Here is a 56,998-nt window from a genome sequence, read left to right on the forward strand (position 1 = left end):
TCACGAACTCGGTCGTACCGATACCGAAAGCGCCGACGGCCAGAGCGAGCAGGGCCAGGGGCATGAAGGGCCTGTGCCTTTCAGGGGAGAGCGGAGTTCCGTCCAGTTTATGTTCAGCTACGGAACAAAATCTCCCGGGCCCACTGTTCCGACGGGTTACGAGGACGTGTCCAGCTTCACACGGGCAGCCACCGGAAGATGGTCGCTGTTGGTGCGCGGCAGGGTCCAGGAGCTCTCCGGCTCGACGCCCTTGACCATGATCTGGTCGATCCGCGCCATCGGGAACGAGGCCGGCCAGCTGAAGCCGAAACCGCTGCCCACCGCGCCCTGCGTGGAGCGCAGCTGCGAGGTGACGGCGTTGAGCGAGCGGTCGTTCATCGTACCGTTCAGGTCGCCGAGCAGTACGACCCGCTGCAGCGGCTCGTCGGCGATCGCCTCGCCGAGCGCGTCGGCGCTCTTGTCGCGCTGCCGGGCGGTGAACCCGGCCTCCATCTTCACCCGCACCGAGGGCATATGGGCGACATAGACCGCGATCGGGCCCTTGGGGGTCGTCACGGTCGCGCGCATCGCCCGCTTCCAGCCGAGCTTGATGTCGACGGCCTCGACGCCGGTCATCGGGTACTTGCTCCACAGGCCGACCGTGCCGACGACCGCGTGGTACTTGTACGTCGACGCGAGCGCGTTCTCGTAGACCGGGGCGGAGGAGGCGGGCAGTTCCTCCAGGGCGAGCAGGTCCGCTCCCGAGGAGGCGACGTCCCGGGCGGTCGCGCCCGGGTCGGGGTTGTCGGCGTTCACGTTGTGGGTGGCCACCATCAGGTCGCCGCCGCTGCCCGTCTTGTCGGTGAGCAGTCCGCCGAAGAGGTTCAGCCACACGATCGCCGGGAGCAGGACCGTGATCAGGGCGGTGGCCGACTTCCGGAGCACACCGAGGACCAGCAGCACCGGGACGGCCACGCCCAGCCAGGGCAGGAAGGTCTCCGTGAGACTGCCGAGGTTGCCCACCCGGTTGGGGATGTGCGAGTGGAGCAGCATCACCAGCGCGAGCAGCAGCGCGAGCACGCCGAGGACCGTGCCCCGGCGCCAGATGCGCGGATCGCCGCGCCAGCCGTCGAACAGGCGGTGCATCAGGCGCCGAAGCCGGGATCCTGGTCGCTCGGGCCCCGAGCCGCCGTTGTCCGTCTCCGTCATGTACGCCTGCTGCGCCATACCGTCTGCCTCACTGCCTGCCGTGCACACCGTCGTTCCCCTGTGTTCATCCGACCCTAGGGGATGATCGGCTCCGTTCCCGCCGTCCCATGACGGCCGTACGGAAGACGAGGACGAAGAAGGCGGGGCAGGGAGTTCCGGTTACCCCCGGGACGGACGGGGTCTGTGACGAAACGCGCACATACGTGCTACGAGGCTGTTGAGCTGACGGGTCGTAGGCCCGCCAGAACCGTGTCGACGATCTGCTCGGAGAGGCCCTCGGGCAGGTCGGCGTCGGGGCGCAGCACGGCGCGGACGAGGATCGGGCCGACGAACATGTCGTTCGCCAGTTCCACATCGACGTCCGGCCTGAGTTCGCCGTTGCGCTGCCCGCGCCGCAGCACCTCGAGAGCGAGCTTGCGCCGGGGCACTATGACTCTCTCGTGGTACGCGACCCAGATCCTGGGGCTGCTCTTCATCTGCGCGTGGGCGTTGTGCAGGAGCGCCGACGAGCGGCTGGCAAGTCCTCGCTGACGCAGGGACTCCAGCATGACGACGAGGTCGTCGCGCATGGAGGTGCCGGGGAGTTCGGGGTCCGGCGGCTCGGCCGCGCGTACGACGTCGAGGAACAGCTCCTCCTTGCCGCTCCAGCGGCGGTAGATCGTGGCCTTGCCGACGCCGGCCGTGCGCGCGACACGCTCGATGGAGAGCTCGGCGAGGGGCACGCCCTCCTCCAGGAGCTTCATCACGCCTTCGATGATGGCGTTCTCCACGGCCTCGCTGCGGGGCCGGCCCCGCGCGGGGCCGGCCGGTCGCGTCCGGCTGTCGGCAAGACTCACGTCGTCCGTCCTTTCGGTGTGCTGCGGAGATTGTCCCGCAGCGGCCTCCGTCCCCCGTGGAGCCGCGGTCGTATGTCAGTCCGACGCCGCGACCAACTCCGGTTCCTTCTCCCCCCGCTGACCGGCCGGCGGCTTGCCCGGCAGGAAGAGTGCCACCACCACGGCACCGACGAGCGCGACGCCCGTACCGCACAGGGCGGTGATGTGCATGGCGTGCAGGAAGGCGTCGTTGGCGGGGGTGACCAGGGCCCGGCCCTGCGGACCGAGCTTCTCGGCGACGCCGAGGGTGGCCTCGATGGACTCTCCCGCGGTGTCCCGCAGGCCCGAAGGCAGCAGGCCGAGCTTGCCCTCGATGCCGTTGCGGTAGGCGGCGGAGAGCACCGAGCCGAGGACGGCGATGCCGAGGGCGCCGCCGACCTGACGGAAGGTGTTGCTGAGCGCGGAGGCGGAGCCGGCCTTCTCGCGGGGCAGGGCCTGCATGATGACGACGGAGGTCGGCGTCATGATGTGCGCCATGCCGGTGCCCATGAGGAAGAAGACGACTTCCAGCAGCCAGATCGGGGTGTCGGCCTCGAAGGTGGCGAACGCGGCCAGCGTCACCGCGATCAGCAGCATGCCCGCGGTGGTCGTGGCCTTGTTGCCGAACCGGTCGACCAGCAGCCGGGCGCGCGGCGCGAAGATCATCTGCGCGGCGGCCAGCGGCAGCATCAGCAGGCCGGACTGCAGCGGCGAGTAGCCGCGTACGCTCTGGGTGTAGAAGACGCCGAAGAACGTGACGCCCATCAGCGCGAAGAAGACCAGCGCGATGGCGCTCATGGCGGCCGAGAAGACCTTGTTCTTGAAGTACGTGACGTCCAGCGACGGGTGGTCGCTGCGCTTCTCGAAGACGACGAAGCCGGCCAGGACGGCGAGACCGGCGACGATGGTCGCCACCACCTTGGCGTCGGTGAAGTCGGCCAGCTCGCCACCCTTGATGATGCCGTAGACCAGCAGGATCAGGCCGACGACGGACAGGACCACGCCGACGGGGTCGAGACGGCCGGGCTTCGGGTCGCGCGAGTCGGGCACGAGCCACACCATCAGGGCGAGCGCGATGAGCACGATCGGAACGTTGATCAGAAAGACCGAGCCCCACCAGAAGTGGTCGAGGAGCGCGCCGCCGGTGATCGGGCCGATGGCGATGGCGAGGCCGACGCCGCCGGCCCAGATGCCGATGGCCTTGGGCTGCTCCTCGCGCTCGAAGACGTTCATCAGTACGGCGAGGGTGGCGGGCATCACGAAGGCGGCACCGAGGGCCATCAGGGCGCGGTAGGCGATCAGCTGGCCCGGGGAGCCGGACTCGGCGGCCAGGGCCGAGCCGACACCGAACACGACGAGGCCGCCGAGCAGGACCTTCTTGCGGCCGAGACGGTCGCCGACGAGACCTGCGGTGAACAGCAGCCCGGCGAAGACGAGGGTGTAGGCGTTGATCGCCCACTCGATCTCGCTCTGGGTCGCGCCGAGGCCGGTGGGCGCCGGGGTGGAGATGGTCTTGATGGCAACGTTCAGGATCGAGTTGTCGAGCACGACGATGAGCAGGCTCAGCATCAGCACGCCGAGTATCGCCCAGCGGCGCCGGTGCACGGCTTCCGGTATCCGGGAGGCAGGGACGGAACTTGTCATGTGTTCGACCCTAGGTCCATTTCAATACGGCACCGTCTCGTATCTGAATTCCTTTACCGAGGCCTTACACAGCGGGCCCGCGGCCACCGCTCCGCACGGCACGGGCGCACGCCGAAGGGATCACAGGGGGTCCCCCTGGCCCTCGCCGGCACGAGGTGCCACCATGGAGGCGATCCGGGGACGCCGTCAGGGCGCCTCGAGATGACTGAAGGAGCCGTTGCCATGACGCAGCTTTCGGCTGCCCAGAACAAGCCTTCCGACGGCAGCAAGGCGCTGTACGGGGGGAAGGGCACTCGCCGCATCACCGTCCGCGACATCGCCCTCGCCAAGGAGCGGGGCGAGAAGTGGCCCATGCTCACCGCCTACGACGCGATGACCGCGTCCGTCTTCGACGAGGCCGGGATCCCGGTGATCCTGGTCGGCGACTCGGCGGGCAACTGTCACCTCGGGTACGAGACCACCGTGCCCGTCACCCTCGACGAGATGACCATGCTCTCGGCGGCCGTCGTACGCGGCACGCAGCGCTCCCTGATCGTCGGCGACCTCCCCTTCGGTTCCTACCAGGAGGGACCGGTGCAGGCGCTGCGCTCGGCGACCCGGCTGGTGAAGGAGGCCGGGGTCGGCGCGGTCAAGCTGGAGGGCGGCGAGCGGTCGCACGAGCAGATCCGGCTGCTGGTGGAGTCCGGCATCCCGGTGATGGCGCACATCGGCCTGACCCCGCAGTCCGTCAACGCGATGGGCTACCGCGTGCAGGGACGCGGCGAGGAGGCGGCGCAGCAGCTGCTGCGCGACGCCAAGGCCGTGCAGGACGCGGGCGCGTTCGCCGTCGTGCTGGAGCTGGTTCCGGCGGAACTGGCGGCCGAGGTGACGCGGGTGCTGCACATTCCCACCGTCGGCATCGGTGCCGGGCCCGAGACGGATGCGCAGGTGCTGGTGTGGACCGACATGCTGGGGCTGACGCCTGGGCGGGTGCCCAAGTTCGTCAAGAAGTACGCCGACCTGCGTGAGGTCATGGGGAACGCGGTGAAGGAGTTCGCCGAGGATGTCGTCGGCGGAACGTTCCCGCTCGAGGAGCACTCCGTCCACTGATCGCTGCCGCTTGAGCCATCGCCGCACCACGGACGGCCCGCCGATCATCCCCCGTCGGCGGGCCGTCCCCCTTTTTCTGTGCCGAACCGGCGCCCTGTGCCGAACCGGCGCCGCTCTCGTCTCTTCCGCCTGCACCGGCGCCGCTCTCGCGTCCGTCGGTGGTGTCGGCAGTCCGTCGGGCGGTGTCGGTCGGCTGTCGGTGGTTTGTCGGTGGGGGCTGGCATCGTCGTGGGCATGACGCGAATCGATGACATCTCCGCCGGCGGGCGGCCCGCCGTGAGCGTGCGGGGACTGGTCAAGCACTACGGCGAGACCAAGGCACTGGACGGGGTCGACCTGGACGTGCGGGAGGGCACCGTGATGGGGGTGCTCGGGCCGAACGGGGCCGGGAAGACCACCCTCGTGCGGATCCTGTCCACCCTGCTCGCGCCGGACGCCGGGCAGGCCACCGTGGCCGGGTACGACGTCGTACGGCAGCCACGGCAGCTGCGCCGGGTGATAGGCCTGACCGGACAGTACGCCTCGGTGGACGAGAAGCTGCCCGGCTGGGAGAACCTGTACATGATCGGGCGGCTGCTCGACCTCCCCCGCAAGGACGCCCGCGCCCGCGCCGACCAACTGCTGGAGCGGTTCTCGCTGACGGAGGCCGCGAGGCGCCCGGCGAGCACGTACTCCGGGGGCATGCGGCGGCGGCTGGACCTGGCCGCCTCGATGATCGGACGGCCGGCCGTCCTGTACCTCGACGAGCCGACCACCGGGCTCGACCCGCGCACCCGCAACGAGGTGTGGGACGAGGTGAAGACCATGGTCGGTGAGGGGGTCACCGTCCTGCTCACCACCCAGTACATGGAGGAGGCCGAGCAGCTCGCCTCCGAGCTGACCGTCGTGGACCGCGGCAAGGTCATCGCGAGCGGCGGCATCGAGGAGCTGAAGGCCAAGGTCGGCGGACGCACCCTGCGGGTGCGGCCGGTGGACCCGCTGCAGCTGCGCCCGCTCGCCGACATGCTGGACGATCTGGGCATCACCGGTCTCGCGACCACCACCGTGGACACCGAGACCGGGACCCTGCTGGTGCCGGTCCTCAGCGACGAGCAGCTGACCGCCGTGGTCGGCGCCGTCACCGCGCGCGGCATCACCATCTCCGCCATCAGCACCGAACTGCCCAGCCTGGACGAGGTGTTCCTGTCCCTGACCGGCCACCGTGCTGGTGCCCCGCAGGACACCGAGACCGCCGATTCCCGCGAAGAGGTCGCCGCATGAGCGCCCACCCGTCACCCACCGCCACCCTGAACGAGACGCTTCACGCGACCCCTTCGCACCCTGTCACGTCGGCCGACGCCCGTATCCCGCTGCGCGGCCATCTGCGGCACACCGGCGCGCTCATCCGGCGCAATCTGCTGTGGATCCGTCAGGACCCCGAGTCGATGTTCGACGCGCTGCTGATGCCGATCGTGTTCACCCTGCTGTTCGTGTATGTCTTCGGCGGCTCGATCGGGCAGGCCCTGGGCGGCGGCCAGAACGGCTACGTGCAGTACGTGATCCCGGGCATGATCGCGATGATGAGCATGACCCTGTCCCAGGGTGTCGGTACCGGGTTCAGCCAGGACTTCAACTCCGGTGTCATGGACCGCTTCCGGACCCTGCCGATCGGGCGTGGCTCGGTGCTGTTCGCGAAGATCACGGTGGAACTGACGCGGATGCTGTTCGCGACGGCCGTGCTGATGGTCGTCGCCGTCCTGGTCGGTTTCGACATCACCAACTGGCCCGGCCTGTTCGCGACCGTCGGCCTGTCCGCGCTGTTCGCCTCGTCGATCATGTGGGTGTTCCTCACCCTCGGCGTCATCCTGAAGAACGCGCAGTCGGTGCAGGCGATGGGCTTCCTGGTGCTGTTCCCGCTCCAGTTCGGCTCGTCCATCTTCGCCCCGACCAAGTCCATGCCGGGCTGGCTGCAGCACTTCACCGACTACAACCCGCTGTCCACGCTCGCCGACGCGGCGCGCGGACTGATGATCGGCGGCCCGGTCGCCCACGACCTGTGGGTGACGATCGGCTGGTCGGTGGCGATCACCGCGGTGATGGCGCCGGTCGCGATCCACAAGTTCCGTACGAAGACCTGACGTTCACCGGGGTCAGACCAGGGCGGTGGCCTCCACGAGGGAGAGGCCGCCGCCCTCGGCGTACGCGGCCGTGTACGCGGAGCCGTCGAGCGTCTCCCGGATCCGGGACTCGGTGAGCTCGTACACCCGGCGCTCCATGCCGGAGGAGAGATGCCCCTCCGGCAGCAGGGCCTCGGCGGCGGCCAGGCAGCGGGCGGCGTCCCTGGCACGGGTGCCGCCGTCGGCGCCGGCCATCGCCATCGCCGCGATGGTGAGGCAGACGGACGGGAGATGCGGGGTGACGACCCGGGACAACGGGTCCTCGGCGAGCCTCAGTGCCCTGCGGGCGCGGGCCAGGCCTTCCTCCGACCGGCGGTCCAGGCTGTCCAGCCAGGCCTCCTGGGCGAGGATCATGACGTCGAAGACGACGAAGTAGTTGATCTTGAATTCCTCCCGCAGCAGCCGCAGCTGCTCGCGCGCCTCGGCGGTGCGGGCGGTCACACCCAGCCAGCAGGCGAGGAAGAGCCGGGCGGCCGGCATCGACTCGTTGGCGATGCCTTCCTGGCGGGCGATGACGTCACGCAGCATCCGCTCGCCGCGCTCGAGTTCGCCCGCCTCCATGAGCACGCTGCCGAGCCGGGCGCGGAGCAGGGCCATCTGGGCGCGGGCACCGAGGCGCTCGGCGTGCTCTATCGCCGCCTCGTAGTCGGCGGCCGCCTCCTGGTAGGCGCCCCTGCGTTCGTGGGCCTCGCCGCGCGCGGACAGCGCCTCCGCGGCGCCCCACTCGTCGCCGAGGCGGCGGTAGATGTCCAGGCTCTCGTCGGCGTCGCGGGAGGCGTCGTTCGCCCAGGCGGAGCGGTTGGCGAGCAGGTTGGCGCGCATCTGCAGGGCGCCGGCCAGTTCCCAGTCGTAGCCGGGGGTGTCCCGGCAGGTCCGCACGGTGGCGTCGATGACCTCGCGCACCCGGTCACCGCCGCTGGTCAGCATCTCGGCGAAGAACCACATCATGCCCGGGACGCGGCAGGTCTGCGGCAGGCCGGGCTCGTAGACCCGGGCGATGACGCGCAGCCTGGCCTGTGCCTCGGGGGTCGCCCAGACCTCCGTGTCGGTGTCCAGGGTGGCGAGATGGACACCGCGCCGGGCCTCGGCGAGGAGTTCGCCGGTGAGCGGGGGCGGGCTGTCGGTGCAGCGCCGCAGGACCGGGCGGGCGGGGCGGGCCGGCTCGGCGAAGGGGTCGGGACCGAGGGCCATGACCTCCCGGCACCAGGTGCGGCACTCGCTGCGCAGGTCGCGCATCTGCCAGTACCAGACCAGGGACAGCACCAGGCTGAGCCCCTCCTGCTCGTCGCCGAGGGCGACGGCGTGCCGCAGGGCGGTGCGCAGGTTCTCGTACTCCCGCTGGAACCGGTCGATGGCGGCACGCTGGTCGGGGCCGCGCAGCAACGGGTCGGTGGTGCGGGCGAGTTCGCGGTAGTACGTGAGATGGGCGCGCTCGGCCTCGGCCCGGCGCCCGGACTCGTCCAGCCGTTCGCCCGCGTATTCGGCGACGGTCTCCAGCAGCCGGTAGCGCATCCCGCCGTCGGCCTCCGGGCCCACTGCCGGGGCGGCCACCACCAGGGACTTGTCGACCAGGGAGCCGAGCGCGTCCAGGGCGGCGGGGCCGCACACGGCCTCGGCGGCGGCCAGGTCGCAGCCGCCGGCGAAGACCGACAGACGGGAGAGGACATCGCGTTCGTCCTCGCCGAGCAGGTCCCAGGACCAGTCCACGACGGCGCGCAGCGTCTGTTGGCGGGGCAGCACGGTGCGGCTGCCGCTGGTGAGCAGCCGGAAGCGGTCGTCCAGCCGCCCGGCCAGCTGGCGGGGCGTCAGCAGGCGCAGTCGGGCGGCGGCCAGTTCGATCGCCAGGGGCAGTCCGTCGAGCCGGCGGCAGATCTCGGCACACGCCTCGGGGTCGTCCTCGATCCGGAATCCGGGCCGGGCCGCCGCGCCCCGGTCGGCGAGCAGCCGCAGGGCGACCGGCTCGGGCAGTGGTTCCACGGGGCGCACCAGCTCACCCGGCACACCGAGCGGTTCACGGCTGGTGGCCAGCACGGTCAGCTCCGGGCAACGGGCCAGCAGCTGCTCGGTCAGACGGGCGGCCGCCTCGACGACGTGCTCGCAGTTGTCGAGGACGAGCAGCATCCGGCGCCGGGCGCAGTGCTCCACGAGCCGCTCGACCGGGTCGCCGTGCCGGTCGGCGCCCGCGCGTATGGTCTCGACGCCGGCGCCGTGCAGCACGGTCTCGCGGGCGCCGATCGCGGTCAGCACGGCCTGCGGTACGGCGGCCGGGTCGTCCAGGGGCGCCAGTTCGGCCAGCCACACGCCGTCCCGTGCGGTGTGTCCTGCCGCCTCGGCGGCCTCCTGGGACAGCCGGGTCTTGCCGGCCCCGCCCGGCCCGAGCAGGGTGACCAGCCGGGCCGCCGTGAGATCGGCGCCGATGGCCGCGATGTCGCTCTCCCGGCCGACGAATGAGGTGAGCCGGACGGGCAGGTTGCCGAGGGCGGCGGACGGCTCGGGGTGCGGCTCCTGCGCGGTCTCGGTCAGCAACTCGGCGTGCAGGGCGCGCAGTTCGGTCCCAGGGTCGGAACCGAGCCGGTCGGCGAGCAGCTGTCGTACGTCGTCGTAGGCGGCCAGTGCCTGGGCCGGGCGGCCCACGTCGCGCAGGGCGCGCAGCCGCAGCGCCTGGAGCGGCTCGTCCAGGGGGTGGCCGTCGCACAGCGCGGCCAGCTCGGGCAGGGACTGCTCGGCGTGGCCGAGGGCGAGGGCGGCGGTGTGCCGGGCACGCAGCGCGTCCAGCCTGCGGGTCTCCCAGCGGGCGGCCTCGGCGGTGCGGTCGGGCAGGTCCACGAGCGCGGGGCCGCGCCACAGGGCGAGTGCGTCGTCCAGGACCACGGCGGCCTTGGCCGGGTCGCCGTCCGCCAGGGCGCGCAGTCCCTCGCCGGTCAGCCGGTCGAAGCGGGTGAGGTCGACGTCGTCGGGGGCGGCGGCGAGCCGGTAGCCGCCCTCGGCCGAGGCGACCGCGTCGGCGCCGAGCACCCTGCGCAGCCGGCCGACCAGCGCCTGCAGCGCGCCCGTGGCGTCGGCGGGCGGCTGTGCACCCCACACCTCGTCCACCAGCAGGTCGGTCGGGACGGTCCGGCCGGACCGCAGCGCGAGGATGCTCAGCAGGGCACGCAGTCGCGCTCCGCCGAGCGGGACGGGCGTGCCGTCGGGGCGGAGTGCCTGGGTGGGGCCGAGGAGGCGATAGCGCACGAGGTCCATTGTCTCCGGAGCGGTCAGGACCGGTCACGGGGCCGGTGCGGTGTGGCGTCCGGGACCTCCAGGGTGACGAGGACGCCGACGGCACGGCGGACTCGGTACGGCACCTGCCGCGGTGCCTGCTCTTCGTCCTCGAACTCCTCGAACCACTTCGGACAGCTGTCGACGGGCTCCAGGACCGGCGCTCCGGGGCCCGGTTCGAGTCTGCGCCCGGTTCCCCGGACGACCAGCGTGCCGGGCTCCGCGGCGGCGGGTTCGACGGCGAGCGGGTCACGGTGGGCCAGATACTCCTGGTGCACCAGGTCGATGGAGCGCACACGGCCGGCCGTCTCCCGGTCGGGGCCGCCGTGGTTCTCCACCCAGGCCCGGGCGCCGTAGCAGTGCCCGTCCCGCAGTTGTTCCTCGTCGAGGGCGACCAGGCGCCAGCCCACCTCGTCGCCCACCGAGAAGGGCTCGCCGCAGCACCCCATCTGCCAGTCCTCGTAGAACACCCTCATCCGTGCCATTCCCCCACCCTCCAGGAACCGGACGGCCACCGCGAGACGTTTCCCCCGCGAGTCCCCGGCCGGTACGGTCGGCCTCCCGACCGTACCCGCCCGCAGGAGCAGCCCATGACGACCGTCACCACCCGCCACGGCGAGCGCCGGATCAGCCCGGTGTTCGTCGGGATCCTGGCCGTAACGGCGGTGACCGGCTGGGCCACGTGGACGGGGTTCGCCGAGCAGCCGGGGCTCGCGGTGTTCCTGTTCGTGACGGCGGCCTGGATCGTCTCCCTGTGCCTGCACGAGTACGCGCATGCTCGCACCGCCCTGCACAGCGGGGACATCTCGGTCGGCGCGAAGGGCTATCTCACGCTGAACCCGCTGAAGTACACGCACGCGCTGCTGAGCATCGTGCTTCCGGTGGTGTTCGTGATCATGGGCGGAATCGGTCTGCCGGGCGGCGCGGTGTTCATCGAACGCAACCGCATCAAGGGCCGCTGGCGGCACAGCATGATCTCGGCGGCGGGCCCGCTGACGAACGTACTGTTCGCGGCGGTGTGCACGGCACCGTTCTGGCTGCACGCCCTGGACGGCGTGCCCCGCGACTTCCGGTACGCGCTGGCGTTCCTGGCGCTGCTGCAGGTGACGGCCGCGCTCCTGAACTTCCTGCCGGTGCCGGGCCTGGACGGCTACGGGGTGATCGAGCCGTGGCTGTCGTACAACGTGAAGCGGCAGGTGGAGCCGTTCGCGCCGTTCGGGCTGCTGTTCGTTTTCGCGCTGCTGTGGGTGCCGTCGGTGAACAGTGTCTTCTTCGACGCGATCGACGCGATCATGCGCGGCCTGGGCGTCGACGACTTCTCCCGCGCCTGCGGCCAGGAGATCTACCGCTTCTGGCGCGACACCCCGGAGGTGTGCACGTTCAGCCCGTGACCGACGTGCCCTGTGCCGCGGCGGCCCGGCCGCGCTTGACGTAGTACCAGGTCATGTTGGACGACAGGCCCGCCAGCAGCACCCAGACGATCCCCAGCCAGCTGCCCTGGACGAACGAGACGATCGCCGCGGCGACGGCGAGGACGCAGACGACGAGGGTGTAGAGGGCGAGTCGCCGGGTCGGGGCGGGCGGGGGCAGGAGGGGCATGGGTCGGCTCCTTGCGGGGGACACTGCTACGACGACAGTGTCCCCCATGCGCTCATACGTCGGTGACGCGGAGCCCGGCGTGCGCCTTGTACCGGCGGTTGACGGAGATCAGGTTCGCGACCAGCGACTCGACCTGGTGGGCGTTGCGCAGGCGGCCCGCGAAGACGCCGCGCATGCCGGGGATGCGCCCGGCGAGCGCCTGGACCGTCTCCACGTCGGCGCGCGCCTCGCCCAGCACCATCACATCGGTGTCGATCTCCTCGATCTCCGGGTCCTGGAGCAGCACGGCCGACAGGTGGTGGAAGGCGGCGGCGACCCGGGAGTCGGGCAGCAGGGCGGCTGCCTGCTGGGCGGCGCTGCCCTCCTCGGGCCTGAGGGCGTAGGCGCCCTGCTTGTCGAAGCCGAGCGGGTTCACGCAGTCGACGACGAGCTTGCCGGCCAGCTCCTCGCGCAGGGACTCCAGTGTCTTGCCGTGGCCGTCCCACGGCACGGCGACGATCACGATGTCGCTGCGGCGCGCGGTCTCGGCGTTGTCGGCGCCCTCGACGCCGTACCCCAGCTCCTCGGCGGCGGCCTGCGCGCGCTCGGTGGCTCGCGAGCCGATGATCACCTTCTGGCCGGACCGGGCGAGCCGGTAGGCGAGGCCCTTGCCCTGCGGGCCGGTGCCGCCGAGCACGCCGACGACGAGTCCGGAGACGTCGGGCAGGTCCCAGGGGTCCTTGGCGGGGGCCTTCGCGGGAGTCTGTGCGCTGTCGGTAGAGGTCATGGGGCGACTCTACGTCCGTGGGCGAGGTGGCACCGGGTCAGGTGAGCCGCGTCACGGGTACCCGGCGGAAAGTGATCGTCTCGTAGGCGCTGAAGTCCCCGGTCTCGTACAGGAGTCCGACGGTGCCCCGGTCGATGCGGACCAGGTCGGAGTAGGCGGCGGGCAGTCCGTCGACGGACAGGGCCGTGCGCCAGGTGGTGCCGCCGTCGCCGGAGGCGCGGACGGTCATCAGGGCGCGGGCGGCGGGGTCGGCCGGGGCGGAGAAGAGGAGCAGGTCGGGGTCGCGCAGCTGCAGGACGCTGGCCTCGCAGACCGGGGCGGTGAGTCCGGCCTGCGGGCGGAAGGGCTTGACCAGCGTCTTCCCGCCGTCCCGGGAGTGGGCGTCGGCGCGGTTGCCGGGTGCGGGCGAGTCGTTTCGGGTGTTGAAGTAGACGCGTCCGTCGGGGAGTTCGGCGGCGGTGGTCTCGTTGACGTTGATGTAGCCGTTGGTGTTCTCGTCCAGGTAGCCGAGATACCAGGTCTCGCCGCGGTCGTCGCTGAGCAGGCAGTGGCCACTGTTGTACTTGGCCTCGGCGCCGGTGTCGGTGCCGGTGGGCGCGAGGGTGTGGTTGCCGGGGACGAGGACGCGCCCGGAGCCGAGCTGGAGGGCATGGCCCGGGGTGGTGGCGTACCAGCGCCAGCCGGGCTTCTTCACCTGCCCGGTGATCTCCCTCGGCTTCGACCAGGTCGCGCCGTCGTCGTCGCTGTGCTGCACCCACACCCGGCGGCCGTCGGCGGCCTTGACCTGGCCGCGCAGGATGGCCGCCTCGGTGGCACCGGCCGCGGCGCGGACGTGCACGAGCAGGATCCGGCCGGTGTCGAGGACGACGGGGGCGGGGTTGCCGGCGAGGTTCTTCCCGTTGCTCGCGGCGACCTGGAGCGGGCCCCAGGTGCGGCCGCCGTCGGTGGACCGCTTCAGCACGATGTCGATGTGCCCGTGGTCGGCGGCGGAGTCGGCCCGTCCCTCGCAGAAGGCGAGGAGGGTGCCCTTGTTGCTCGCGACCACCGCCGGGATGCGGTAACTGGCGTATCCCTCGCGGCCCGCGCGGAAGGGGACGGACACGTCGGTCATGGAGCGGCTCCTCACGGCCGTGGAAACGGATGGGCTGTCGACATCCCCAGGTTGGGCGAATTCGGGGTGAACTCCACGTCACGAGTGACCGGTTGAGGCAGGATGCGGTCGCATGGACGCCGTACGGGTCGCGCTGCTGCGTGAAGTGCTCGCCGGGACCGAGTGGCTGGGGGCCACCCGGCGGTTCGCCGGGGTGCTGCGGGGCTCCGTGGTGGCACACGGGGGCGGGCTGCTGCTGGTGGGCACGCGTGAGTACGAGCCCTGGCACCTGGCCGCCCATCTGGTGGACGAGGCGGCCTGGTCGGGCACTCCCGAGCTGGCTCCCACGCTCGTACGACACCATGCGCGCCCCTCCGACCCGGCGCACCTGGCCGTGGGGCCGGGCCGGATCGAGGAGGCGCGGCGCGGCGAGACGCTGCTCGTGGTCGCCCCCGAGGAGCCGGCGGAGCTGCTGGAGCGGGTGCATGCGGCGCGCCGGGCCGGGGTGACGGTGCTGGCGCTGGGCGCGGGCGGGGGTGAGCTGTCCGCCATGGCCCATGACACGCTGGCCGTCCCCGAGGGGGCGGAGCTGGACCTGGACAGCGTGCAGCACCTGGTGAGCGCGGCGGCGGGCGAGAACGCGGGCTCTCCGAGGGCCCGGCGGGGTTTCCGGGACCGTCTGTCCCGGCTGGCGGAGATTCTGACGGCGCCGCCGGCTGCCCCTTGGTGACCCGCTCGGCCCAGCCGGCCGGTGGCGGAGCCGGGGAAAAGCAGTTGCCCCGTACTCCGGCCCGGCAGAGCATGCCCGAGTGGCCTCAGCTCTCCTCCCCGACCTCGCCCCCTGGAAGGCTTCCGCCGACTTCCGCAGACTGTGGGCATCCGGTCTGATCAGCAACTTCGGCAGCTTCCTGACCTTCGTCGCGCTGCCGGTCCAGCTGAAGGACCTGACCGGTTCGGCGGCGGCCGTGGGCGCCGTCGGCGCCGTGCAGCTGATCCCCCTGATCGTCTTCGGGCTGTACGGCGGTGCCCTCGCCGACGCCCTCGACAAGCGCCGCCTGATCGTGTGGACGGAGGCAGGTCAGGGTCTGCTCAGCGCGGCCCTGCTGCTCAACGCGCTGCTGCCCCGCCCTGCCGTATGGCCGGTGTATCTGGTCGCCGCCCTCTCCTCCGCCCTGGTGTCGGTCCAGCGACCCGCGCTGGACTCCCTGCTGCCCCGGATCGTCGCCCACGACGACCTGCCCGCCGCGTCCTCCCTGAACTCCCTGCGCTGGACCGTCGGCGGAGTGGCCGGCCCGGCGGTCGCGGGCGTGGTCGTCGCCTGTGCGGGCCTCGGCTGGGCGTACGCCGCCGACCTGCTGACCTTCGCCGTGTCCCTGCTGTTCATCGCGCGCATCGCCCCCTGCCCCGCCGCCCACGAGGCGGCCAGGCCGGATCTGCGGGCCATCGCCGAGGGCGCCCGCTACGCCTGGAGCCGCAAGGAACTCCTCGGCACCTACGCCGTCGACCTCGCGGCGATGTTCCTGGCCATGCCGCTGGCCGTCCTGCCCTTCCTCGCCGACGACCTGCACGCCGAGTGGGCGCTCGGCCTGATGTACGCGACGTTCCCGCTGGGCGCGCTCGTGGTCGGCGTGACCAGCGGCTGGACCTCGCGGGTCCACCGGCACGGACGGATGGTGGTGCTGTCGGCCGCGCTGTGGGGCCTGGCGGTCGCGGCCGCCGGGATCGCCGGCCATGTGTGGCTGGTGCTGCTGCTCCTGACCGTCGCCGGCGGCTGCGACATGGTCAGCGGGGTCTTCCGCGCCGCGATGTGGAACCAGACGATTCCCGACGAGCTGCGCGGCCGCCTCGCCGGCATCGAACTGCTGTCGTACTCGGTGGGCCCGCAGCTGGGCCAGGTCCGCTCGGGCGGGGTCGCCGCGTGGACGGGCGTACGGACGTCCGTGTGGTCGGGCGGACTGCTGTGCGTGGGCGCGATGGGCCTGCTGGCCCTGTGCCTGCCGGGGCTGATGACCTACGACGCCCGGACCGACGAGCACGCGGTACGGCTGCGCGAGCGGCGTGCCGCCACCGCGCCCACGCAGGTGTGATCAGTCCCCGTCGGCGGCCTTGTCACCGCCCGCGGGGGCGTCGTGCCAGCGCGGGTCGGTCTCCCACTGGAGATTGCGCTCACGCGCGGTCTCCATCGCGTGCTGGGCCTCCTCCCGGGAGGTGTACGGCCCGAAGCGGTCCTTGCCCGGGCACTCCGGGCCTTCCTCGACCTTCTTGTGTTCCAGGCAGTAGTACCACTCGCCCGGCTTGCCGACGGTGCGCTTCTTGAACAGGGCCATGAACAGCTCCTCTCGCCACCGACATGTTCCCCCATGCCCGCTGGTTAGACTCGCTGACATGTCTGGCCAGTCGCTGCTCGTACCAGGGGAGCTCTCTCCCACCCGTTCGGTACCAGGAAACATCCGCCGCCCCGAGTACGTCGGCAAGCCCGCGCCGACGCCGTACACCGGACCGGAGGTGCAGACCCCGGAGACCATCGAGGCAATGCGCGTCGCCGGTCGCATCGCCGCGCAGGCGATGGCTGAGGCGGCGCAGATCATCGCGCCCGGCGTGACCACCGATCAGCTGGACAAGGTCGCCCACGAGTACATGTGCGACCACGGCGCCTACCCGTCCACGCTCGGCTACCGCGGTTTCCCCAAGTCCCTGTGCACCTCGGTCAACGAGGTCATCTGTCACGGCATCCCGGACTCGACGGTCCTCACGGACGGCGACATCGTCAACCTGGACGTGACCGCGTACATCGGCGGGGTGCACGGCGACAACAACGCCACCTACCTCGTCGGTGACGTCGACGAGGAGTCGCGGCTGCTGGTGGAGCGGACCCGGGAGTCCCTCGACCGGGCGATCAAGACGGTCAAGCCGGGCCGGCAGATCAACGTCATCGGCCGGGTCATCGAGTCGTACGCGAAGCGCTTCGGCTACGGGGTCGTCCGGGACTTCACCGGCCACGGCATCAGTTCGTCGTTCCACTCGGGCCTGATCATCCCGCACTACGACAGCCCGCACGCGACGACCGTCATGCAGCCCGGCATGACCTTCACCATCGAGCCGATGCTGACGCTGGGCACGCACGAGTACGACATGTGGGAGGACGGCTGGACGGTCCTGACCAAGGACCGTCGGCGGACGGCCCAGTTCGAGCACACCCTGGTGGTGACGGAGACCGGCGCGGAGATCCTGACTCTCCCCTGACCGCCGATCGCCGGTCACTGATCGCCGATCGCCGCCGAGCCCGCTCCCTGACGGGAGCGGGCTTTCTCTTGTACGCTCTTACCGACAGCCTGTCGGCAAAGTTCCCGACAGGACGTCGACAAGGGCATTGACTTAGGTAAGCCTTACCTTAGAGGATCTCCTCATGGACTCCTTCTCGACCCTCATCCGCACCGCGTCCCACGAGCAGCATGTGGAGGCGGAGACCTCGACGTTCATGAGCGACCTGCTCGGCGGCCGGCTGGGCGTGGCCGCGTACGCGCGGTACACGGAGCAGCTGTGGTTCGTCTACGAGGCGTTGGAGAGCGCGGCCCAGCGGCTGGCGGCGGATTCCGTCACGGGGCCGTTCATCCGTCCCGAGCTGTTCCGGCTGGCCGCGCTGGAGCGGGACCTGGCGCATCTGCGGGGCCCCGATTGGCGGGCCGGACTGAGCGCACTCCCGTCGACGCTCGCGTACGCGGAGCGGATCCGGGAGTGCACCGAGCGCTGGCCGGGCGGGTACGTCGCCCACCACTACACCCGCTATCTCGGCGACCTCTCCGGCGGGCAGATCATCCGCGACAAGGCCGAGAAGACCTGGGGCTTCGCCAAGAAGGGGGACGGAGTCCGCTTCTACGTCTTCGAGGGAATCCCCAACCCGGCGGCGTTCAAGCGGGACTACCGGGAACTGCTGGACGGGGTCGCGGCCGACGACCTGGAGAAGCAGCGGATCGTAACGGAGTGCAAGAAGGCGTTCGCCTTGAACACCGGGGTCTTCCATGCCCTGGGCGAGGAGTTCCCGCTGTCCGCCTGACCCTCGCCGAGCCGGGCGCTGATCATCCGGCCCGGTCGGCCGGCTCCGGGTGGCCGTCGTGCCCGGTGACGGTGACGGCGAGGACGCGTCCGCCCCCGTCGGCGTCGCCGAAGGGGACGGGCGGTGCGGTCAGCGCTCCAGGACGACCCGGCCGCCGATCTCCACCCAGCCGTGGGGCTGCGGCGCGGTCAGGATCTGGGAGCCCCTGCCCTGGGTGATGTTCAGTGCGCGGCCCAGCCGGTCGGTGAGCAGCAGCGCCGCCGCGCCCGTCGCCTCGTCCTCCTCGATGCCGTCGTCGCGGCCGGGGAAGGCGCGGGCACGGATCCGGCCGGCCGCCTCGTCCTCCCAGGCCCACGCGTAGATCCACCGCCGGACTTCGTCCGGGGGGACCCCCGGCTCGTCCTGCTCGCCCGGCCGCGGCACGTCGAGGGCGTCGACCTCGGCGGCGGAGGCGTACTGGCGCAGGGTGCGCGGTGGGGCCCACTCCGCGCGGGCCTCGATCCAGCTGAACTCTCCGTCCAGGCGGGCCCCGACCACGCCGGCGGGCGTGACCAGTTCGGGCACGTCCAGCAGCCAGGCCGTGCCGACGCAGGGGTGACCGGCGAAGGGCAGGCGCAGGGTGGGGGTGTAGATGTCGATGACCCCGCGCTCGGGGTCGTCCACGAACACGGTCTCGCTGAATCCGAGCTTCGCGGCGAACGCCTGCCGGTCGCTCCGCTCGGGCATCACCGAGCCATCGCGGACGACGCCGAGTTCGTTGCCGTAGCCGCCGTTCGGTCCGCAGAAGACGCGGAGTACGTCGAAGTCAGTCACTTGGGAATTGAAACATCGCGGCGTCGGCGAGCGCGTCCCAGACGGGGGCGCCGCCGGGCAGGGGCCAGGAGCGGGTGGCAGCCGCCTCGTAGGGCAGCGAGGACATGACGTCGCCGTACGCCCGTACCAGCGTGTCCCGCTGCCGCTCGACGCCGGGGACGGCGGGGCGGGCGGTCAGCCGCTCCATCCTCCGTTCGTGTCCTTCGGTCACCTCGTCGGCGCTGCGGCGCCAGTCCTCCTCGTCCGGCACCCGGGTCAGCACCACGCACGGCGGGGTCCGGCCCTCCGCGACAGACGCGACCGCCCGGTCGTGGCCGTCGAGGACGACCCAGCCGTCGAGGAGTGGGACCCACCACAGGAGAACCGGCGCGAGGGTGCCCTCGCGGGCGTGCCTGCGGTACGCCTTCACGCGCGGGTCGTCCTCGGACGACAGCCGCCGCAGCGGTACGACTCCCTCCCAGCCGCCCGCGCACCAGTCCAGGTGACCGCCGGGCCAGTCCCGCAGGAAGTCACCCCACCAGACGTACGTCGGAAACCGGTGGCGCGCTCCGAGGAGCCATCGGCCGTCGTACAGCGGTCCGTCCTGCGGTGTCTCCTCCAGCAGACGCGCGTACCGGTGAACCCAGTTTCCCGGACGGCGCTGCCGCGCCGAGCGGGGCGGCGGCAGCGGTGAGCGGTAGCCCGCCAGGCGGTGCACGAAGAGCCCCTCCCGCGAGCAGCCCTGTTCCTCGCGGCCCAGCAGCACCGGCCGCCCCCCCTGCCGCAGCAGCAACCGCCCGCCGGGCGCGCGCTCGAAACGCAACGGCGGCGGGCCGGGCCGGCCCCGTACGTCCAGTACCAGGCCGCCCGGCCCCAGCGGTTCCCTGTGCGCCCTGTCCATGCGGGCCAGTCTCGGGGACAGCGGCGAGGGTGCGACAGCGGATTACGCCTCCGGGCGCCGACGGCGCACCGCCAGGACCGCTGCGGCACCCGCCGCCGCGGCCACCGCGGTCACCGGTGTGCCGGTGCCGGTCGCGGCCAGGCTGCCGGTGACACCGCCCGTCGTGGAACCGGTGACGCCACCGCTCCCTGTGCCGCCGGTGGATGCTTCCGAGCCGTCGCCTGCCGGGAGTTCGGCGTCGTCGGTCAGGGCCACCGACACGTCGAGCGGGTCGAGTCGGGCGCCCGCCTTGTAGTAGCCGCTGAACGCCTTCGCGCCGGCCGCCGATGAGACTTCTCCCGCCCCGGTCGCCCCCGGGCACCTCCTCGCCGAAGCCCGGGGCCTGCACGTCCGGCTCGGCAACCGTCCCGTGCTCGACGGCGTCGACCTCGGCTTCCGCGCCGGTGAACTCCTCGCGCTCGTGGGCCCCGACGGCGCCGGAAAGTCCACCCTGCCGGCCGCGCTCGCCGCCGATCTCCCGCCCGCGCGAGGGGCCGTACACCTGCACGGCCGCCCCGCCTCGCAGTGGTCGCCGCCCCAACTCGCCCTGCGCCGGGCCGTGCTCCCCCAGTCGGCGGACCTGGCCCTTCCCTGCACGGTGGACGAGGTCGTACGGATGGGCCGGGCGCCCCACCCGGCGACGCCCGAGGAGGACGACCGCGCCGTCGCCGAGGCGATGGCGGCGACCGAGGTGACCGCGTTCGCCGTACGGCCGTTCTCGGCGGTGAGCGGCGGCGAGCGTGCCCGGGTCGCGCTCGCCCGGGTCCTCGCCCAGTGCGCGCCCCTGCTCCTGCTGGACGAGCCGACCGCCGCACTGGACCTGAAACACCAGGAGTCGGTGCTGCGGCTGTGCCGGGAAAGGGCGCACGCCGGTGACGCGGCGGTCGTGGTGCTGCACGATCTGACGCTGGCAGCGGCCTACGCGCACCGGGTGGCGATCCTGTGCGCCGGTCGTGTCGCGGCGGACGGGCCGCCGGCCGAGGTCTTCACCGAGCGACTGCTGTCGGACGTCTACGACCAGCCGGTCGACGTGTTCCCGCATCCCCGCACAGGGGCGGTCCTGGTGACCCCGCACCGCGCCCATTGACCGCTCCTTTACCTTCCCTTGAGATCTGATTTGAGCCGCCGACATCAAGCCGTGCCTGTGAGATTTTCGTGAGAGCTGAATCACGACCGGCACGGGTATGGGTGAGGTAAGCCTCATGTAAGTTAGGCCAGCCTCACTACACCATTCCCGCTTGGAGCCTGCATGCGAGCCGTTCGACTCACCGTCACCGCCGCCGCCACCGTGGCCGCTCTGACTGCCATCACGGCCTGCACGGCGAAGAGCGACGCCAAGGACGGCGACGCGATCCAGGTGACCGCCGCCGACTCGAAGTGCGAGACCTCCGCCAAGTCGGTCCCGGCCGGTCACGTCACGCTGAAGATCGAGAACAAGGGCTCCAAGGCGACCGAGGTCGAGATCCTCTTCCCGGACGACCGGATCGTCTCCGAGAAGGAGAACATCGGCCCGGGCACCAAGTACACGCTGACCGCCGAGGTGAAGGCCGGCTCGTACGAGATCGCCTGCATCCCGGGCATGAAGGGCCACGGCGTACGGCAGAAGCTCGACGTGACCGGCTCCGGCAAGGTCGCTAAGCGCAACCCGCAGCTGGACAAGGCGGTCGCCGACTACCGCGAGTACGCCCAGGAGCAGGCCGACGCCACCGTGCCGCTCGCCGCGACCTTCGCGAAGGCGATCAAGGACGGCGACCTGGAGGCCGCCAAGAAGGCCTACGCGCCCTCCCGGATCGGCTGGGAGCGCACCGAGCCGGTCGCCGAGTCCTTCGGTGACATCGACCCCAAGACCGACACGCGCGCCGACGGCCTGGAGAAGGGCCAGAAGTGGACCGGCTGGCACCGGCTGGAGAAGGCCCTCTGGCAGGACAAGAAGATCGGCGCCGACGAGAAGACCCTCGCCGATCAGCTCGTCACCGACCTGACGGACTGGCAGAAGCGGGTCGGCAAGGCCGAGATCACCCCGAGCTCCATGGCCAACGGCGCCAAGGAGCTGCTCGACGAGGTCGCCACCGGCAAGGTCACCGGTGAGGAGGACCGCTACTCGCACACCGACCTGGTCGACTTCAAGGCCAACGTCGAGGGCGCGCAGAAGGCGTACGAGCTGCTGAAGCCGGTCGCCGCCAAGAACGACCCGGCGCTGACCAAGGAGCTGGACAAGCAGTTCACGGCGCTGAACACGCTGCTCGACAAGTACCGCTCGGACAAGAACTCGTACGACTTCGTCTCCTACGACAAGGTCACCAAGGAGCAGCGCAAGGAGCTGTCGGACGGGGTCAACGCCCTCGCGGAGCCGCTGTCCAAGCTCGCCGCCGCAGTCGTGAAGTAGGAGACAGAGATGACCGAGACCCAGGGCAGTGCCGCTCCGTCCCGACGCTCGCTGATCGGCTGGGGCGGTGCCGGGCTCGCGCTCGGTGCCGCCGCGGCCGGCGGTGCGGTGGCGGCGGCCAAGGCGGGCAACGACGTGGAGCCGACCGCCGCCGAGGCGGGCGCCGCCGTGGCGTTCCACGGCGCCAACCAGGCGGGCATCGCCACGCCGGTGCAGGACAGGCTCCACTTCGCCACGTTCGACGTGAAGACCGAGGACCGCGCCGAGTTCGTGCAGATGCTGAAGGACTGGACGGCCGCGGCCCACCGGATGACCGCGGGCGAGGCGGTCGGCGAGGGCGCGTACGGCGGGCTCGCGGAGGCGCCGCCGGACGACACCGGTGAGGCCCTGGGGCTGAAGCCCTCGCGGCTGACCCTGACCATCGGCTTCGGGCCGTCGTTCTTCGAGAAGTTCGGGCTGTCCGGGAAGCGGCCGGAGGCGCTGGTCGACCTGCCCCGGTTCCCGGGCGACAACCTCGACAGGACGCGCACGGGCGGCGACCTGTGCATCCAGGCCTGCGCGGACGATCCGCAGGTGGCCGTCCACGCCATCCGCAACCTGGCCCGCATCGGCTTCGGCAAGGTCGCCATCCGCTGGTCCCAGCTCGGCTTCGGCAAGACCTCGTCGACGACGCCGGACGCCCAGACGCCCCGCAACCTCATGGGGTTCAAGGACGGCACCCGCAACATCGCCGGCACCGAGACGGACCGGCTGAAGAAGTTCGTGTGGGTCGGTGACGGCGACGGCGGCAAGAACTCGGCCTGGATGACCGGTGGTTCGTACCTCGTCGCCCGGCGCATCCGTATGCACATCGAGACCTGGGACCGGACCTCGCTGCAGGAGCAGGAGGACATCTTCGGCCGGGACAAGGGCGAGGGCGCGCCGGTCGGCAAGGCCAAGGAGCACGACAAGCCGTTCCTGAAGGCGATGAAGCCCGACGCGCACGTGCGGCTGGCGCACCCCGACTCCAACGACGGGATCACCATCCTGCGCCGGGGCTACTCCTTCACCGACGGCACCGACGGCATGGGCCGCCTGGAGGCGGGCCTGTTCTTCCTGGCCTACCAGCGTGACGTGCGCAAGGGGTTCATCCCGCTGCAGCGCCGGCTGTCGGCGACGGACGCGCTCAACGAATACATCCAGCACGTGGGTTCGGCGGTGTTCGCGGTTCCGCCCGGCGTCCGGGACAAGGACGACTGGTGGGGCCGGACGCTGTTCTCCGAGGAGGCGTAGCCCGTGTTCTCCAACTACCTGATCGGCCTGCGCGAGGGTCTGGAGGCGTCGCTCGTCGTCTGCATCCTCATCGCCTACCTGGTCAAGACGGACCGCAGGGACGCCCTGAAGCCGATCTGGATCGGCATCGCCATCGCGGTCGCCATCGCGATGGGCTTCGGCTGCGCGCTCGAATTCGGCTCGCAGGAGCTGACGTTCCAGGCCCAGGAGGCGCTCGGCGGCTCCCTGTCGATCATCGCGGTCTGCCTGGTGACGTGGATGGTGTTCTGGATGCGGCGCACCGCCCGGCACCTGAGGTCCGAGCTGCACGGCAAGCTGGACGCGGCCCTGGCGATGGGCACGGGCGCGCTGGTCGCCACCGCGTTCCTGGCCGTCGGCCGGGAAGGTCTGGAGACCGCCCTGTTCGTGTGGGCCTCGGTGCACGCGGCCAGCGACGGCACCCCGCGTCCGCTGGTCGGCGTGGCGCTCGGCCTGGCCACGGCGGTCCTGCTGGGCTGGCTGTTCTACCGGGGCGCGCTGAAGATCAACCTGGCCAAGTTCTTCACCTGGACCGGCGGCATGCTGGTCGTCGTCGCCGCGGGTGTCCTCGCCTACGGCTTCCACGACCTGCAGGAGGCCGACTGGGTCCCGGGCCTGCGCAACCTGGCCTTCGACATCAGCGACACGATCGAGCCGGACAGCTGGTACGGCACGCTCCTGAAGGGCGTGTTCAACTTCCAGCCCGACCCGACCGTGGTCCAGGTCACGGTGTGGCTGCTGTACCTGATCCCGACACTCGCGATCTTCCTCGCCCCGGTAGGGTTCGCCTCCGGGAAGGGGAAGGTGAAGGCACCTCATGACCAGGGAACGCAGCCGTCGAACGCTCCGCAGGCGTGACCGGAACGCACTCATAGCGGTCTCGCTGACCGCCCTGTCGCTGACGGCGAGCGGATGCGTGGTGGTGCACGGGGAACGCGAGATGCTCCCCGCCACCACCCGCGCCGAGGCCGCCAAGGCACTCACGCAGTTCACCGACGCGTACAACAGGGCCGACAAGGCCTACGACCGCTCCCTGGACGCGGACCGCGTCACCGGCGCCCTCGCCGACATCGACGGCGCCCGGCTGAAGGCCGGGCACGCCAACAGCCCGTCGGGCAACGCGAACCACACGCCGCTCACGCTGACGGACGCCGAGTTCACGATCCCCAAGAAGGCCGGCTGGCCGCGCTGGTTCGTCGCGGACGCCAAGGGCAACAAGGGGGGCGGCAACGCCCGCTGGCTGCTGGTGTTCACCCGGGACGACCTGGGCAAGCCGTGGCAGGTGGCGTATCTGACGCTGATCGCGGCCGGTGACGTACCGCAGTTCAAGAAGGACAAGGACGGCTGGGCCGAGGCCGTGTCCGCCGACTCCACGCAACTGGCCGTGCCGCCCGCCGGCCTGAGCAAGGAGTACGCGGCCTATCTGAAGAACGGCGGCAAGGCGTTCGCGGACGGCCGGAACACCAGCGGCTGGCGCGCGGACCGCAAGCAGCTGGCGAGCAAGCCGGGCCTGGTCCGGCAGTACATCGACCAGCCGCTGACCCGCGGCGACTACGCGCCGCTCGCGCTGCGCACGGCGGACGGCGGTGCCCTGGTGTTCTTCACCACGCACCACTACGAGAAGCAGACCGCCGCCGCCGGCACCTCCGTCCCGGTCGCGAACAAGGATGTGCAGGCCCTGACCAAGGGCGAGGTGAAGCAGTCCCTGACGCTGGAACTCGTCTCCAACGAGGCCGCGCTCGACCCGGCGGGCAGCGGTCAGGTGTCGATCCTCGGGCGGGTCCAGGGGCTGACGGCCGCACAGGGCGAGTAGCCGTCGAGCGATCTCAGTGCCGCAGCGGCCAGGCGGTGCCCGCGGCGTGGTCGGCCTCCGTACCGACATGGCGGGCACAGGCGTCCGTGAGCACCTCCAGCAGGCTCAGCGGGTCGGGCAGCGGATGCTCCGGGCCGCGGACCCAGCGCACCTGCTGGTCGTCGCCGGGCAGCCGGGCGGGCGGTACGAGGACGTAGGAGCCGCGGCAGTGCCAGCGCATCCCCGGGTGTTCGTCCATCGTCTCGGGGTGGCAGTCCAGTTCGCAGGGCCACCACTCGTCCTCGTCCTCGGGGGTGCCGCGGGTGAGGGTGAAGAACAGCATGCGGCCGTCGTCGCTCTCGGCGACCGGCCCGACCTCCACACCGGTGCCGAGCAGCCGGTCCAGCGCCTCCCGGCCGGCCGCCAGGGGCACGTCGAGGACGTCGTGCACCATACCGGTGGCGGTGATGAAGTTGGCCTGCGGCTGGTGCCGGGCCCAGCGTTCGAGCTGTGCGCGGTCCGTCGTGGACTGGGTCTGCCAGGCGAACGAGACCGGGTGCCGGGCCGGGGTGGGACAGCCGACGCGGTCGCAGGAACAGCGATAGCCGGGGGCGGGGTGCGCGGCGGGGGCCAGGGGCAGGCCCGCTGCGGCGGCGGCGAGCAGCAGGGCCTCACGGCCGCTGTCGTCGGCGGCGGCCTCCTTCGGACGGCGTCCGAGCAGCCACTGGAAGAGTCTGCCCTGCCGGCCGGTGCGGCCACCGAACGTCGCGCTCATCTATCGCCTCGCCTCGCTGTTGTGCGGACAGCATGCCTTATCGTCCCATCTTCCAACGCTTCGGGGGGTCGCGGCAGGAATCCTCAGGAGCGGGAGGAGATGTGCCTCACAGCGGGGTCAGCGGGTCAGCGGGGCGCGAGGCCGTGCAGGGCGTAGTCCACGAGGGTGTCCGTGTAGCCGTAGGAGATCGGGGCCGTGCGCTGCAGCCAGCGCTGGGCCAGCGGTGAGACGAAGAGTTCCAGGGCGATCCGGGGGTCGATGTCCTTGCGTACGTCACCGGTGTCCTGTGCGCTGCGCAGCCTTCGGACGTAGAGCTGGAGCGAGGGTTCGAGGAGCTTGGTCACGAACTCCCGGCCGAGCGGCTCGTTGACCAGGCCCTCGGCCGCCAGGGCGCGGGCGGGAACCTCGAAGCGGGGGTCGAGCAGCTCGTCGACGGTCGCGCGCAGGACGAGCTTGAGGTCGGCGGCGAGGTCCCCCGTGTCCGGGACGGCGTACTCGCCGCCGGGGGCGCCTGCCTGTTCGGAGGCCTGGTCACCGAGGTCGAGGAAGGCCTCCATCAGGACGTCGGCCTTCGACGACCACCAGCGGTAGATCGTCTGCTTGCCGACGCCGGCCCGAGCGGCGATGCCTTCGATGGTGGTCTTGGCGTAGCCGGTCTCGCCGACGAGTTCCAGGGCGGCGGCGTAGATCGCGCGGCGGGACCTCTCGCTGCGGCGGGCGGAGTCGGGGACGGACTTCCGGGGCGGGCGGGGGGACTGGGGCTCCTGGGCGGGCTTCGTGGCGGCCATGGCCCGAACCTATCAGGTTGACAAGACGCAGCGTCTCGCGGACGCTGGGACACATGGAGAGACGAGACGTAGCGTCTTGTCTATGACGTGGGTGATGTACCCCGACGGAAGGAGCCCACCATGAGCCGTGGCGGAACCGGAAACATGCTCGGAGTCGGCGGCCCGCGCCGGAACCTCGGCCGCAAGGCGCTGCGCGGCGGCAACGCCGGCGGCCGGATCGGCGGCGGACAGGACGCGCGGGCGCAGAAGCGGGAGCTGCTGCGCGCGTTGCAGGGGAAACAAGAGGAAGGCGAGGCCGGCGGGGCATAGTGCGCGCCTCGCCACGTCCGCCCCCTCGGCGGGCTACGCCCCGTCCGTCACCGGTGGCCAGGCGTCGCCCCAGTCGGCGTCCCGGGCCGCCTTGTACAGGTCGCCGTGGCGCTTGGTGACCGTCGTGCGGCGCAACTGCTCGTCCGCCTCGCACAGGTCCAGGAGCACCTGGCCCTTGCGGATCTGCGGGCGCCGCACGACCCGGGAGGGAGCCGGCTCGGCGGGCAGCCGGGTGGCGGCGACGTAGCTGAACTTCTCGTCCTCGTAGGCCAGGGAGCCCCCCTTGACCTGGCGGTGCAGGGAGGAGCGGCTGACCCGGGCGGAGAAGTGGCACCAGTCCGTGCCGGGGACGATGGGGCAGGCGGCGCTGTGCGGGCAGGGGGCGGCGACGCGGAATCCGGCCTGGAGCAGGCGGTCGCGGGCCTCGATGACCCGGGCGTAGCCGGCCGGGGTTCCGGCCTCCACGATCACGACCGTCTGCGCGGCGGCCGCGGCCGCGTCGACGAGGGCCGTGCGGTCGGCCTCGGCGAGTTCGTTGAGGACGTAGGACACCGTGACGAGGTCGGCGCTGTCGAGCGTGAGTGCCGTGCCGATCCGGGCGCGCTGCCAGCGGGCGTCCCGCAGGGCGGGGTTGGCCTCGGCGATCTCCCGGCCGAGGGCGAGCGCGGGCTCGGCCCAGTCCAGCACGGTCACCGGCCGGGTGCCGTCCCAGGTGGCGGTCACCGCCCAGGTCGCCGCGCCGGTGCCGCCGCCGACGTCCACGTGGCTGCCGGGCGTCCACCCGGGCACGGTGTCCGCGAACGCCTCCAGCGCCGAGCGCACCGCCTCGAAGGTGGCCGGCATCCGGTAGGCGGCGTAGGCGGCCACGTCGGCGCGGTCGCGCAGGATCGGGGCGTCGGTCGGGGTGGCCCCGCGGTAGTTGGCGATCAGCCGTTCCACGGCTCCGGCGGCCTGTCTGGGCGGAAGCCCGTCCAGGAGGGCGCCCAGGGCGGCGCGCAGGGTGTCGGCTGGGTCGGCTGGGGCATGCACCGTGCGATTCTCTCAGGTGCCCGGCACGCGCGGAGCCACGTGCGGATCAGGCCCCGCGTACCGCTCGCGCCAGATGCGTCGCCGTGGCCGCCCTCGGCCTGCTGTCCGGCGGTCGTCGGCGCGGGTGCACGGTGTTGGCCAGCAGCACCAGGAACGTGTCCGTCGCCGGGTCCAGGACCAGCGAGGTGCCGGTGAAACCGGTGTGGCCCGCAGCTCCCCGGCCCGCCAGCTCGCCCATGAACCACGGCTGGTCCACGGCGAAGCCCAGTCCCGGCGGGGTCAGCAGGAGTTCCACGAAGTCGGGGCCGAGGACACGCGCGGGGCCGTACGCGCCGCCCGCCAGCAGGGCCCGGCAGAAGACCGCCAGGTCGGGCGCGGTGGAGAAGAGGCCCGCGTGGCCCGCCACCCCGCCGAGCGCCCAGGCGTTCTCGTCGTGGACCACGCCGCGCAGCATCCCCCGGTCCGCCTTGGCCCAGGGCGGTCGCTGGTCCTCGGTGGCCGCCGCGCCGGGGCAGGGTCCGAACGCGGTGGACGTCATGCCGAGCGGGCGGGTGATGCCGTCCTCGATCAGGACGTCGAGGGGGCGGCCGGTGATGCGCTCCAGGACGTACTGGAGCAGCAGCATGTTCAGGTCCGAGTAGCGGTACGTGCCGGGCTCGGCGGTGGGCGCCTCGGCGCGCAGCAGAGCGAGGCGGGCGGTGTCGTCCGGGCAGTCGTACAGCGGGAGTTCGGGGCGCAGCCCGGAGGTGTGGGTGAGCAACTGCCTCACGGTGACGTCGTGTTCGGCGGCCGCGGTGAACTCGGGCAGATAGGCGCCGACCCGGGCGTCCATGCCGAGGGTGCCTCGTTCGATCTGCTGGACGGCGGCGACGGCGGTGAAGAGCTTGGTGAGGGAGGCCAGGTCGAAGGGGGTGTCGACGGTCGCCGGGATGCGGTCGGCGGGCGGCAGCTCGACGCCGGTGTCGGTCTCGGGGTCGTAGCCGGCGTGGCGCACCGCCCAGCCGGCGGCCTCGGCCACGGCGATCACGGGGCCGCGTCCGGCCACGACGACGGCACCGGCCGCCCAGGGGCGCGCTCCGGTGGTGAGGGTGTGCACCTCGCCGGCCAGGTGCTCCAGTTCCGCGGGATCGAGCCCGGCTCGTTCGGGTGGGCCGGCGCGCAGTCTCGATGCGCTCAGTTGTCGTCTCCCTCCGACCCCGCACGTGTGTTCCAAGGACGGCACATTCCCACGAAGCAGGCCGCCGCTACCAGTGCGCCCGCCAGTTGGACGATCGCCATGGGCACGGCCGTGTGTTCCCCGGCGACGCCGACGAGCGGGGAGGCGACCGCTCCGACGAGGAAGGAGGAGGTGCCGAGCAGGGCGGAGGCGGAGCCGGCCGCGTGCCGGGTGCGCAGCAGGGCGAGGGACTGCGCGTTGGGCAGGGTGGGGCCCATCGCGGACATGAGGACGAACAGGGCGGCGGCGATCGGGACCAGACCGACCTCGCCGAAGACGCCCGCGGACATCAGCAGCAGGGCGGTCGCGGCGAGCACGATCACCGTGAGGCCGGCGGCGAGCACCTTGTCCAGGCTGACCCGGCCCACCAGCAGCTTGCCGTTGATCTGCCCGGCGGCCACCAGGCCGACCGAGTTGAGGCCGAAGAGCAGGCTGAAGGTCTGCGGGGAGGCGCCGTAGATCTCCTGGATGACGAACGGCGAGGCGCTGATGTAGGCGAACAGCGCGGCGAAGGCGAAGCCGCCGGTGAGCATGTAGCCGGTGAAGGGCAGGTCGGCGAGCAGGCCGCGCATCGTGCGCAGGGCCTCCCCGACTCCCCCGCCGTGCCGCCGCTCGGGCGGCAGGGTCTCGGGCAGCCGCAGCCAGACGAGCGCGGCGAGCGCGGCCCCGACCAGGGTCAGGACGACGAACACGCCCCGCCAGTCGGTCACCCTGAGGATCTGTCCGCCGATCAGCGGCGCCACGATCGGCGCGGCCCCGGAGATCAGCATCAGGGTGGAGAAGAACCGGGCCATGGCCACGCCGTCGTACAGGTCGCGTACGACGGCCCGCGCGATGACGATGCCGGCCGCGCCCGCGAGGCCCTGCGCCAGCCGGAAGGCGACCAGCGTCTCGACGGTGGGTGCGAAGGCGCACAGGGCGGTGGCGACGAGATAGACGGCGAGGCCGATGAGCAGCGGCCGGCGGCGGCCCCAGCGGTCGCTCATCGGGCCCACGACCAGCTGCCCGAGCGCCATGCCGGCCAGACATGCGGTGAGGGTGAGCTGGACGGTGGCGGCGGGGGCGCGCAGGGAGCGGGTGACCTCCGGCAGGGACGGGAGATACATGTCCATCGCGAGCGGGGGCGTGGCGATGAGGCCGCCGAGGACGAGGATGACGAGCAGGCCGGTGCGGCGGGCGGCGGCCGAGGGCGATGCGGTGGTGGGTGTGTGCTCCGTCTCCGGTGTCGGTCTCGCCGCGTGCTCGGGCATGCGTCCGTCCCTCCCTCTGTGAAACAACCGACACCTATGCTCTCAGCTCGTACACACTGCCGAGGTACACATGAGCGAGGGTGGAGCGGCCGGGATGGCGGAGCAGAGCGTGCGGTGGGCAATCCTGGCGACCGGCGGGATCGCGGCCGCGTTCGCGGCGGACCTGGTGGATCTTCCGGACGCCGAGATCGTGGCGGTGGGCTCGCGCAGCCGGGACTCGGCGGAGGCGTTCGCCGAGCGGTTCGGGGTGACGCGGGCCTACGGCGACTGGGAGTCCCTGGCCGCCGACGCGGACATCGACGTCGTGTACGTCGCCACCCCGCATTCGGCGCACCGGGCGGCGGCCGGGCTGTGCCTGGCGGCCGGGCGGAACGTGCTGTGCGAGAAGGCGTTCACGCTCAACGTCCGCGAGGCGGCGGAACTGGTGGCGCTGGCGAAGGAGCACGACCGCTTCCTGATGGAGGCGATGTGGATGTATTCCAACCCGCTGATCCGGCGCCTGAAGTCCCTGGTGGCGGACGGGACGATCGGCGAGGTGCGGACGGTGCAGGCCGACTTCGGCCTCGCGGGGCCCTTCCCGCCGGCACACCGGCTGCGGGATCCGGCACTGGGCGGCGGGGCGCTGCTGGACCTCGGGGTCTATCCGGTGTCGTTCGCGCAGTTGCTGCTGGGCGAGCCGGACGAGGTCACCGCGCGGGCGGTGCTCTCGGAGGAGGGCGTCGATCTCCAGACGGGTGCGCTGCTGTCCTGGAACAGCGGGGCCCTGGCCTCGGTGCACTGCTCGATCGTCGGCGGTACGGCAACCGCCGCCTCGGTCACCGGCTCGCACGGCCGGATCGACATCCCCTCCGGCTTCTTCCACCCCGAGCGGTTCGTGCTGCACCGTGACGGCCGCGAGCCCGAGGTGTTCACCGCCGGTCCGGCCGACGGCCCGCGCACCAGCCTGAGGCACGAGGCGAGGGAGGTCATGCGGGCCCTGCGCGCGGGTGAGAAGGAGTCGCCGCTGGTGCCACTGGAGGGCAGCCTGGCGGTGATGCGCACGCTCGACACGATCCGGGAGCGGATCGGGGTGCGCTACCCCGGGGAGGTCGCGCCCGGGGAAGCCGTCACCGTCGCCGTCTAGCCGTATGGCGGACACCTGATTCCGCATGGCGGACTTCCCACCTACGCTGCGGAGCCATGACTGAGAGACAATCGAAGATCGCGGTGGTGACCGGCGCCGGTTCCGGCATCGGACGGGCCGTCGCCGTGGAGCTGCTGCGCACGGGCTGGTCGGTGGCGCTGGCCGGCCGGCGCACCGGGACACTGGAGGAGACAGCCGCGCTGGCGCCCGAGGCGCCCTCGCTCGCCGTGCGCACCGACGTCTCCCGGCCTCAGGACGTGGAGGCGCTGTTCGCGGCGACCGTGGACCGGTTCGGGCGGGTCGACCTGCTGTTCAACAACGCGGGGACGTTCGGGCCGGGCGGGGTGCCCGTCGAGGACCTGCCCTACGACGCCTGGCGGCATGTGGTGGACACCAACCTCAACGGGGCGTTCCTGTGCGCGCAGGCGGCGTACCGGCGGATGAAGGAGCAGGACCCGCAGGGCGGCCGGATCATCAACAACGGCTCCGTCTCCGCGCACACGCCCCGCCCGCGCTCGGTCGCCTACACCGCGACCAAGCACGCGCTGACCGGCCTGACCAAGTCGCTGTCGCTGGACGGGCGGCCGTACCGCATCGCGGTGGGACAGATCGACATCGGCAACGCGGCCACCGACATGACGGCCCGGATGCAGACCGGGGCGCTCCAGGCGAACGGGGAGATTTCCCCGGAACCCGTGATGGACGCGGCCGACGTGGCACGCACCGTGCGACACATGGCCGAGCTGCCGCTGGAGGCGAATGTGCAGTTCGCGACGGTGCTGGCGACGGCGATGCCGTACGTCGGGCGGGGCTGAGGACAAGCGGGGACGGGGGCGGCGGGCAGGCCGGAGACCAACTCCTCAAGTTACACAAACGGAATTTCAACGTCCGCCCTATTGCGGCCGGTCGGCCGCATATGCTCAACTCTCCTCCACAAGAGCTTCACACTTGGAGCACGGGGGTTCCGTAGCCACACCGAGGGGGGAGACGGCAGCCGTTCCACCGGACCGGAGTTGGGGGTGGACCTCGCGTGGGACCGCGGGGTACGCACCGGTCGGTGGAACGGCTGCCGCAACAAGCCGCCCCTCGGCTCAGCGCCGGTGCCGTCCCCCGGACTCGGTCTCCGGCTCCGCCTCCGCCGCGGCCGCCTTTCCCCGGGTCATCCGCCGCCGCAGCGCCCACGCCCCCGCTCCCAGCAGTGCCGCCGTCCCGACGGCGCCCTCCAGCAGCCGCCACGGCGAGGTGTGCCCGGACGCCGTGCCGGGAGCCCCGGCCGCGGCCCGCGCCGCCTTCCGCGCCGGGGCCCGGCTCGCGCTCGCGCCGCCCTCGCTGACCGGTTCGACCAGCGTGCCCACCGCCTGCGCCGAACGCCCGTGCCCGAAGCCCCAGTCGAGCAGTGCGGCGGTCTGCTCGTAGACGGCGTTGCTGCCCTCGGTGGGATGCATCACGGTGACCAGCAGGGTCCGGCCGCCCCGGGTGGCCGCGCCGGTGAAGGTGTTGCCGGCGTGGCTGGTGTAGCCGTTCTTCACACCGATCAGGCCGTCGTACGTGCCCAGTCCCCAGGCGCCCGTGAGCAGGCGGTCGGTGTTCTGGATCTGGAAGGTCTTCTTGCCGCCCGCCGGAAAGTCGGCGGTCCGCGTGCCGCAGTAGCCGCGGAAGTCGGTGTTCTTGAGGCCGTGGCGGGCGAAGAGCGTGAGGTCGTACGCCGAGGAGAGCTGGCCCTTGTGGTCGAAGCCGTCGGGGCTGACCACATGGGTGTCCAGGGCCTGCAGGTCCTCGGCCCTCGCCTGCATCTCGGCGACCGTCCTTGCGACGCCCCCGTTCATGTGCGCGAGCACGTGCACCGCGTCGTTGCCCGAGCGCAGGAACACGCCCTGCCACAGCTGCTCGACGGTGTAGGTGATGCCAGGCTTGATGCCGACGAGGCTGGAGCCGGCCGGGATGTCGGCGAGGTCCGCGTCGGTGACCTTGTACCGCTCGGTCCGCTCGAACTTCCCCAGCACGGTGTCCGCGAACAGCATCTTCAGGGTGGACGCGGGGGCCAGGCGCCGATGCGCGTTGAAGGAGGCGAGCACCTCCCCGCTCGCGGAGTCGGCGACCAGCCACGAGCGGGCGGTGAGCTTCTCGGGCAGGCCGCCGGCGCCACGCACCTGGACTCCGGTACGGGCCAGGCGCTCACCGCCGACGGCGGTCGCCTCGGAGGCGGACGCGGAGGCGGGGGCGGCCGCGGACAGGGGAAGGGCGGCGGCCGTCAGCCCGAGGGCGGCACGCCGGCTGAGCCGGGAACAATCACGCACCCGGGGACCGTACACCGCACCCAACAGGCATTTCCTGGCAGGAGGCCCTCTATGGCACAGGAATTTGCTGTCTTATGAAACTTTGATCACCCACGCCGCTTTCTCAGGTCAGACACATCCTTTACTCAGTGCGCCGCAAAGGTTCCTCCCTAGCTTGTGGCAGCGCCCACAGCGGGCGCCAAGAACCTTCGAGGAACGGGATGTTTGGCATCTATCTCAAGCGCGAGCTGAGCCGCCGCAAGAAGGCCGCTCTGGTCATCGCGATGGGTCTGGCGCTCGGAATCGCTCTGGTCATCACCGTCAACTCGGTGTCGGCCGGCATGACACAGGCTCAGGACAAGGTCCTGAAGTCGCTCTACGGCCTCGGCACCGACATGACGGTCACCAAGGCGCAGGCGGCACCCAGGACCGGCAGCTCGCAGGGCCCGGACTTCAAGTTCGGCGCCAGGTCGAGCAGCAAGTCCACGCAGAGCTCGGACCGGGTGATGACGCAGGGCGGTCAGGCCCTGAAGGCCTCGCTGGTCGACAAGGTCGCCGCGCAGAAGGGCGTGGCGAGCGCGGTGGGCGCCCTCTCCCTGAACGTCACCAAGGTCGACGGCTCCTTCACCCAGGGCAAGGCGCAGTCCTCCAGCGGCAGCGGGCAGCAGCAGGGTGGCCCGGGCGGCAGCGGCGGCAGCGGGCAGCCGCAGGTGCAGGGCGGCGGCGCCGACTTCAATGTCGCCAGCTACTCGGTGGCCGGCGTCGATGTCACCGACCAGGCCCTCGGCCCGCTGGCCACGATGAAGATCACCTCCGGGAAGACCTTCACCTCGGCGCAGACCGACGCCAAGGTCGCGGTGGTCGGCAAGTCGTACGCCAAGGAGAAGAAGTACCAGGTCGGTTCGGCCTTCAAGATCTCCGGCACCACGTACACGGTCATCGGCATCGCCACCCCGGACAGCGGCGACTCCACCACCGACGTCTTCCTGCCGCTGCGGCAGGCCCAGTCGCTCGGTGACGCCAAGAACCAGGTCACCACGATCTACGTCAAGGCGACCGACTCCAAGCAGATCTCCACCGTCAAGAAGACGATCCAGGGCAACATCTCCGGTACGACGGTCACCACCTCCTCCGACCTGGCCTCCACCGTCTCCGGCTCGCTCTCCACGGCCTCCGACCTGGCCGGCAGCGTCGGCAAGTGGCTCTCCGTCACCGTCCTGATCGCCGCCTTCCTGGTGGCCGCGCTGCTCACCTCCTCGGCCGTGTCCCGGCGGGTGCGGGAATTCGGCACCCTGAAGGCGCTCGGCTGGCCGAGCCGCCGGGTGACCCGGCAGGTGGTCGGCGAGTCCATGGTCAACGGCCTGATCGGCGGCGGCCTCGGCATCGCCCTGGGTCTGGTCGCCGCCCGCACGGTCACCGCGATCAGCCCGAAGCTGCGGGCGGAGCTGGGCAGCAGCGCCGGCGGCACGGGCGGTGGCATGGGCGGCCCCGGTGGCGGCGGGCCCGGCCGGCAGGCCACCGGGAACACCCTGGAGATCGCGCTGACCGCGCCCGTCTCGCCGGCCACCATCGCCCTCGCCGTCGGCCTCGCGGTCGCCGGCGGTCTGATCGCCGGCGCGATGGGCGGCTGGCGCGCCTCCCGGATGCGCCCGGCCGACGCCCTGCGCAGCGTTTCCTGACCCACCCCCTGTTCACACACGGAGCACCCATGTACAGACTCACCGGCGTCACCAAGCGGTACACGCGGGGCAAGGAGACGGTGGAGGCGCTGCGCGGCGTCGACCTCACCATCGCCGACGGCGACCAACTCGTCATCCAGGGCCCGACCGGCGGCGGCAAGTCCACCCTCCTGCAGATGATCGGCGGCCTCGACCGCCCCTCGTCCGGCAGTGTCGAGCTGGACGGCGTCGACCTCGCCACGATCGGCGAGGCCAAGCTGACCCGGCTGCGCGCCGAGAAGATCGGCATCATCTTCCAGGCGTTCAACCTGATCCCGACGCTCACCGCCCAGGAGAACGTGGAGACGGCCCTCGTCCCGCTCGGGGTCAGGCCCGCCGAGCGCCGCGAGCGGGCGGCCGAGGCGCTGCGCTCGGTCGGCCTCGGCGAGCGCCGCACGCATGTGCCCTCCGAGATGTCCGGCGGCCAGCAGCAGCGCGTCGCCATCGCCCGCGCGCTGGTGAAGAACCCGAAGGTGCTGCTCGCCGACGAGCCCACCGGCAACCTCGACGAGGGCACCCGCGACGACATCGTGGCCCTGCTGGAGGGGCTGTGGCGCGAGCACGGGCTGACCTTCGTCCTGGTCACCCACGACTCCTCCATCGCCCGCCGGGCCCCGCGCCTGGCCACCATCGAGGAGGGCCGGATCACGCTCACCGAACAGGGCGCGGCCCGGCAGCCGGCGCACGGCCGGCACCCGCAGGAGCGGTACGCACCGGATCAGTACGCACAGCAGCCCCACGAGCAGGCACAGCACCCGCAGGAGCAGTACGCCCAGCGGCAGTACGGCGGCCACGGCAACTGAGGCCGCCGCATGGCCCGTCGGGGCCGCTCAGCGCCCGAGCAGACGGTCGATCTCGGCCGACTGCCCGGCGCTGAGCGGCCCCTTCGCGATCGCGCCGGCGTTCTCCTCGGCCTGGGCGACCGAGCGGAAGCCGGGGATCGGCACGGTGCGCGGGCTGCGCGCCCACAGCCAGGCCAGGGCGCCCTGGGCGGGCGTACGGCCGTCACTGGTGAGGATGTCGCGCAGGGCGTCGACCTTGGCCACCCACTCCGGCTCGGCCCCCGTCCCCTCCTGGAACCCGTCGAGCCAGGCCGGCGGCGTGCTGCGGATGTCCCCGGACTCCAGCGGCCCGCGCCGCTTCCCGCCCAGCAGCCCCATGGCGAGCGGACTGCGGTCGATGCTCGCCAGCTCCAGCCGCTCGCACAGCTCCACGAGGTGCGGCGCGTCCTGGAGCACGTTGAGCCGGTGCTGTACGGCCGTACAGTGCGGGCCCTCGGCGAAGACGGCGGCGCGCTCGGGGTCGTCGGTGCTCCAGCCGTAGGCACGGATGAGCCCCTGTTCGACCAACTCCTCACAGACGTCCCGCAGTTCGGCCGCCCGCTCGGGATCGGCGTCGGACAGATGGAGCTGGTAGAGGTCGATGTGGTCGGTGCCGAGGCGGCGCAGGGAGGCGGTGAGGGCGCGCCGGGCGTACTCCGGGGTGTCGTCGGTGCCGGTGAGGGTGCGGGTGTCCCGGTCGAAGACGTTGCCCCACTTGGTGGCCAGGACGACCTGGTCACGCCGGCCGTTCAGGGCGCGGCCCAGGACCTGCTCGCTGTGCCCGGTGCCGTAGACGTCGGCGGTGTCGAAGAAGGTGACGCCGAGGTCGAGGGCGCGGTGCACGGCCCGTACGGACTCCTCGTCGTCGACCTTGCCCCAGCCGAGCGGCTGCCCGTCGGCGTCCTGCCATTCGCCGCCGACGGCCCAGCACCCGAAGCCGAGTGCGCTGACCTCGATACCGCTGCGCCCCAGGGTCCTGCTGATGGTCTCCATGCCCCGGCACGCTAGGAGTTGAAGCGCACACGAAGGCAAGGGGTCGTACGGCCGGACTAGGCCTGCCCGGTCTCGAAGCGGGAGATCCTGCCGTCGTCCTCGACCTCGAAGTGCCACCGGGTGCGCATCTCGCCCCAGGTGTCGTTGCGGTAGCGGGCGATGAGGTCGCGGCCGCCCCGGGACTCGTTGTCGACGTCCATGTGGCCGTTGGAGGAGAAGATCTCCTGGTCGATCCACTCGGCGAGGTCGTGGTCGGAGCCGTCGTCGGACATCGTCGCGCCGGGCGCGAGGAGGGACAGGAAGCTCTCGCGGTCGTGGGAGTTGACGGCGCTGACGAAGGCCCGGACGGCCGGATCGCTGAGCTTGGCTGGCTGAATCGTCATGGCGCAAGGCTCACACCGCTCCCCCGGGCCCGCCACCCGAACGCCGTCCAGCACGGGCCCGCGGGTGCCCCGGATGCGACGGTGGACCCACGGGAGGGACCTGTCCGCCTGTCTGCATGGGAGTCACCGTGACCTGTTACGACCGACGTGATCTGGGCCTGCTGCTGCTCCGGCTGGGGACCGGCGGGGTGCTCGCCGCGCATGGCGCGCAGAAGCTGTTCGGCTGGTTCGGCGGACACGGTCTGGAGGGCACCGGCCAGTTCATGGAGTCCGTGGGCTACGCGCCCGGCAAGGCGAGCGCGACGGCGGCGGGACTGGCCGAGGCGGGCGGCGGCACGCTGCTGGCACTGGGCCTCGCGACCCCGGCGGCGGGCGCGGCGGTGGCCGGCGCGATGACCGGGGCCGCGGCGGTCCACATGCCCAACGGCTTCTTCGCCCAGGAGGGTGGCTACGAGTACGCGGCGACCCTGGGACTGGCCGCGGCCGGACTCGCGATCACGGGCCCCGGCCGCCTCTCCCTCGACCACGCCTTCTACCACGTGTTCGACCGCGGCTGGATGGTTCCGGTGGCGCTGGGTGTGACGGCGGCCGCCACAGCCGTGGTGCTGGGGACGCGGAATCGGCGCGTGCGGCAGAAGGTGGAGGGGGAGCAGGAGGTGTTGTTCGAGGAGTAGGCGGGCGGGGCAGGCTGCGGGACATGAACGATCAGGACGCCTCCGCCCCGCTCTGGCCGACCGTCGACGCACTCTGGGAGCGCCTGGAATCGGCCCGCACGCACGCCGGCCCGGAAGGCATGCTGCTGCGCATCCTCAAACTCTCGGAGGAGGTCGGCGAGGTCGCGGAGGCGGTGATCGGGGCCACCGGCCAGAACCCCCGCAAGGGCGTCACCCACACCTGGGAGGACGTCCAGGCCGAGCTGTGCGACGTGGCGATCACGGCGCTCGTGGCATTGCGCACCCTCACCCCGGACGCGCAGGAGGTCTTCGACGCACATCTGAAGGGGGTACGGGATCGCCCACTGGCTCCGCCGGCCTGAGCGCCGATGCGCCGGCTCAGCCGACGAGGCGGGCCCTGAGGCGAGCCAGGGTGGGCACGTCGAGGCCGAGGCCGTCGGTCAGGAACGCTCCGAAGCTGCCGTAGTCCTGCACGGCCTGGTCCCGGAACGCGGCGAGGTAGTCGCTGCGCACCTCCTGAAGGGGGATCAGCAGATCGGGGTTCTGCATGTAGCCGGACGCCTTGAGCTGGTCCCGCAGTGCCTGATCGGAGGCCGCGCGCAGCTGGTTGGAGAGCAGATAGTCGCTTTCGGACGTCGACGCGGGGACACCGACGGCCCGCAGGACGGTGTCGGCGAGGATCCCGGTGCGGTCTTTGCCCGCCGAGCAGTGGAAGAGAACCGGCTTGGTGGAATTCGCGACGGTGCGGATGACGGCGCCGAGCGCGGCCCGGTCGGCGGAGTCGGTGACGAAGCCCCGGTAGAGGGTGCGCATCCGCTCCTCCGCCTTGCCGTCCCCGAGCACGGCCTGCTGGTACACCGGGTCCTTGCTGCGGACGGCCTGCCCGATGAAGGCGAAGAGGCTGGTGTCGTCGACCGGTTGGGGGAGAGAGGTGACGCCTGCCGGAAGCCGGTCGGTCCCGTCGGCCTGCACCTCGGCGGCGGTACGGAGATCGACGACACTGCCGAGCCCCAGGCCTCCCAGCGCGGTGACACCCTCCGGCGGGATCTTGGACAGACTCTCGGAGCGATAGACCCTGCCCCAGCGGGTGACCTTGCCGTCGTAGGTGCGGTAGCCGCCCATGTCACGGGCGTTGACGGTGCCGGGAACGGCGAGGACGCGTGGGGCGGGGACGGAGTGGAAGTGGGAGCTGCGCGCTCCTCGCAGGTGCTGGCCTGCAGCAGCGTGCGCCGCGACAGGAGCGAACGGGCCGGCAAGAGCCAGCGTGAGGGCGACCGCGCCGGCCGCGCGTGCTCTGCATCGCATACGTGTGCCCCTTTCTGGAAGCAGGGGCGGGAAGCTAGCGGGTGGATCTTGAGACCGGAATACGACGGCCCTGAAGCGACGCACCGGCTTCCGCCCTCAGCAATCGGCCAGGCCCACACCACAGCGATCGTTTCTGCAGGTCAGCAGCTTGTTCCTTGATCACTCAATCGTGGCCACACTCTGCGCCGACCGGATCGACGAACTCCGCCTCTCCCCGACGGTGCCGTCGCGACGCGGGCGGCGCTCCCTGGAGGACAGCGGCTTGCCCCTTCGCGGGGCGGTGGATCAGCACCTGTGTCCTGATCGGTCCTCAACGGCCCTTACCTGCACGGCAATTTCCTGCGGGGAATGGATCCGAGCGCTGCAGGAACGCTACAGACCGCATGCAGACGCCTTACAGAACGGCTGTTGCAGACTGACGGCGCGTTCCGCCAAAGACCGCGGTCTGGGCTTCGGAACTCCGGTCCCGGGACGCACCTCGACAGTGATCATGGGAGGTCCCTGAATGCCGTCCGCTCTCTATGGGGTCCCTGACGAATTCGACGTCGTCGTCATCGGCGGTGGACCGGCGGGAGCGACTACCGCCGGGCTTCTCGCACAGCGCGGCCGTCGCGTTCTCATCCTCGACCGCGAGCGTTTTCCCCGCTATCACGTGGGCGAGTCGCTCATCCCCGCGTTCATGCGCCCCATGCAGGAAATGGGAATAACCGAGCGCATGGACGCACGAGGCTTCGAAAGGAAATACGGCGGGACCCTGGTGTGGGGAAACAACCAGATCCCGTGGAACTTCTCCTTCGTCGAGGGCGGTGCCTACGAGTACGCCTTCCACACGCGCCGCGCCGACCTGGACGCACTGATCCTCGACCGGGCCCGGGAACTGGGTGCGCACGTCATCGAGGACGCCACCGTCAAGGAGCACATCGAGGTGGACGGCCGGGTCACCGGCGTGCGGTTCTCGCTGCGCGGGCTCGACGGGCTGCACGAGGTGCGCGCGTCGCTCGTGGTGGACGCGTCCGGGCAGGCCCGGGTGCTCGGCCGGCGGCTCACCGAGGTCGAATGGCACGACGACCTGCGCAACGTGGCCGTATGGACATACTTCGACAACTGCGAGCGGTTGCCGGACGACGAGTACACCAACATCCTCATCGAGGGGCTGGACGGCGGGTGGTTCTGGGCCATCCCCATCGACAAGGGCACGATCAGCGTCGGGTACGTGACACGCTCCGCGACAGCGGGCGAGAACGGCCAGTCGTTGGAGGAGCTCTTCCACGCCGAACGGGAGCGGACCACCAAGCTCAAGAAGATGCTCGCGGGAGCCCGGCAGTCCGCCGGATTCCGCACGGCCCGCGACTGGTCGTACCACAGCAACCGCTTCTACGGAGACGGCTGGGTGCTGGTCGGCGACGCAGCCGCGTTCGTCGATCCGCTGTTCTCCACCGGTGTCGCCCTCGCCACCCTGGCCGGCAGCACCCTCGCTCGGATCGTGGACCAGATCATCGAGCACCCGCAGATCGAGGAGAAGGCGCTCGACCGGTACGCGACCGCGTACTCCGGATTCTTCGACGAGATCAGGGCCTTCGTGGAGCGGTTCTACGACCGCACGAAGTACAAGGAGTTCTACTACAGCCTGGCTCAGGAAATGGTCGACCCCGAGCGCAAGAACGAGCCCTCGGCGGACTTCGTGACGCTCATCTCCGGGCTCAGCGGCAGGCATCCGCTGTTCCAGATCAACCTGGACGACCTGATCGCGGATGCCTCCACGCCCGGTGCCGAGGGCGCCGAGACGTCTCGTTCCTGACGGAATCCCAGCACAGAAGGCGAGCCGGGCGGGCCTGATATGACCAGCCATCAAGTGCAAATGCTGTTCGTGGATCTCGCATTGATCCTGTTACTCGCCCGGGCTCTCGGCCACCTGGCCACCCGGCTGAGGCAACCGCCGGTGGTGGGCGAGATCCTCGCCGGGGTGCTGCTGGGGCCGACGCTGCTGGACGGCGCCCTCGCGCAGACGCTCTTCCCCACCGACGTACGACCGCTGCTGACCGGCATGGCCAATCTCGGTGTCGCGCTGTTCATGTTCGGCGTCGGGCTGGAGATCGACACCGAGACGCTGCGCGGCCGGGGGCGGGTGACCGCGATGTCGGCCCTCGGTTCCACGGCCGTTCCGTTCGCGCTCGGTGTCGGTCTCGCGCTCTGTCTTCCGCAGGGCCACCACAGCGAGAACCGCGCGGCGTTCGTGGTCTTCATCGGACTCGCCGTGTCCGTGACCGCCTTCCCGGTGCTGGCCCGCATCCTCGCCGACCGGAACCTCTCCCGGACGGCGCTGGGCGGCATCGCGCTCGCCACCGCGGCCGCAGTCGACGTCGTCGCCTGGGCCGCGCTGGCGGCCGTCCAGGCCGCCGTGGGCGGCGGCGGCCATCACTGGACGGTGGCGCTGGTCCTGCCCTACGGGGCGCTGATGGCACTGGTCGTCCGGCCGCTGCTGCACAGGATCATGACCCCCGGCGGCAAGCCGGCCACGATCACCCCGCGCCTCTTCGCAGTGGTCCTGATCGGCACACTGCTGTCCGCCACGGCCACCGAGGCGATGGGCATGCACTTCATCTTCGGCGCCTTCCTGTTCGGCCTGGTGATGCCCCATCGCAACGCCCAGGCGCAACGCACGGACCTGCTCGACCAGACGGGTCGGCTCACCTCCGTGCTCCTGCCGGTGTACTTCGTCGTGGCGGGCCTCCAGGTCGACCTCGGGGGAATCGACGCCGCCCAGCTGGTGCAGCTCGGGGCGATCCTCCTGGTGGCCGTGGCCGGCAAGTTCGGCGGTACCTATCTGGCCGCGCGCTCGCAAGGCCTTGCGGGCCGCCCGGCCGCCGCACTGAGCGCGTTGATGAACACCCGAGGCCTGACCGAGCTGGTCATCCTCGGTATCGGTCTCCAGCTGGGACTGCTGGACGGGCCCCTGTACTCCCTGATGGTCGTCATGGCCGTGGTGACCACCGCCATGACCGGGCCGCTTCTCTCCCGTATCTACGCCAAACCGGTCGAGGTCTCCCGGCCGGCCCCCACGCGGCGTCCGGACCCGGCGACTGCGCCGCGGGCCTGATCCCATGGCGCGTCCCGACCCGACCCCACGAGCGCAGAGAGGGAACCGGTCCATGCCGTTGGTCGAGCGCGGACACGAACTGGCGGAACTGTCCGACCTGCTCCAGGTCTGCGAGCAGGGCGGCAGCGGGGCCGCGATGGTCAGTGGCGGCATCGGCTGCGGGAAGACCGAACTGCTGACCGCGGTGAAGAGCCTCGCCACCGCCCAGGGCTTTCTGGTGCTGTGGGCGGTGGGCTCCTGGGCCGAGCGTGAGTCGCCGGGCAGCGTGCTCAGCCAGTTGCTGCGCGGCGCGGGCGGCCCCCTGGGCGAGGGGCACGACATCACCGGGCTGCTCGACGCGGTGGCACGCGGACAGGGCGTGACGGACGGCTGTGAGGCGGGCCACGGCTTCGGGCAGCAGACCCTCGACTCGGCCACGACCGGGGCGCTGCACCAGCTGTGCCTGGAGGTCGTCCGGGCCGCCGGCCGTGTGCCGGTGCTCATCTGCGTCGACGATGCGCAGTTCACCGACTCGCTGTCCCTTTACTGGCTGCTGCAATTGCTGCGTCGGTCCCGGTCCGCGCCGATCGTCCTCCTGGTCGCGGAATGCACACTCTCCAAGCCGGCCCACCCCCAGTTGCACGCCGAGCTGCTGCGGCAGCCGAACTACCGTCACCTGTCGTTGGAGCGGCTGTCCGAGGACGGCGTGGCCTCTGTGCTCGCCAACCAGTTGGGTCCGGAGACGGCCCACGCGCTGGCCGCCGACTGCCATCGGGTCAGCGGCGGAAATCCGCTGCTGGTCCGGGCACTCGTGGAGGACCACCGGCACGCCGGAGCGCCACTCGACGGGTCCGCCCCGCGGCTGGCCGTCGCAGACGCCTACGGCGAGACGGTCCTGAGCTGCATCCACCGCGGACGGCCGGTGCTGCTGCGGCTGGCCCAGGCACTGGCCGTGCTGGGTCCCGACGCCGAACCCGGTGTGCTGGCCAGGCTCCTGGACGAGGACGAGGCCACGATGAGCCGCGGCCTGTACGCACTGGAGGCCGCGGGTCTGCTGGCCTCGGGGCAACTGCATCCGGTCGCCCGTACGGCGGTGCTGGCGAGCGTGGCCCCACAGCGGCGTTCGGCGTTGTACGGGCGGGCCGCCGAGCTGCTGTACCAGGACGGTGCGGCCGCGGCCAGAGTGGGTCGACTGCTGATCGAAGCCGAGGCCGGGGGCCGCCCCTGGGCACTGCACGTGCTGTGCCAGGCGGCGGAACAGAACCTGGCCGTCGACCGGATCGCGGACGCGCACGCGTGTCTGGAGGCGGCGTTGCAGATCTGCGACGACGACGGCACGCGCATGGGCATCAAGGCGCTGTACGCCAGTACGGCATGGATGCTCAACCCCTCCATCAGCGCCCGGCACCTCGGTGAGCTGGCCGCGGCACTGCACGACGGCCGCCTGCCGGACCGGCACGCCCTGACGCTCGCCAAGTTCCTCTTGTGGCACGGGCGTTTCGACGAGGCACTGGAGGCGGTGGAACGCATCGACGACGGCGGGCCGGACGGATCCGCCACCGATCCGGCTGCGGCGGAGATCCGGGCGACCAGGGAGCTCCTGTCGACCACGTATCCCCTGTCGGTGCCGTCGTCGTCCGGTGAGTACGGGCGCGCGGCCGGCAGTCCCCGTCGTCTCGAAGAGGATCCCCGGGTGCTGGGGGCCATGGCTCTGTCACATGTGCTCACCCACGGGCCCGACGACGAGGCGGTGGCCGACGCGGAGACGGCGCTGCGCTCCATGCGGCTGAGCAAGAGCACCCAGGAGTGGATCGCGTGCGCCACGTCGGTGCTGGAGTTCACCGATCGGCTCGACGCGGCCGCCAACTGGTGCGACCACTGGCTGGAGCAGGCCCGTACCCGGCGGGTGCCGCTGTGGGAGGCCGAGTTCGCGTCCCTGCGGGCTCGGGTCGCCCTGCGCCAGGGCCGTCCGACGGAGGCCCGCCGGCTCGCGGAGGCGGCGCTCACCCAGGTGCCGGCCGAGAGCTGGGGCGTGTGCATCGGAGGACCGCTGGCCAATCTGGTGCATGCGGCGACCTGGACCGGGGACCACGAGGCCGCTGCGGCCTATCTCGAAGTCCCGGTGCCGCAGGGGATGTTCAAAAGCCGATTCGGTCTGTACTTCCTGCATGCACGCGGGTGCCACTATCTGGAGACCGGGCGCCCGTACGCCGCGCTGGACGACTTCACCACCTGCGGAAACCTGATGCAGGCCTGGGGATTTGACCAGCCGACGCTGGTGCCGTGGCGTTCGGAGTCGGCTCGTGCCCATCTGGCGCTGGCCGACCCCGTACGCGCTCACGTCCTTGCGCGCGAGGAACTCGCGCTCACCGGCGAGCGGCCTTCACGGGCGCGGGGTATGGCGTTGCGGGCGGTGGCGGCGAGCGGACCGCCCGACGAGCGGGCCGGTCTGCTCACCGAGGCAGTGGCGCTGCTGCGGGACTGCGGCGACCGGTTCCAGCTGGCTGCGGCACTGGGCGAACTCGCACGCGTCCACGCGGGGTCGGGCAGGACGGCACGGGCCCGGCAGGAACTGTTGACGGCATCCCGGCTGGCGGCGGACATCGGCGCTGCGCCCCTGGTCAGGGAACTGGCCAGGGAGGGCAGCAGGCCGCGGCAGGGCGGCTCCGCCGTGCTTGCCGCGCCGAGCGGGCTGGAACTGCTCAGCGGGGCGGAGCGCCGGGTGGCGGTGCTTGCGGCGCGTGGCCTCACGAACCGCGAGATAGCCGTGAAGCTGGCCGTGACCCCGAGCACCGTCGAACAGCACCTCACCCGGATCTTCAAGAAGCTCGGCGTCCGCACGCGGCAGGAGCTGCAGGCGATGGGTGCCTGCGAAGCGGGCGCAGACTGAGCGGCCGGACCGGTCCGGCTCGCCGATCCCACGCGTCCCATGGATTTCACCGATCTCACGAAGAAGGGCGAGTGCCTTGCAGAACAGTCGCAGCGCGCAGCGGCGCGCGGACCAGTACGACGTGGCCATACTCGGCAGTGGCATGGCGGGCGGCATGCTGGGGGCGGTCCTCGCCCGCAATGGCGTGAAGGTCCTGTTGCTCGACGCCGGCACTCACCCGCGTTTCGCCGTCGGTGAGTCCACCATTCCGTACACGTCCGGCCTGACGAGGATCATCGCCGAGCGGTACAACGTTCCGGAGATCAAGCCGCTCGCCAGCCACAAGGGAATCAGCCGGCACGTCTCACGCTCCTGCGGCCAGAAGCAGAACTTCGGCTTCGTGTACCACCGTGAAGGGTTGTCGCAGAGCCCCGAGGAGATCAACCAGCTGGTCGTCCCGTCGGCCCTGCGCACCGAGACGCACCTCTTCCGGCAGGACATCGACTCCTACCTGTTCAACGTGGCGGTCAAGTACGGTGCGCACCCGCGGCTGAACACGCGGATCGCGGACGTGGAGATCGACCCGGACAGCGGTGCCGTCCTGCGCACCGACAAGGGCGAGGAGTTCCGGGCCAGTTACGTGGTCGACGGCAGCGGGTTCCGCTCACCGCTTGCGGACAAGTTCGCTCTGCGGGAGACACCGACCCGCGCCCGCACGCACTCCCGGACCCTGTTCACCCACATGATCGGCGTCCGTCCGTTCGACCAGGCTCCGGCGGCACGGTCCCACCAGCAGCCGAATCCCTGGCACCACGGCACGCTGCACCACGTCTTCGACGGCGGCTGGCTGTGGGTGATCCCCTTCGACAATCACGCGGACTCCATCAACCCCCTGTGCAGTGTGGGCCTGACGCTGGACCCCCGGGTCTTTCCGAAGGACGACACCCCCGGACAGGAAGAGTTCGACGCGTTCCTCGGCCGGTTCCCGGACATCGCGTGGCAGTTCAGAGACGCCAAAGCGGTACGGCCGTGGGTGTCGACGGGGCGGCTGCAGTACTCGGCCAAGCAGGTCGTCGGTGAGCGGTTCTGCCTCACCTCGCACGCGGCCGGGTTCATCGACGCGCTCTACTCGCGCGGCCTGACGAACACCATGGAGATCGTCAATTCCCTTGGCTGGCGGCTGATCGCCGCCTCCCGCGACGGCGACTGGTCCCTGGAGCGCTTCTCCTACCTGGAGACACTGCAGCAGGGACTCTTCGACTTCCACGACGACCTGGTCTACAGCTCCTTCGTCGGCTTCCGGGACTACGAACTGTGGAACGCGGTGAACCGCACCTGGATGCTCGGCACGATGCTCGGCAACGTCATGCTCGAGGACGCCTACTACCGGTTCACCCGCAGCGGCGACGCGGAGGTGTTCCGGCAGCTGGAGGACTCCGCACTTCCGGGCTCGCCCCTTCCCGTGAGCGAGGGATTCAACGCGATGAGCACCCTCACGCGGGAGCTGTGCCAGGCGGTCGAGAAGGGTGAGCTCGCACCGCGCGCGGCTGCCCAGCAAATCCTCGACTGTATTCGTGACGCCGATTTCATCGCCCCATCGTTCCGTCTCGGACAACGCGGCACCCGATGCTTCAGCATGTCCCCCGCAAAGATGGCAAAGAATGCCGTCTGGTGCCGCAGGGATGCCCCTCCGGAGATCGGCCCGCGCATGATCAACGCCAGTAAGGGATTGGTCCGCATGCGCCTTATGGGCGGGTAGAAGAAATACCCCCCTACGCTCTGCTAGGGGTCTCCGTGGGGGGCGCGTCACAGAAATTGGGGGCTGCTATCGAAAATGGCAGCGGATTAGGCTTCCGAATGTGCGGCAGAAAACTCCGAACAGCAGGAAGTGAATCAGCGAATGGTTGCGAATCCCGCTCAGGATCCTTCGGATCTCATTGCCGTCGTCGGAATGGCCGGACGTTTCCCGGGCGCCCCTGACACCGAGGGTCTCTGGAAGCTCCTGATGGACCGCGGCGACGCGATCCGCACCGTCCCGGCCGACCGCTGGGATGCCTCCGGGCAGCTCGATCCGGAGCGGGAGATCCAGGGCGTCGGCGGTTTCATCGAAGGGGTCGACCTGTTCGACGCCGGCTTCTTCGGCATCTCGCCGCGCGAAGCCGCCGCCATCGACCCCCAGCAGCGGCTCCTGCTGGAGATGGGCTGGCGGGCACTGGAGGACGCGGGGCAACGCACCGCCGACCTCGCGGGTTCGCGCACCGGGGTGTACGTCGGCGCCTCGTGGCACGACTACGAGCTGCTGCGCAAGGAGCGCGGCGCCCGCCCGACCCCGCACAGTCTGGTCGGCAACGCCCTCGACGTCATCGCCGCCCGCATGTCCTACGTGTTCAAGCTGCGCGGGCCCAGCATGACCGTGGAGACCGGCTGTTCGTCCTCGCTCGTCGCCCTGCACCTGGCCTCCCAGGCCCTGCGGCAGGGCGAGATCGACGCTGCGATCGTGGGCGCCGCCAACCTCATGCTCGACCCCCATGTGACGGTCGGCCTGACCCACTTCGGGGCGCTCTCGCCCGACGGTCGCTGCCAGACCTTCTCGGACTCCGCGAACGGGTTCGTACGGGGCGAGGGGGTCGCAGCGCTCTATGTGAAGACCCTGCGCCGCGCGCTGGAGGACGGCGACCGCATCCACGGCGTCGTCGTGCGCACGGTCGTCAACAACGACGGTGGTGGCGAGAGCCTGGTGACGCCGAGCCCCGAGGGCCAGGACGACCTGCTGCGCCGTGCCTATGACGGCCGCGTCGTGCCGGCCGGTTCACCCGCCTACATAGAGGCGCACGGCACCGGGACCGGGCGCGGCGATCCGATCGAGACGGCGTCCATCGGGCGGATCCTCGGCGGGGACCGCGCCGACGACCCGGTCCTGGTGGGCTCCATCAAGACCAACATCGGCCATCTGGAGGCCGCCGCGGGAATGGCGGGGTTGTTCAAACTCCTCCTCGCGCTGCGCCATCGCGTCCTTCCGCCGAGCCTGCATGCGGAGCACCTCAACCCCGACATCCCCTTCGACGAGCTGAACGTGCGCGTGGTGCGCGAACCTCGGCCGCTGCCCGCTGCGGGCCCCGTGTATCTGGGCGTCAACTCCTTCGGCTGGGGCGGCACCAACGCGCATGTGGTGGTGATGAGCCCGCCCGAGCCGACAGCCCCTCACCCGGCCCCGGCCGCTCACCCGGCCGCGGGACTGCCGCCCTTCCTGCCGTTGTCGGCGCGGGAGCCGTCCGTACTGGCCGAGCGGGTGCGGCAGTTGGCGAACGTGGTGCCCGCCGCCGCCGACGACGGCGTTCCCGCCCTCGCGGGAACGCTCGCCTGGCGGCGCGACCACTTCCCCGAGCGCGCCGCCGTGCTCGCCGCCGATCCCGAGGAACTGCGTGCCGGACTCGCCTCACTCGCCGACGCGTCCGGAGCCGCCGGCGAAGAAGCCGCCGACAGCCTGCCCCATGTGGTGCGGGGACGGGGCCGGGAGCTCGGCCGCACGGCGTTCGTGTTCCCCGGACAGGGCTCGCAGTGGAACCGCATGGGGCAGGAGCTCTTCCGCGACAGCCCGTTGTTCGCCGAGGTCGTCGGGCGCTGCGCCAAGGCGCTCAGTCCACACGTCGACTGGGACCTCACCGCCGTCTTCACCGGTGAGTCCGGTGACGAGTGGATGTCCCGCATCGACATGCTCCAGCCCACACTGTGGGCCATGTCCCTGGGCCTCGCCGAACTGTGGCGGGCCGGCGGAGTGGAGCCCGACGTGGTGCTGGGGCACAGCCAGGGCGAGATCACGGCGGCCACGCTCGCCGGGATCCTCACGTACGAGGACGCTGCGCTGGTGATGGCGCGGCGCAGCGCGATCGCCCGGCGCACCTCGGGGCGCGGGCGGATGCTCGCCGTGGATCTGGACCGGGAGACCGCGCTCGCCGCACTGGAGGGATTCGAGGACACCGTCGCACTCGCCGTGCACAACGGCCCCAGTTCCTGCGTGCTGTCCGGCGACGACGAGTCGGTGCTGATGCTGCGGGAGCTGCTGGAGGCGGACGGCACGTACTGCCGGCTGGTGAACGTCGACTACGCCTCGCACAGTCCGCAGATGGACGAGCTGCGGGACGACCTGCTGACGGCACTCGCCCCCGTCCGGCCGCGCCCCGGCGAGCTGGAACTGATGTCGACGGTGCGCGGGCGTCTGCTGGACGGCCCGGAGATGGACACCGCGTACTGGGTGGAGAACCTGCGCAGCCCCGTCCTGTTCGCCGATGCGATGACCGCTCTCCTCGACTCCGGGGTCACCCATGTCGTCGAGATCAGTCCGCACCCGGTGCTGGCCCCCGCGATCGAGCAGCTCGCCGCGTCCCGGGCCGAGCCGCCGGCCGTTCTGTCCACCCTGCGCCGCCACCACGGCTCCACCGGCGATGCCGCACTCGCTCTGGCACGCGGGTACGTGGCCGGGCTCGCACCCTTCGGGCTGCTGCCCCGGCACGACCTCGTGCCGGTCCCGGGCTATCCGCTGAAGCCGCAGAGCCACTGGATCCCCGAGCGCGGCCACCGCGCCGGGAGCACCCCCGGCTTCGAGGCTCCGCTGGTGCCGGCCCCGGGCGAGGCCGGCACCTGGCACGCGGCGCTGGAGGTGTCGTCGACCGACCTGCCGTGGCTGGCGGACCATCGTGTGCACGACACGGCCGTGCTGCCGGGAACGGCAATGCTGACGGCCGCCCTTCACACCGTGCGGGCCCGCTGGGGTGCGCTGCCGCGCAGGCTGGAGCACGTCGTCTTCCACAAGGGGATCGCCGTCACGGAGTCCCCGGCCCGGCTGACGGCCGCATGGCATGACGAACTCGCCGACGGCGGGCGGTTCCGGCTGCTGTCGCTGCCCGAGGGCGGCGAGGCTTGGCAGGTGAACGCCGAGGCCCACGCCTACCGCCTGGCCGCCGACGTCACGCTGCCACGGTTCCCGGACTGGGCCGTGCCGTCCGAGCCGTCCGAACCGTCCGAGCCGGAGGAGTTCTACCGTGAGTGGGCCGCACGCGGCCTGTCGTACGGACCCGCTTTCCGGACCGTACGACGGATCCGGCTGCACGGCGACGGCCTGCGGGCCCTTGGCGAGGTGACTCTGCCGGAGGGGCTTCGGGCCGCGAATCGGGCCCACGCACTGCACCCGGCCCTGTGGGACGGCGCCCTCCAGATCTCGCTCGCGCTCTGCTCCGACCTGGGTGACGGGGCGGCGCTCGTGCCCACGGCGATCCGCTCCGTACAGATCCACCAGGAACCGGAAGAGCCCGTCACGACCCTGTGGTCCCACGCCGTACGCCGTACGGACGGCACGCTCGACGTCGATCTCTTCGACACCGCGCGGGAGCCTTTGATGTCCCTGGCAGGGCTCAGGCTGGAGCCGTTGCCGGTGGAGGCCGGGAACGGGCTGGACAGCGCGCGGCTGCACCACCTGGGGTGGACGGAGCTTCCGGCCCTCGGGGCCGCGCGGACTCCCGCCGCCGCCGGGGGCGGTTGGGCCGTCTGCGGAGGCGTGGACGGGACCGGTGCCGCGGTCGTGGCCGCCCTGCGCGCGACGGGCAGGGAGGCCGTGCTCGTGCCCGGCCCGGGCCTGGGGCCGGACGACGACCCGCTCGCCGGGGTGGCGCAGCCCGAAGGCGTGGCCTGGCTGGCGCCGCGGGCCGAGGAGGGAGCCCAGGCGCAGGAGTCCGGTCTCGGCCGGCTGGCCGCTCTGGTCCGGGCCTGCGCGGACCGGGGCGTGCCGCCGCGGCTCACCGTCGTGACCGTGGGGGCACAGGCCGTGGAGAGCACGGATGTTCCCGACCCCGGCGCCGCGATGTACTGGGGCTTCGCACGCGTACTGCGGCGCGAGCACGGGGAGTTGACACCGCGGGTCGTCGACGTCGTGGCCGACGACCCGAACTGGGCGGACCGCTGCGCGGCGGAAGTGCTCGGGGACGACGACGAGGACCAGGTCGCACTGCGCGGTGGCCGGCGTCTCGGCGCCCGGCTGATCCGTGGCGCCGTGCCCGAGGAACGGCTCGCCGCGCTGCCGCCGCAGCACACCCGGACGCAGCCGTTCCAGCTGGCTCCGGGCTCCGGCGACGGGGCGCTCCGGTACGTCCCACTGGCGCGCCGCGTGCCCGGGCGGGACGAGGTGGAGATCGAGGTCACCGCCGCGACGCTGGAACCGGCCGACACCGCACGGGACACGGCTCTGCAGCGGGCCACTGCCGCCCTCCACGGCTTCGCGGGAGAGGTCACCGCCGTGGGCCCCGGTGTGTCCCGTCCCCGCCCGGGCGACCGCGTGGTCGCCTGCGGTCCCGGCGCACCGGCCACCCATGTGACGGTACGCATCGAGCACGTCCGGCCGCTTCCGGAGGGGCTGAACGACGCCGACGCCGCGGCACTGCTGCCGGCCGGTGCCATCGCGTGGTACGCGCTGGACGAGGTCGGCCGGCTCGCCGCGGGTGAGACGGCGCTCATCCACTCGGGCGTCGGCGCGGTCGCCGGGGCCGCCGTGCAGATCGCCGGGGCGCGTGGTGCCCGGGTCCTCGTGGTCGCGGACGAGGCGGAGGACGGTGCCTTGCGGGCGCTGGGGGCCGAGCAGGTTCTCGACGCTCGTGAGCTGTCCTGGCCGCGCGCCGTGCGCGAGGCCACCGGCGGCCGGGGCGCGGACGTCGTGCTGTGCCCCGCCACCGGTTCGGGCCCTGAGTACGGGCTCGACGCACTCGCCGACGACGGCCGGCTCATCGCGCTGACCGGCCAGGACGCCACCGCAGCCCCGGCGGCAGGGGCCTCGCTCGCCCCGGCCGCCCTCCGCAGCGGTGTCAGTGTGACGTCGTTGGACCCCGCCGGCCTGCTCGGACGCCGTCCGGAACACTTCGCCCGCTCCGTGGACGCGGTCTCCCGGCTGATCTCACAGGGGACGCTGCGGCCCGCCAGGGCGCGGCATCTCACGTTCGGCGAGACGACCGGGACGCCGGGATCCGCGGGCGCGACATCACAGTCCTGTGTGCTCGTCGGGCCGTCGACGGTGGAACGGGTGACGCCGCTGGCGATGCCCGACGACCGGTTCCGGCCCGACGGCACGTATGTGATCACGGGCGGTCTGGGGGCGCTGGGCCTGTCCCTGGCCGAGTTCCTGGCCGCGAACGGCGCGGGCGCGCTGCTGCTCGTCGGTCGCTCCGAGGTCCGGCCGGAGGTCACGGCCCGTCTGGAGGCGCTGCGGGCCGGCGGCACGCTGGTGCGGACCGTGCGCTGCGACATCACGGACCAGTCGGCGCTGAGCCGCGCGTTGGGGCAGGCCCGGCGCCAACTGCCTCCGCTGCGTGGTGTGTTCCATGCCGCCGGCGTGCTGGCGGACGCCACGGTTCGCACGCTGACGCCGGAGCAGATCGCGGCCGTGGTGCGGCCGAAGGCCGACGGGGCCCGGAATCTGGAAGCCGTCACGGCCGGGGATCCGCTGGACTGCTTCGTGCTGTTCTCGTCCGCCGCCGCACTGTTCGGCAACGCAGGCCAGGCGGCCTACGCGGCGGCCAACGCGGCACTGGACGCCTGTGCCGAGGCGCGCCGCAGCCGAGGGCTTCCCGCGCTGAGTGTGCAGTGGGGACCCTTCTCGGACGTCGGACTGGCGGCGGAGGACAGCCGGCGCGGCGCCCGGTTGGAGGAGCGCGGCATGGGCGGCTTCCCGGCCGCCGAGGCGTGGCCCGCACTCGCGCGGATGCTGACCCGGGGCGAGGCGGTGACCGGCTATGTACCGCTCGACCTCAGGCAGTGGTTCGACGCCTATCCGGACGCCGCCGCCTGCGGCAGCTGGCAGGTGCTGCGCGCCGCCTCCGTGCAGGGCGACGGCAGGAGTTCGACGGCCGGTGAGTTCCGGGCGCGTCTGGCTCAGGCGCCGGTCGGCGAACGCGTCGGGCTGATCGAGGCCAAGATCCGGGAGCTGACGTCCAGGGTCCTGCGTCTCGCCCCGGAAGCGGTCGGGCGAGAGGCCGCGTTCAAGTCGCTCGGCCTGGACTCACTCATGAGTCTCGAACTGCGCAACCGGCTGGAGTCGGCGTTCGGCCTACGGCTCTCACCCACCCTCCTGTGGGCCTACGGCTCGTCGAAGGCGCTCGCCGCGGCACTCGGCGAGCAGCTGTCCGCGCCCCCGGAGGGCGCCTGATCCGGGCGCCTGCCCGATCCCCCACGCTCTGTCGGATTCGATCGCGAGGAACCCAGTTCATGGCTCAGACCAGCACCGGTGACACGACGGACGACAACGCCGTGCCGGCACGCAAGCAGACCCCCCTCACCCGCGCGCTCGAAACGATCAGGACCCTGCGCCGGCGGCTCGACGAACACGAGGGCGACCAGCCGATCGCCGTCGTCGGCATCGGCCTGCGCCTGCCCGGCGGTATCGACGACCTGGAGGGGTACTGGTCGGCGCTGGCCGAGGGCCGGGACTTCGTGCGCCCCCTGCCCGAGGCGCGCAAAGGCCCGTTCGCCGCAGCGTGGGAAGGGCTGCCCCAGCGTGGCGGCTTCCTCGACGACGTGCTCGGCTTCGACGCCGACTTCTTCGGCATCAGCCCCCGCGAGGCCAGACACCTCGATCCCCAGCACCGGCTGCTGCTGGAGGTCTCCTGGGAGGCCCTGGAGAACGCGGCCATACCGGCGGAGCGCCTGGACAGCGTCACGGCAGGGGTCTATCTGGGCATCATGTGGCAGGACTACCGGGAGTGGCTGGAGTCCGAGCCCGACGCCTACGCGACCACCGGCAACGGCCACAACTTCGCGGCCGGCCGCATCGCCCACGCACTCGGACTGCGCGGCCCGGCGGTCGCCGTCGACACCGCCTGTTCGTCCTCGCTGGTCGCGGTGCATCTGGCCGCCCAGGCCCTGCGCCGCGGGGAATGCACGATCGCCTTCGCCGCGGGGGCCAATCTCATCATGTCCCCCCGCTCGATGCGCCTCGTGCAGGAGACCCGGTCCCTGGCGCCCGACGGCCTGTGCAAGACGTTCGACGCCCGCGCCAACGGCTTCACACGCGGCGAGGGTTGCGGTGCGGTCGTACTGAAGCGTCTGGACCACGCTCTGCGCGACGGCGACCGGGTGCATGCCGTCCTGCACGCCACGGCGGTCAATCAGGACGGCCGCTCCGGCGGGTTCACCGCGCCCAATGTGCTGTCCCAGGTCTCGCTCATCGAGACGGCGCTGGCCCAGGCCGGGCTGGAGCCGTCGGACATCGGCCATGTCGAGGCGCACGGTACGGGGACCGCGCTCGGCGACCCGATCGAGATGGAGGCGCTGGCGACGGCCCTGGGCCGCCGCAACGGGGGCGCGCCGCTGCCGGTGGGCTCGGTGAAGACCAACTTCGGCCATCTGGAGAGCGCGGCCGGCATCACGGGGCTGATCAAGGCGGTGCTGACGCTGCGACACCGCCAGGTGCCGCCGCTCGTGCACTTCCGTACGCTCAACCCGCGCATCGATCTGTCCGGCACGGGCATCACCGTGCCCGGCGAGTTGACCGACTGGCCGGCCGGAGCCGGCCGCTACGCCGCCGTCAGCTCGTTCGGGATGAGCGGCACCAACGCGCACGTCGTGCTGGCCCAGGCGCCGGAACCGGTCGACGCTCAGCCGGCGGACGCACCACGGGTCACCGGCTTCGATCTGTCGGCCCACAGCACCGGGGCACTGCGGGAGCTGGCGGCCCGGTACGCGGACCATCTCGACGACACCCCCGCCGCCGGCACCGAGGCCGGGTTCGCCGCGTTCGCCTACACCGCGACCCACGGCCGCAGCCGCCTCCCCGTGCGTGCCCGGATCACGGCCGGTGACGCGGTCGCCGCGCGGGCCGCCCTCCGGGCGCTCGCCACGGGATCCGGGTCGGACGCGATGGAGGCCGCACAGGCATCATCCGGGGAGGGCGCGGCCGAGGGGGCGCTGCCGGTTCCGGAGCTGCCTCGGCGGGTCGCCGACCTGCCGTCGTACCCGTGGCAGCGCCGGCCGTACGCACCGGCGTCGGTGCCCGCGGCGTCGGCCGCGCCCCGGTCCGCTGCGCCGCCTGTCGCCTCCGGTGACGGTACGCCCCTGCAGCCTGCCGGCGTACCGGCGCCCGGTCCTGGCGGTCCGGCACTGCCCGTCGCCCACGAGGTCGTCTGGGAGACGCTCCCCCAGGTCGACACGCCCACCGGGCAGTTCGTCGTGGCAGGCGACGACAACGCACTGCTGGAAGCGCTGATGGCCCAGGCGGAGCACGGCATCGTGCTCGCCCCGCACCCCGTGGCCGTACCGGACGGCTGGCAGTACGCGCCCCTGCCCGTCGAGGCCCATGAGTGGGTCCGGTTCTGGAGCGGCCGGGAGACGGCTGCCCCCACCTCGCTCCTGCTGGCGTTCCGCTCCTTCGCGGTCGCCTCCGCCGCGGCGCCCGACGACCCCGTCGCGGCCACGGCCTCGCTGTGCGCGGCCGTGACGGCGGCGGTGCGCGGGCTCCACGACGTCGGGGGGCCGCACCGCGTACACGTCCTGACCCGGGGCACACTGCGCGTCGCCGACGGTGAGCGGACGGCGTCGACCGGCCATGGGGCGCTGCACGGACTCGCCCCCGTGCTCGGCCTCGAACTCGGGTCCGCCTGGGGCGGGATCGTCGACCTGCCCCACGAGCCCACCCCCGCCGACCTGCGCGCCCTGCTCGGCTTCGCCGCGCGCCAGACGCAGGCGGTGTCGGCCGGCGACGGCCTGCCCGCCGAGGACGCCGCGGCGATCCGCGCGGGTGCGGTGCGCGGGGCACGTCTGCGCAGAGCGGTCCCGCATCCGTCCGCGCTGCCGGTGCGGGCCGATGCGACGTATCTGGTGACGGGCGGCCTGGGAGCTGTGGGGCGCGAGTTGACCCAGGAGCTGGTGACGCGCGGGGCCCGGCATCTGCTGCTCATCGGCAGGCGGCCGGAACAGGACCTGGCGCCCCCGGCACAGGCGCTCATGGAAAGGCTGCGCACGCAAGGTGCCGAGGTCGTCTACCGCTCGGGCGGCTGCGACACCCGCGAGGCGCTCGACGCGGCCTGTGCGCCCCTTCGGGGCATGCCACCGGTGCGCGGCGTCGTGCACGCGGCGGGCACCGTGGACCGTGCCCCGGCGGCCGAGACGGCCCGGCGCGACTTCGAGGCGGCACTGGTCGCCAAGGCGGCCCCCGCCTGGTTGCTCCATCTGGCATCGGCCGACTGGCCGTTGGACTTCTTCGTGCTGGTCTCCTCGGTCTCCGCGCTGTGGGGCACCGAGGGCTGCGCGGCGTACTCGGCGGCGAACGGAGCCCTGGACGCCCTCGCGGCGCACCGGGCGGGCTCCGGGCTGCCGGCGGTGAGCCTGGCATACGGTCCCTGGGCGCTGGACGGCGCCGGGATGGCCGACGACGCCTCACGCGAGAAGTTCGCCCGGCTCGGCGTCGGTCCGCTCTCCCCCGAAGCCGGCCGGGCCTCGCTGACCGGGCAGGCCGGATCGCC

Annotated in this window: 47 protein-coding genes (1 of these 47 cut by a window edge); 26 read left to right on the forward strand and 21 right to left on the reverse strand. The window is 71.9% G+C overall.

Going from position 1 to position 56,998, the window contains the following annotated elements; translation table 11 throughout:
• Positions 1-156: 156 nt before the first annotated feature.
• The 3 genes from ACIRU3_RS22715 to ACIRU3_RS22725 all read right to left on the reverse strand — a co-directional run bounded on the left by ACIRU3_RS22715 (position 157) and on the right by ACIRU3_RS22725 (position 3,686).
• Positions 157-1,125 (reverse strand): endonuclease/exonuclease/phosphatase family protein, encoded by a 969-nt coding sequence (locus tag ACIRU3_RS22715; RefSeq protein WP_404059471.1) that lies wholly within the window; start codon positions 1,123-1,125, stop codon positions 157-159.
• A 269-nt stretch (positions 1,126-1,394) separates the two neighbouring features.
• Positions 1,395-2,024, reverse strand: coding sequence for a TetR/AcrR family transcriptional regulator (locus ACIRU3_RS22720; protein WP_404058954.1), 630 nt, complete (start codon positions 2,022-2,024; stop codon positions 1,395-1,397).
• Between the two features lie 75 nt (positions 2,025-2,099).
• Positions 2,100-3,686, reverse strand: coding sequence for an MFS transporter (locus ACIRU3_RS22725; protein ID WP_404058957.1), 1,587 nt, complete (start codon positions 3,684-3,686; stop codon positions 2,100-2,102).
• Positions 3,687-3,908: 222 nt separating this feature from the next.
• On the opposite strand from ACIRU3_RS22725, the gene panB reads away from it, so the two are divergent.
• The 3 genes from panB (at position 3,909) to ACIRU3_RS22740 (ending at position 6,892) form a co-directional block, all read left to right on the forward strand.
• A complete protein-coding gene (gene panB, locus ACIRU3_RS22730; RefSeq protein WP_404058960.1) occupies positions 3,909-4,775 on the forward strand; it encodes a 3-methyl-2-oxobutanoate hydroxymethyltransferase in 867 nt (288 codons plus the stop codon).
• A 234-nt stretch (positions 4,776-5,009) separates the two neighbouring features.
• Positions 5,010-6,035: an ATP-binding cassette domain-containing protein gene (locus ACIRU3_RS22735; RefSeq protein WP_404058963.1), complete on the forward strand. Its 1,026-nt coding sequence runs from the start codon at positions 5,010-5,012 to the stop codon at positions 6,033-6,035.
• Positions 6,032-6,892, forward strand: a complete 861-nt coding sequence (locus ACIRU3_RS22740; RefSeq protein ID WP_404058965.1) for an ABC transporter permease — start codon at positions 6,032-6,034, stop codon at positions 6,890-6,892. The genes ACIRU3_RS22735 and ACIRU3_RS22740 overlap by 4 nt, the downstream gene beginning before the upstream one ends.
• A 12-nt stretch (positions 6,893-6,904) precedes the next feature.
• Here the strand turns inward: ACIRU3_RS22740 and ACIRU3_RS22745 are convergent, their stop codons facing one another.
• Positions 6,905-10,171 carry a BTAD domain-containing putative transcriptional regulator gene (locus ACIRU3_RS22745; protein ID WP_404058968.1) on the reverse strand — a complete coding sequence of 1,089 codons (3,267 nt, stop codon included), beginning with the start codon at positions 10,169-10,171 and terminating at the stop codon, positions 6,905-6,907.
• A 14-nt stretch (positions 10,172-10,185) separates the two neighbouring features.
• Positions 10,186-10,674: a DUF6578 domain-containing protein gene (locus tag ACIRU3_RS22750; protein ID WP_404058971.1), complete on the reverse strand. Its 489-nt coding sequence runs from the start codon at positions 10,672-10,674 to the stop codon at positions 10,186-10,188.
• A gap of 105 nt (positions 10,675-10,779) precedes the next feature.
• Between ACIRU3_RS22750 and ACIRU3_RS22755 the strand changes: the two genes are divergently transcribed.
• Complete coding sequence (locus ACIRU3_RS22755) at positions 10,780-11,580, forward strand: site-2 protease family protein (RefSeq protein WP_404058973.1); 801 nt, start codon at positions 10,780-10,782, stop codon at positions 11,578-11,580.
• On the opposite strand, the gene ACIRU3_RS22760 is transcribed toward ACIRU3_RS22755, so the two are convergent.
• The 3 genes from ACIRU3_RS22760 to ACIRU3_RS22770 are packed head-to-tail and all read right to left on the reverse strand — an operon-like array spanning position 11,570 to position 13,665.
• Positions 11,570-11,788, reverse strand: coding sequence for a hypothetical protein (locus tag ACIRU3_RS22760; protein ID WP_404058975.1), 219 nt, complete (start codon positions 11,786-11,788; stop codon positions 11,570-11,572). The genes ACIRU3_RS22755 and ACIRU3_RS22760 overlap by 11 nt on opposite strands.
• Positions 11,789-11,840: 52 nt before the next feature.
• Positions 11,841-12,554, reverse strand: coding sequence for an NADPH-dependent F420 reductase (gene npdG / locus ACIRU3_RS22765; RefSeq protein ID WP_404058977.1), 714 nt, complete (start codon positions 12,552-12,554; stop codon positions 11,841-11,843).
• 37 nt (positions 12,555-12,591) lie between these two features.
• A complete protein-coding gene (locus ACIRU3_RS22770) occupies positions 12,592-13,665 on the reverse strand; it encodes an exo-alpha-sialidase (protein WP_404058980.1) in 1,074 nt (357 codons plus the stop codon).
• 112 nt (positions 13,666-13,777) lie between these two features.
• Between ACIRU3_RS22770 and ACIRU3_RS22775 the strand changes: the two genes are divergently transcribed.
• Together ACIRU3_RS22775 and ACIRU3_RS22780 are read left to right on the forward strand one after the other, a co-directional pair.
• Positions 13,778-14,374: a hypothetical protein gene (locus ACIRU3_RS22775; protein WP_404058983.1), complete on the forward strand. Its 597-nt coding sequence runs from the start codon at positions 13,778-13,780 to the stop codon at positions 14,372-14,374.
• A gap of 79 nt (positions 14,375-14,453) precedes the next feature.
• Entirely contained in the window at positions 14,454-15,731 is a 1,278-nt protein-coding gene (locus tag ACIRU3_RS22780) for an MFS transporter (protein WP_404058985.1), read from the forward strand.
• On the opposite strand, the gene ACIRU3_RS22785 is transcribed toward ACIRU3_RS22780, so the two are convergent.
• Entirely contained in the window at positions 15,732-15,971 is a 240-nt protein-coding gene (locus tag ACIRU3_RS22785; RefSeq protein ID WP_404058987.1) for a hypothetical protein, read from the reverse strand.
• Between the two features lie 58 nt (positions 15,972-16,029).
• Here ACIRU3_RS22785 and map point away from each other — a divergent pair, with 58 nt between their 5' ends.
• The gene (gene map, locus ACIRU3_RS22790) at positions 16,030-16,887 is read left to right on the forward strand and encodes a type I methionyl aminopeptidase (RefSeq protein WP_404058989.1); all 858 of its coding nucleotides are present in this window, start codon (positions 16,030-16,032) and stop codon (positions 16,885-16,887) included.
• A gap of 163 nt (positions 16,888-17,050) precedes the next feature.
• Positions 17,051-17,698: a heme oxygenase (biliverdin-producing) gene (locus ACIRU3_RS22795; RefSeq protein WP_404058991.1), complete on the forward strand. Its 648-nt coding sequence runs from the start codon at positions 17,051-17,053 to the stop codon at positions 17,696-17,698.
• Positions 17,699-17,827: 129 nt separating this feature from the next.
• On the opposite strand, the gene ACIRU3_RS22800 is transcribed toward ACIRU3_RS22795, so the two are convergent.
• From ACIRU3_RS22800 to ACIRU3_RS22810, 3 genes are read right to left on the reverse strand one after another with little or no spacing between them, the layout of a single operon-like run.
• Positions 17,828-18,511, reverse strand: coding sequence for a PhzF family phenazine biosynthesis protein (locus tag ACIRU3_RS22800; RefSeq protein WP_404058994.1), 684 nt, complete (start codon positions 18,509-18,511; stop codon positions 17,828-17,830).
• Positions 18,504-19,391: a hypothetical protein gene (locus ACIRU3_RS22805; RefSeq protein ID WP_404058995.1), complete on the reverse strand. Its 888-nt coding sequence runs from the start codon at positions 19,389-19,391 to the stop codon at positions 18,504-18,506. The genes ACIRU3_RS22800 and ACIRU3_RS22805 overlap by 8 nt, the downstream gene beginning before the upstream one ends.
• Before the next feature lie 42 nt (positions 19,392-19,433).
• Positions 19,434-19,652 (reverse strand): hypothetical protein, encoded by a 219-nt coding sequence (locus ACIRU3_RS22810; RefSeq protein WP_404058998.1) that lies wholly within the window; start codon positions 19,650-19,652, stop codon positions 19,434-19,436.
• Positions 19,653-19,692: 40 nt separating this feature from the next.
• Here ACIRU3_RS22810 and ACIRU3_RS22815 point away from each other — a divergent pair, with 40 nt between their 5' ends.
• The 5 genes from ACIRU3_RS22815 (at position 19,693) to ACIRU3_RS22835 (ending at position 24,919) form a co-directional block, all read left to right on the forward strand.
• Entirely contained in the window at positions 19,693-20,517 is an 825-nt protein-coding gene (locus ACIRU3_RS22815; protein WP_404059473.1) for a heme ABC transporter ATP-binding protein, read from the forward strand.
• 162 nt (positions 20,518-20,679) lie between these two features.
• Complete coding sequence (gene efeO / locus ACIRU3_RS22820; RefSeq protein WP_404059000.1) at positions 20,680-21,816, forward strand: iron uptake system protein EfeO; 1,137 nt, start codon at positions 20,680-20,682, stop codon at positions 21,814-21,816.
• A 9-nt stretch (positions 21,817-21,825) separates the two neighbouring features.
• Entirely contained in the window at positions 21,826-23,088 is a 1,263-nt protein-coding gene (gene efeB, locus ACIRU3_RS22825) for an iron uptake transporter deferrochelatase/peroxidase subunit (RefSeq protein WP_404059002.1), read from the forward strand.
• Between the two features lie 3 nt (positions 23,089-23,091).
• Positions 23,092-23,964: an iron uptake transporter permease EfeU gene (gene efeU, locus ACIRU3_RS22830; protein ID WP_404059005.1), complete on the forward strand. Its 873-nt coding sequence runs from the start codon at positions 23,092-23,094 to the stop codon at positions 23,962-23,964.
• Complete coding sequence (locus ACIRU3_RS22835) at positions 23,924-24,919, forward strand: hypothetical protein (protein ID WP_404059008.1); 996 nt, start codon at positions 23,924-23,926, stop codon at positions 24,917-24,919. Before efeU ends, ACIRU3_RS22835 begins: the two co-directional genes overlap by 41 nt.
• A 13-nt stretch (positions 24,920-24,932) precedes the next feature.
• Here the strand turns inward: ACIRU3_RS22835 and ACIRU3_RS22840 are convergent, their stop codons facing one another.
• Together ACIRU3_RS22840 and ACIRU3_RS22845 are read right to left on the reverse strand one after the other, a co-directional pair.
• Positions 24,933-25,673 carry a bifunctional DNA primase/polymerase gene (locus ACIRU3_RS22840; RefSeq protein ID WP_404059011.1) on the reverse strand — a complete coding sequence of 247 codons (741 nt, stop codon included), beginning with the start codon at positions 25,671-25,673 and terminating at the stop codon, positions 24,933-24,935.
• 125 nt (positions 25,674-25,798) lie between these two features.
• Entirely contained in the window at positions 25,799-26,461 is a 663-nt protein-coding gene (locus ACIRU3_RS22845; protein ID WP_404059014.1) for a TetR/AcrR family transcriptional regulator, read from the reverse strand.
• 120 nt (positions 26,462-26,581) lie between these two features.
• Between ACIRU3_RS22845 and ACIRU3_RS22850 the strand changes: the two genes are divergently transcribed.
• Positions 26,582-26,770: a DUF6243 family protein gene (locus ACIRU3_RS22850; RefSeq protein ID WP_404059017.1), complete on the forward strand. Its 189-nt coding sequence runs from the start codon at positions 26,582-26,584 to the stop codon at positions 26,768-26,770.
• 33 nt (positions 26,771-26,803) lie between these two features.
• On the opposite strand, the gene ACIRU3_RS22855 is transcribed toward ACIRU3_RS22850, so the two are convergent.
• The 3 genes from ACIRU3_RS22855 to ACIRU3_RS22865 are packed head-to-tail and all read right to left on the reverse strand — an operon-like array spanning position 26,804 to position 30,265.
• Positions 26,804-27,799, reverse strand: coding sequence for a small ribosomal subunit Rsm22 family protein (locus ACIRU3_RS22855; RefSeq protein WP_404059020.1), 996 nt, complete (start codon positions 27,797-27,799; stop codon positions 26,804-26,806).
• Between the two features lie 46 nt (positions 27,800-27,845).
• Positions 27,846-29,021 carry a serine hydrolase domain-containing protein gene (locus ACIRU3_RS22860; protein WP_404059023.1) on the reverse strand — a complete coding sequence of 392 codons (1,176 nt, stop codon included), beginning with the start codon at positions 29,019-29,021 and terminating at the stop codon, positions 27,846-27,848.
• Positions 28,973-30,265 (reverse strand): multidrug effflux MFS transporter, encoded by a 1,293-nt coding sequence (locus tag ACIRU3_RS22865; protein ID WP_404059026.1) that lies wholly within the window; start codon positions 30,263-30,265, stop codon positions 28,973-28,975. Before ACIRU3_RS22865 ends, ACIRU3_RS22860 begins: the two co-directional genes overlap by 49 nt.
• A gap of 94 nt (positions 30,266-30,359) precedes the next feature.
• Here ACIRU3_RS22865 and ACIRU3_RS22870 point away from each other — a divergent pair, with 94 nt between their 5' ends.
• Positions 30,360-31,388: a Gfo/Idh/MocA family protein gene (locus tag ACIRU3_RS22870; RefSeq protein WP_404059475.1), complete on the forward strand. Its 1,029-nt coding sequence runs from the start codon at positions 30,360-30,362 to the stop codon at positions 31,386-31,388.
• Positions 31,389-31,444: 56 nt separating this feature from the next.
• The gene (locus ACIRU3_RS22875; protein WP_404059029.1) at positions 31,445-32,203 is read left to right on the forward strand and encodes an SDR family oxidoreductase; all 759 of its coding nucleotides are present in this window, start codon (positions 31,445-31,447) and stop codon (positions 32,201-32,203) included.
• A 276-nt stretch (positions 32,204-32,479) separates the two neighbouring features.
• Here the strand turns inward: ACIRU3_RS22875 and ACIRU3_RS22880 are convergent, their stop codons facing one another.
• Positions 32,480-33,685, reverse strand: a complete 1,206-nt coding sequence (locus tag ACIRU3_RS22880) for a D-alanyl-D-alanine carboxypeptidase family protein (RefSeq protein WP_404059032.1) — start codon at positions 33,683-33,685, stop codon at positions 32,480-32,482.
• 200 nt (positions 33,686-33,885) lie between these two features.
• Between ACIRU3_RS22880 and ACIRU3_RS22885 the strand changes: the two genes are divergently transcribed.
• A complete protein-coding gene (locus ACIRU3_RS22885; RefSeq protein ID WP_404059035.1) occupies positions 33,886-35,343 on the forward strand; it encodes an ABC transporter permease in 1,458 nt (485 codons plus the stop codon).
• Positions 35,344-35,372: 29 nt separating this feature from the next.
• Entirely contained in the window at positions 35,373-36,185 is an 813-nt protein-coding gene (locus ACIRU3_RS22890; protein ID WP_404059038.1) for an ABC transporter ATP-binding protein, read from the forward strand.
• Positions 36,186-36,212: 27 nt separating this feature from the next.
• On the opposite strand, the gene ACIRU3_RS22895 is transcribed toward ACIRU3_RS22890, so the two are convergent.
• Positions 36,213-37,196: an aldo/keto reductase gene (locus ACIRU3_RS22895; protein WP_404059041.1), complete on the reverse strand. Its 984-nt coding sequence runs from the start codon at positions 37,194-37,196 to the stop codon at positions 36,213-36,215.
• A 56-nt stretch (positions 37,197-37,252) separates the two neighbouring features.
• Positions 37,253-37,579: a nuclear transport factor 2 family protein gene (locus ACIRU3_RS22900; RefSeq protein ID WP_404059044.1), complete on the reverse strand. Its 327-nt coding sequence runs from the start codon at positions 37,577-37,579 to the stop codon at positions 37,253-37,255.
• A 128-nt stretch (positions 37,580-37,707) separates the two neighbouring features.
• Between ACIRU3_RS22900 and ACIRU3_RS22905 the strand changes: the two genes are divergently transcribed.
• The gene (locus tag ACIRU3_RS22905; protein ID WP_404059478.1) at positions 37,708-38,253 is read left to right on the forward strand and encodes a DoxX family membrane protein; all 546 of its coding nucleotides are present in this window, start codon (positions 37,708-37,710) and stop codon (positions 38,251-38,253) included.
• A gap of 23 nt (positions 38,254-38,276) precedes the next feature.
• The gene (locus tag ACIRU3_RS22910; RefSeq protein WP_404059047.1) at positions 38,277-38,615 is read left to right on the forward strand and encodes a MazG-like family protein; all 339 of its coding nucleotides are present in this window, start codon (positions 38,277-38,279) and stop codon (positions 38,613-38,615) included.
• Positions 38,616-38,631: 16 nt separating this feature from the next.
• Here the strand turns inward: ACIRU3_RS22910 and ACIRU3_RS22915 are convergent, their stop codons facing one another.
• Positions 38,632-39,558: a tyrosine-protein phosphatase gene (locus ACIRU3_RS22915; protein WP_404059050.1), complete on the reverse strand. Its 927-nt coding sequence runs from the start codon at positions 39,556-39,558 to the stop codon at positions 38,632-38,634.
• Between the two features lie 505 nt (positions 39,559-40,063).
• Between ACIRU3_RS22915 and ACIRU3_RS22920 the strand changes: the two genes are divergently transcribed.
• From ACIRU3_RS22920 to ACIRU3_RS22945, 6 genes are all read left to right on the forward strand, one after another.
• Positions 40,064-41,356 carry an NAD(P)/FAD-dependent oxidoreductase gene (locus tag ACIRU3_RS22920; protein WP_404059052.1) on the forward strand — a complete coding sequence of 431 codons (1,293 nt, stop codon included), beginning with the start codon at positions 40,064-40,066 and terminating at the stop codon, positions 41,354-41,356.
• Between the two features lie 60 nt (positions 41,357-41,416).
• Positions 41,417-42,655, forward strand: coding sequence for a cation:proton antiporter (locus ACIRU3_RS22925; protein WP_404059055.1), 1,239 nt, complete (start codon positions 41,417-41,419; stop codon positions 42,653-42,655).
• Positions 42,656-42,707: 52 nt separating this feature from the next.
• Positions 42,708-45,524 (forward strand): AAA family ATPase, encoded by a 2,817-nt coding sequence (locus tag ACIRU3_RS22930; protein WP_404059057.1) that lies wholly within the window; start codon positions 42,708-42,710, stop codon positions 45,522-45,524.
• Between the two features lie 76 nt (positions 45,525-45,600).
• The gene (locus ACIRU3_RS22935; protein WP_404059059.1) at positions 45,601-47,262 is read left to right on the forward strand and encodes an NAD(P)/FAD-dependent oxidoreductase; all 1,662 of its coding nucleotides are present in this window, start codon (positions 45,601-45,603) and stop codon (positions 47,260-47,262) included.
• 141 nt (positions 47,263-47,403) lie between these two features.
• Complete coding sequence (locus ACIRU3_RS22940) at positions 47,404-53,688, forward strand: SDR family NAD(P)-dependent oxidoreductase (protein ID WP_404059062.1); 6,285 nt, start codon at positions 47,404-47,406, stop codon at positions 53,686-53,688.
• Between the two features lie 59 nt (positions 53,689-53,747).
• A protein-coding gene (locus ACIRU3_RS22945) for an SDR family NAD(P)-dependent oxidoreductase (RefSeq protein WP_404059065.1) crosses the window boundary here: on the forward strand, positions 53,748-56,998 show its 5' end (the start). It continues 5,863 nt past the right edge of the window; 3,251 of the gene's 9,114 nt are visible here — the first part of the coding sequence; the start codon lies at positions 53,748-53,750; its stop codon lies beyond the right edge, outside the window.

It is taken from the genome of Streptomyces sp. NPDC101151 (genome assembly GCF_044768335.1).
Classification (GTDB): domain Bacteria; phylum Actinomycetota; class Actinomycetes; order Streptomycetales; family Streptomycetaceae; genus Streptomyces.

Bases quoted from the DNA above. Each gene is read 5' to 3' on its own strand.
- ACIRU3_RS22785 (WP_404058987.1), bottom strand. From the start codon at position 15,971: ATGGCCCTGTTCAAGAAGCGCACCGTCGGCAAGCCGGGCGAGTGGTAC.
- map (WP_404058989.1), top strand. From the start codon at position 16,030: ATGTCTGGCCAGTCGCTGCTCGTACCAGGGGAGCTCTCTCCCACCCGT.
- ACIRU3_RS22940 (WP_404059062.1), top strand. From the start codon at position 47,404: ATGGTTGCGAATCCCGCTCAGGATCCTTCGGATCTCATTGCCGTCGTC.
- npdG (WP_404058977.1), bottom strand. From the start codon at position 12,554: ATGACCTCTACCGACAGCGCACAGACTCCCGCGAAGGCCCCCGCCAAG.
- ACIRU3_RS22895 (WP_404059041.1), bottom strand. From the start codon at position 37,196: ATGGAGACCATCAGCAGGACCCTGGGGCGCAGCGGTATCGAGGTCAGC.
- ACIRU3_RS22755 (WP_404058973.1), top strand. From the start codon at position 10,780: ATGACGACCGTCACCACCCGCCACGGCGAGCGCCGGATCAGCCCGGTG.
- ACIRU3_RS22845 (WP_404059014.1), bottom strand. From the start codon at position 26,461: ATGGCCGCCACGAAGCCCGCCCAGGAGCCCCAGTCCCCCCGCCCGCCC.
- ACIRU3_RS22735 (WP_404058963.1), top strand. From the start codon at position 5,010: ATGACGCGAATCGATGACATCTCCGCCGGCGGGCGGCCCGCCGTGAGC.
- panB (WP_404058960.1), top strand. From the start codon at position 3,909: ATGACGCAGCTTTCGGCTGCCCAGAACAAGCCTTCCGACGGCAGCAAG.
- ACIRU3_RS22865 (WP_404059026.1), bottom strand. From the start codon at position 30,265: ATGCCCGAGCACGCGGCGAGACCGACACCGGAGACGGAGCACACACCC.
- ACIRU3_RS22875 (WP_404059029.1), top strand. From the start codon at position 31,445: ATGACTGAGAGACAATCGAAGATCGCGGTGGTGACCGGCGCCGGTTCC.
- ACIRU3_RS22775 (WP_404058983.1), top strand. From the start codon at position 13,778: ATGGACGCCGTACGGGTCGCGCTGCTGCGTGAAGTGCTCGCCGGGACC.
- ACIRU3_RS22715 (WP_404059471.1), bottom strand. From the start codon at position 1,125: ATGCACCGCCTGTTCGACGGCTGGCGCGGCGATCCGCGCATCTGGCGC.
- ACIRU3_RS22835 (WP_404059008.1), top strand. From the start codon at position 23,924: ATGACCAGGGAACGCAGCCGTCGAACGCTCCGCAGGCGTGACCGGAAC.
- ACIRU3_RS22740 (WP_404058965.1), top strand. From the start codon at position 6,032: ATGAGCGCCCACCCGTCACCCACCGCCACCCTGAACGAGACGCTTCAC.
- ACIRU3_RS22750 (WP_404058971.1), bottom strand. From the start codon at position 10,674: ATGGCACGGATGAGGGTGTTCTACGAGGACTGGCAGATGGGGTGCTGC.
- ACIRU3_RS22805 (WP_404058995.1), bottom strand. From the start codon at position 19,391: ATGGACAGGGCGCACAGGGAACCGCTGGGGCCGGGCGGCCTGGTACTG.
- ACIRU3_RS22925 (WP_404059055.1), top strand. From the start codon at position 41,417: ATGCTGTTCGTGGATCTCGCATTGATCCTGTTACTCGCCCGGGCTCTC.
- ACIRU3_RS22795 (WP_404058991.1), top strand. From the start codon at position 17,051: ATGGACTCCTTCTCGACCCTCATCCGCACCGCGTCCCACGAGCAGCAT.
- ACIRU3_RS22760 (WP_404058975.1), bottom strand. From the start codon at position 11,788: ATGCCCCTCCTGCCCCCGCCCGCCCCGACCCGGCGACTCGCCCTCTAC.
- ACIRU3_RS22890 (WP_404059038.1), top strand. From the start codon at position 35,373: ATGTACAGACTCACCGGCGTCACCAAGCGGTACACGCGGGGCAAGGAG.
- ACIRU3_RS22910 (WP_404059047.1), top strand. From the start codon at position 38,277: ATGAACGATCAGGACGCCTCCGCCCCGCTCTGGCCGACCGTCGACGCA.
- ACIRU3_RS22885 (WP_404059035.1), top strand. From the start codon at position 33,886: ATGTTTGGCATCTATCTCAAGCGCGAGCTGAGCCGCCGCAAGAAGGCC.
- ACIRU3_RS22850 (WP_404059017.1), top strand. From the start codon at position 26,582: ATGAGCCGTGGCGGAACCGGAAACATGCTCGGAGTCGGCGGCCCGCGC.
- ACIRU3_RS22770 (WP_404058980.1), bottom strand. From the start codon at position 13,665: ATGACCGACGTGTCCGTCCCCTTCCGCGCGGGCCGCGAGGGATACGCC.
- efeB (WP_404059002.1), top strand. From the start codon at position 21,826: ATGACCGAGACCCAGGGCAGTGCCGCTCCGTCCCGACGCTCGCTGATC.
- efeO (WP_404059000.1), top strand. From the start codon at position 20,680: ATGCGAGCCGTTCGACTCACCGTCACCGCCGCCGCCACCGTGGCCGCT.
- ACIRU3_RS22920 (WP_404059052.1), top strand. From the start codon at position 40,064: ATGCCGTCCGCTCTCTATGGGGTCCCTGACGAATTCGACGTCGTCGTC.
- ACIRU3_RS22725 (WP_404058957.1), bottom strand. From the start codon at position 3,686: ATGACAAGTTCCGTCCCTGCCTCCCGGATACCGGAAGCCGTGCACCGG.
- ACIRU3_RS22900 (WP_404059044.1), bottom strand. From the start codon at position 37,579: ATGACGATTCAGCCAGCCAAGCTCAGCGATCCGGCCGTCCGGGCCTTC.
- ACIRU3_RS22745 (WP_404058968.1), bottom strand. From the start codon at position 10,171: ATGGACCTCGTGCGCTATCGCCTCCTCGGCCCCACCCAGGCACTCCGC.
- ACIRU3_RS22930 (WP_404059057.1), top strand. From the start codon at position 42,708: ATGCCGTTGGTCGAGCGCGGACACGAACTGGCGGAACTGTCCGACCTG.
- ACIRU3_RS22840 (WP_404059011.1), bottom strand. From the start codon at position 25,673: ATGAGCGCGACGTTCGGTGGCCGCACCGGCCGGCAGGGCAGACTCTTC.
- ACIRU3_RS22870 (WP_404059475.1), top strand. From the start codon at position 30,360: ATGGCGGAGCAGAGCGTGCGGTGGGCAATCCTGGCGACCGGCGGGATC.
- ACIRU3_RS22915 (WP_404059050.1), bottom strand. From the start codon at position 39,558: ATGCGATGCAGAGCACGCGCGGCCGGCGCGGTCGCCCTCACGCTGGCT.